This is a genomic window from Tenacibaculum sp. M341, from assembly GCF_004337695.1.
Lineage (GTDB): Bacteria > Bacteroidota > Bacteroidia > Flavobacteriales > Flavobacteriaceae > Polaribacter.
In genome coordinates this window covers 1-57671 of the sequence record NZ_SJXJ01000014.1, presented here as the reverse complement: position 1 = coordinate 57671, position 57671 = coordinate 1, and the positions used below count along the sequence as shown (strand labels likewise).

Genomic DNA, 57671 nt, shown 5'->3' with positions numbered 1-57671 from the left:
TCTCCTACTAGTAAAAAATTCGTATTAAAATGTACATATATGTTTTCTTGAGGTAATCGTTTATACTCTTCATATTGTTTTGGTGCTACTTCAACCTGACTTACTAGATTGGATATAGTTAACAATCCACAAAAAAGAAAAAGAATTTTAGTTTTCATACGCTAATTTTTAATCTATCCAAAAATCTGGTTTCACTTCTGAACCTAATACTCTACAATCTCCACAAGCTTTGGAAACTAAAACATAAGGACCACATCCTTCTCCAGCTCCATTATCACAACCTAAATCCAATCCTAAATTCTCTGCATAGTCTTTATAATAAACTAAAGTACCAGCTCTTAAAATTCCCGCTAATACCACATTATCTGCCATATCTTTTACAGGTGGTGCTCCAAATGAACAACTTGCAGGATAATCAGCATATATATCGGTAAAAAAATCGATACCATTTAAAAAGAATCTTTTTGTTGATACTGAATTCACTTCAAAAAAACCTATTACTTTTTCTTTAGGATCATTTACTGATCTTATATTTCCTGAAAGAAATCCTGGTTGATTTTGATTGAAAACATTTTCTATTGAAGATAATTCATTTAACGTTTGAAAATATCTGTAGGCTTCAAAAGATTGAACATTTTGTTTTAATAAAATACTATACCTATGCCTAATTATGTAATTATCTCTAGCAATAAATCTGACTCCAAAATCTACTTCATTAGATGATAAATTAGCGACATCAGTTTGCACTAATTTATTCGACTTTTGTGTTGCGTAACAGATTTCGGCACTTTCTAAATCTGGTACTATTAAAATAACTTCATCAGTAAAAGGATGTGGTATTGCCTTGTTTGGACTATAATATGGAGCTCTTATTTTATATGTTTCTTCATACTCATACCTAAAATATTTAGCATTTTCATCTTCACTTTTAGATTGAACATATATTTGAACTCCTTCTTCATCTAACGAATTAAATTCTCTTGCTGCTGTAATTTCATCTATTGCTGCTATTCCTGTTATTGTTTCTGCAGAAGATGCATAAGCCTTACCATCTTTTGTGGTTATTTTTAAAGTATATGCTTTGCCTACTTCTGCTTTAAACTCATTTTCAGATTCATATTCACCATTAGAAGTTTCTATAAATCTAAATATATTCTGACTATCATCTTCTACACTAACAATGGCTCCTGATTCTTTTATTGTTTCTTTAGCATCTAAAGTAGATGTTCTGGTAATTTTAACTGTATGCTTTTTGACTTCACTAGTAACAGAAGCTTCTACTGCTATAAAATCTTTGTAATTTATACCTTCAATATTTACAGGTTCTATACAAGCATTTAGAAAAATAGCTGCACAAATTATTATAATCGTATTTTTCAGTTTCATAAAATTAAAATTTTAAATTGTACGAAATGGTTGGTATTGGTCTTGAAAAAATAGAACTCTGATAGGATTGAATTACACCATCTTCAGTAGTAAAAAAAACGGAGTAAGGGTTATTTCTTCCTAAAACATTATAAACCGAAATTGTCCAAAAACTATGTCCTGCTTTTTTAAGCTTGTGATTTCCTTCAATATTTACACCTAAATCTAATCGGTAATAATCTGGAATTCTAAATTCATTTCTATCACTAAAAACAATAAATTCACTCCCTTGTGATGAATATTTCCCTATCGGATAAGTTACTGGTCTACCTGTTTGATATGTAAAGTTTGTAGAAATACTGTACCTGTCTGTTAGTTTATAATTGGCTACTAAGTTAAAATCATGCGGTTGGTCAAAATTTGAAGGAAAAGGATTACCGTCATTAACAACTTCTTCTGGAAAGTCTCCATCTAATTCAATAAATGATCTTGAATAATTATAACCAAACCATCCATTTAACTTTCCTGAGTTTTTTCTTAATAAAAATTCTAAACCATAAGACTCTCCTGGACCTTGAAGAATTTCGGTTTCTATAAATTCATTCAATAAAAAACTAGCACCAACTTTATAATCTACCAAGTTTTTATATTTTCTGTAATACCCTTCCATACTTATTTCAATATCGTTTGGTAAATTCTTGTAAACACCTAACGCTCCTTGCATTGATTGCTGTGGCTTTACATTTATATTAGACAATGTCCATGTATCAGTTGGATTTGCAGAGGCATTATTAGATAAGCGATGAATAAACTGATACGAATTATTAAAACTAGCTTTTACTGATAGATTTTTGTTTAATAAATACCGAGTAGATAATCGTAGGCTTAGACCATTGTATGTTTTTTGAATTTCATTATTACCAAATTCTTGAGTAGCAATAACAGATGCATCACTTTTGGGTTTTGTATCGTCATAAATTCTTTGTGTAGACGCTCCTAACGACGTATATAGAGTATACCGGGCTCCTATACTTGCACTTAATTTTTCATTAATTGTAAAATCATCAGCTATAAATAACGAACTCTCCAGTGCTTTTTCTTGTGGTACAGTAAACGGACTGACTATAGACTCATTACCAAAAGGTTCAATTACTCCTGGATTTATTTGATACAACTTACTTGCCACTCCATAATTAAACTTGTGTTTATCGGAGTACACATAATTCATATTAAGATTCATTTGAAATTCATCTATATTGTATCTTAAATCGAAATTGGTATTTGTTTGACCATCAAAATTTATTTTAAAAGCATAATTACTATTTGATAATTGAATACTCCCGTAATTTTTCTCATTGAATTTATGCGCCCATTTTAAAGAAACTAATTTATTTGAGTAGGCGTTAGTAGTATCTGAAGCAATACTGTAAGCATCATTACTGTAAAAAAATGTTCCATTTAGTGAGTTATTATCATTAATTTGATGATCATATTTTGCTATAACATCATAAAAAGAAGCACTACTTTTTCTTAGTTCTTTATTATCTAAAGCTCTTAAAATCCAATTAGAGTAGCTACTTCTTCCTCCAACAATAAGTCCTGATTTCCCTTTAACTACAGGTATTTCTGCACTTAAATTACTTGAAACTAATCCCAGAGACATTTCTCCTTTAATTTTTTCAGTATCACTCTTTTTTGAAACAATATCAAAAACAGAAGACAACCTGCCTCCATACCTAGCTGGAATATTTCCTTTGTATATTTTTAAATCTTTAGTTGTAAATGGGTTGACTGCTGAAAAAATGCCAAAAAAGTGAGTCGGATTATAAATGGTGTTATTATCCAATAAAAATAAATTTTGATCTGATTTTCCTCCTCTAACATGTATTCCTTCAGATGCTTCTCCTGCACTTTTAATACCTGGTAAAGTAGTTGCTATTTTAAGTAGATTTCGTTCTCCTAAAACTTGCGGTACAACTTTAACTTTTTCAGATTTAATTTGAGAAACTCCAGTTACTAAACTTTTTACATTCTCTAATCTATTCGATTTTACAACTACTTCATTTAATAATGTATCATCATCATCACTTAAATTAAAATTATAAGATCCATCACCATATATAATAAACCTTGTTTTAGTGGTTTTTATACCTGATAGAATGGTTTCAATTAGATGAATTCCGTGAGGGAGTTTTATGGTAAAATTTCCACTTTTATCTGTCACTGCATAGGTGTTTGTTTTTCTAACTAACAAAACCAAATCAGATATAGCTGCTTTAGTTGCTTTATTTTTCACAACACCTTTTAGTGTGTACTTCCTTTGTTTTAATCTATTATTTTCTTTACCAATTTTTATAGTTTTTATTGTATTAGCTTTCTTTTTTTCAAAATTACTTTTTGCTATAAATACGGGGATTGAAGTAGAAGTTGTATCTATATTGACATCTACATCAACTTTCTGTTTCCTGTAAACACTTTCGTAAATAACATTGTTATTACTTAATATTATTTTGTTTCCCTCTGTAATAAAATAATTAACATTGGTTTCATCAAAAATGAATCTCAACAAAGTATCAATTGTAGTATTCTTAAATTCTTTATTGACTTTTTTGGGACTTGCAAGCCAAGAATCAATAAAGAAAAATTGATATGATGTATTTTTTTCTATTAATTGTATAGACTCTAAAATAGAGGTATTTGATAAAGTAATAGATATGTTTTTCTGCTGTTGTGAATACACCTGAAGAAAACACAAAAAAACTGATAATAAAGTAATTCTCTTTCTCATATTAAACTTAATTATTGATATATTTAATTAGGTTTACAAAAAACTCTTCTTTAGATGTTTTAAATATTTTCTTGTAACTGGAAAAGAACTTATCTATTTCTTCTTCTTTCTCAGGGAATAATAGTATCCATTTTTTCTTCTTATCAATATCCATTAAAACATCATTGAACAGTACTTTATATTCAATTTTAGGTTTGAATTTATACTCTACAAAATCTCTTTTGTATGTTTTAATTTTCTCCTTTACATGACTTCGTAAAAGTGTTATGTTTTTTGATTTGAAAGCTTCTGCATAAAAACTATTATCTATTTTATAAAAATTATGCTTATTAGCTATTGAAAAAAAAGAGACATTTTTTCTAGGAATCATAATAGATCCTGAATTGGTTTTTACAACTAAATTATCAGAATTTATATCATACTTAGCAAGAACATCGTAATACAATTGACCATTGTACTGAATGTTGGTTAAATAAAACTTATCTTCTAAATAAAAGTTATGATTTCCTTTTCCTGTTCTGTATAATTTATCATAATTGGCTCCTGACTTTAATGGTGAGTTTTTAGCGCCTAAAACGTCATCAAACCAAATTAAAGCTGCTTTATCAGATTGAGCATTGATTAAAAAAGAATAAAGGACAAAACATAGCAAAATATTTTTCTGCAATTTTTTCATCTTTGGGTTTAGTTAGTTTTCTTTGGTTAAAAGATATTATTACAACCTTTCATTTTATTGGTTGATTATTTCACGCAATTATTGGTAACAAACTACCGCAAATTGAATTTATTTTCATTTGTAGATATATACTTTAAAGTTGAATACAATTGGTTTTCTAATACACAAAACAACTTTAAGTTATTAAACGGAGGTTTCTTTTACTTTGATCTAAATTTAGAAATAATATTTTTAAAATCAAAACATTAGATTAACCAACAATAAAAACAACTAGAATTTTCACACGTAAATATGTTTGATTTTTTTAGAAGTAAATACGAAAAACTACTTTAACAATAAAATTAAAACGGTAAGTCTGCTGGCTCTGTAAAAGAAACTTCTGGATTATAAATTTCTTTAAGTAAAAGTGACACTTGTTCTATAAAATTAGCAATTCTTTCTGAAGTAACTTCGTGATCTTTTCCTCTATATTTTTCAGAAAAATTCAACTTCATAAATCCAGATTTTAGTTTTTTAAAGGAAATGATACCTGCTTCTAAAGGAATATCTTTATCTGTTTTCAAATTTTCAGTGTACATAAAAGCATACAATAATACCTGAATGGCTTTACTGTATTTAAAATCTAATATTTCTGAAACATCCGATACTTTTAAATCAGGCTCTTTTACGGCTCCTGTTTTATAATCAATAATTCTGGTAACACCATTTAATTCATCAACCCTATCAACTTGTCCATGAATTTTAATTGGAAAGTCAAAACCTTCAATATTAATAAAAGCTTCATAATCTTTTTCTACTTCTAAAATTTTAAGTTGATTATTCGTGTCTTTTAATAAGTCTTTTTCCTGCTGTAAAAAATTGGAAACAAATCGAACTGCAACTTCAAAAATCAATCTATTTTTTCCTGTAGAAATATCTCCATTTCTAAAGTATTCAGAAAAGTATTTGATAATGTAAGCATGCGTTTTGCTTTCCATATCTTTTACATTTTCCAATAATAGAAACTTCCCCACATAAGGTTCGTACAATTCTCTTAAGGTTTCATGTACTACTGTTCCTAAAGTATTAAAAGCTACTTCCTCTTCTATATCATCAAACTCTTTAATTTTTAGTACTTTTTTCTGATAAAATGCTAACGGATTGTACAAATAGTTGGTTAGAGCCGATGGTGAAAATCCTTTTTTAGCTAACTCTTTTAGCTTATCAATAATTTCATCGTTTTTTACAACCTCTTTGGTAATGGTTATCTGTGGATGAATTTTAGGGCTCACAGTTCTACTTTGAATATCTTCTTTTAACAACTCCAACTGTGTAATAAATCTGCTTTTTTCACCACCTCCAAACGAATCAACTTCAGTATTATAAATTAAAAAAACGTTTTTAGCTCTCTGAATTAATCTAAAAAAGTGATATGAAAAAATTGCGTCTTTTTCTGTATAAGTTGGTAAACCATAAGCAACTTTAGCATCAAACGGAATAAACGAGGTTTGTTTTGAGTTCCCCGGTAAAATTCCTTCATTTACAGAAGTAATAATTAAATTATCAAAATCTAACAAACGGGTTTCTAACATTCCCATTAACTGAAGTCCTTCTAAAGGCTCTCCTTGAAAGGATAAATTTTCTGATCCTATTAATTGATTAAAAAACTGATACAAGGTTTTTAAATCGGTAAAATATCCTAATGCTTTCTGATGATTTTGTAACTGAACAAAAACTGTATAATAGCGAAATAGAAACTCTTTTTCTAAACCTATTACTTCGTTTTTTAACCCATCAATTAACTTTAAAATTCTCTGTAAAAATTCATCAATATTAGTAAACTTAGAAAAAATATTTAATATTAACTTTTTAGTTTCAGGTCCTATTTTTGTTAAAAAAGTTGCTATAAAATCTTCTGAAATAAACGTGTGATTCTCTTTAAATATAATCGTTGTAATTACATCTGAAAGCGAATCATTGTCTACTGATAAAACTCGATGAATTAATGGATGTTTTAAAAATTTTACAACACTTTTATAATAAAATAAATTTACCTCTTGCTTTTTAAACTTATCCTGTAATAAAAAAAGCTGAAAAATAGATAAAATTAAGCTCGTAGTAGGCATATCTTTTAACGGATAACCCATTGTTATGTTTATAGAAGAAACATTCTCTGGAAGCGAATTTAAGGTAATAGGTAGTAAAGATTCATCTGATAAAACCAAGGCTGTACTATTATGACTTGGAAACTTAGACAACAACTCTCCTGCATATTTCATTTGAGAAATATTCTTGGCTGCTCCTATCAATTGAATGTTTTTTTCTTTCGAAAACCAATCTCCAACAATTTTAAGTTCGTTCGTTTGATAGTATTTCCATCTTGTTTTATATTTTCTGATAAAGTTACCCGCTTGATGATTTGAATGTAAAAAAGCCTGATCAATATCCCAATATATTTCGGTATTTCCTTCTAACAACATTCGACTAACAATAAGCTCTTCTGATTTATTCAATGCGTTAAAGCCAATAAAAAAGAATTGTTTTTCTGGATGCTCTTTTAAATACTCATCTATTTTTTTAGTTGACTCTCTATACATGCAACCTTGATACCCTATTTTATTTTCTAATAAAAAAGCATAAAAAGCGTCATAATATTCATTTAATTTTTCGGTAAAAGAAAAATGATCTTTTATTAGAGGGGTTTCTTTAAAAGTACCTTTTACAGACCATTTTTTTAATCGTTCTAAATCTCTGATATATATAAAAACATCTCTTGTATCTACTAAATGTTGATCTATTTCATTAAAATCTTGCAACACAGTAAATGCCCAAGATGAAAATGTATCAAACGAATCAGGGTTTTCTTCTTGCTCTTTATAAATAGTATAAAAATGAAATAGCAATTGAATAGAATCTATTTTTTTTATTTCAGAAACCTGTTCAATAAATTCTTCAATATTTAAAATTTCAGGTAAAAATCCGGTTACAGATGCATCTTTTAATGCTTGCTTTACAAATACTCCAGCTCTTTTTGATGGCAATACAAAAACAACCTCCTCAAAGTTTGTGGTGGTTTTTAATATATCCTGAATTGTTTCTTGAATAAATGTTTGCATTGCGTTAAATAACCGTATTATCAAAATCGTAACTCCACGTAAAAAAATATCATCTCAAAAATTGATGTTATTACGAATGAAACGCTGTGGAATGGATTAGTTTTCTTAAGTAAGAAGAAAAGTAGCAATCACATTCTGGGCAAAGAAACAAAAAGTAATTTACTTTCTATACCTGTTTTTAACTGATATGATATATTCCAGTGTAAAAAGTAGCAACTTAAACATACATGCTTCTAACTAAAATAGTTTACATTTGAAATAAAGAATATTGGTAATGAACACACTAAAAACAGCTTTTATCCAATCAAATTTGGTTTGGGAAAACCCAATAGAAAACAGAAATTATTTTACTGATAAAATCAATTCTATTTCTAATGATGTTGACCTTATTATTCTTCCTGAAATGTTTTCTACAGGATTTTCTATGAATGCTAATGAATTAGCTGAAAGCATGGATGGTGAAACTGTAGTTTGGATGCAAAAAATGGCACAACAAAAACAAACTGCAATTATTGGAAGTATTATTATAAAAGATTCATCTACCAACAACCCTATTTTTTATAATAGATTGTTATTTGTGTTACCATCTGGAGAAATTGAGTTTTATGATAAACGTCATACATTCACTTTAGCAAAAGAGCATGAAACTTTTGCTTCTGGAACTCAAAAGTTGATCATCGAATATAAAGGCTGGAAAATTTGTCCTCTTATTTGTTACGACTTGCGTTTTCCTGTTTGGGCTAGAAATGTAGAAAACTACGATCTATTAATTTACATTGCTAGTTGGCCTCAAAAAAGAGTAAATGCTTGGGATGCTTTATTAAAAGCAAGAGCTATTGAAAATATGAGCTACACTATTGGTGTAAATAGAATTGGTAAAGACGGTAACGATTTTGAATACGTGGGACATTCTATTGCTTTAGATTGTTTGGGTACTAATTTATCTAAAGAAAACAATGAAGAAGAATGTATTGTGTATACTGAATTACATAAAACCTATCAAGAAGAAGTAAGAAATAAACTAGGCTTTTTAAATGATAAAGATGTTTTTAGTATAAGTTAAAAGCTGAAAGTCTGAAGTTGGAAAATAACCTTTCTAACTTCAGACTTTTAACTTCAAGCTACCTCTAAGCAGGTATCATCCACTTAAAATTAAACTGTGTATCTGGTACTTTAATTCTTTCTGTAATTCGATACATTCTTTCTGGTAATTTCATTAAGTAATCTCTAGCTTTTTCTGCTTCTGCTGTTAAACCAGTTACTTTATCTATTTCCCAAGTATCATTTAACTTCTTTAAAATATCTACATAATCAAAACCAGTATAAACTCCTAATCGTTGTGCTACTGTAGAAAAATCATCAAATAAGCTTCCTTTTTCATTAAATGACTCACGTAAATGCATTGCTGGCATTATAATTTTGTGTTTCATCATTTGTTCAAAAGCCAACATCATTTCACTAGGATCTATTTGAAAAATCTCTTTTACAAAAGCCGTATATGCTTTATGATGACGCATTTCATCTCCTGCAATAATTCTAGACATTTTTGCTAATAACTTATGTCCTTTTTTACGTGCTATTTTAGCTACGTTATTGTGCGATACATAAGTTGCTAATTCTTGAAAACTTGTGTATACAAAGTTTTTATATGGATCAGTAGACGTACCAATATCAAATCCATCTGCAATTAAATGCTGTGTAGAAATTTCTACTTCCCTCATATTTACTCTTCCTGATAAATACAAGTATTTGTTTAATACATCTCCATGCCTATTTTCTTCAGCTGTCCATGCTCTAACCCATTTTGCCCAACCATTGTCAGGGTCTTGAGTTACACCATCTAAATCTAGTAACCAAGATTCATAGGTAGGTAATGCTTCTTCAGTAATTGTATCTCCTACTAATACTACCCAAAAATCGTCATCTAATTCTTTAGATATCTCTCTTATCTCTCTTACTTCTTCAATAAAATTATCACTTTGAGAGTTCGGTAAAAAATCGGTAGGTTGCCAAATTTTCTCTATAGGTATTAAATAATCTTCAACAAAACCATGGATTTTTTCTTCCAAGGTTTTCATCACTTCTTTTCTTACGTTATATATTGACATATATGGTTGTTGTTTGTTTCGTTGTTTTATAAGATAGCTCCTTTTACAGCATCTTCTACTTTAACTAATAATTCTTCAAACGGAAGACTATCTATTTTTATTGGCTCATGAGTAATGATAGTCATAGGACTTCCTACACCCAATGGAAACTTGCCATACTTAAAAATTTTCCACGAATTATTAATTGTTAATGGCACTACATATGCCTCTGGATTATACTTTGCTAATACTTTTAAACCATTAGACGCAAACTTTTTTGGAGCTCCATTTCTACTTCTAGTTCCTTCAGGAAAAATAGTAGCCGACCATTTGTTTGTATGAATCCTTTTTGCAAATTTAGCCATTTCAGTTAAGGCTTGCTTTCTATCTTTTCTATCTATCAATGCTGCACCTCCATATTTTAAATTGAATGAAATACTAGGAATTCCTTTACCCAATTCTTTCTTAGAAACAAATTTTGGAATGTGCTTTCTAAAAAACCAAATAATTGGAGGAATATCAAACATGCTTTGATGATTAGACACAAAAATGATTGTTTCGTTTTCTGGTATTGAATGTTCATTCTTTAAACGTACTGGTATTCCTAAAATCAAGAGCGATTTTACTAAAAACCAGTTCATAACATTCACTACATTTTGGTGTCCATTAGAACCAAAAATTTTTAATCCCAACCATTGTATGGGATGAAATACTATTAACAGTAAGAAAAAAACAATTGCAAAAATTGAAGATAGTAAGTAACTAATAATTTTCATATTTTGTTAAAATAAGATTCCCGCTGAAGCGGGAATTATATAAATACTTTTTTAAATCCAGTTATTCCAAGGTATCCTTGCTAGAATAAATAATAAAGCTAAGCCATAAAAAATAGCAAACATTTTAAATTTATCCTCGCTTTTAACTTTCTTCTTGTGTTTAGACCAACCAATGGTAATTAAAACAATTGCTAATATCATCATTGTAGGATGCTCAACTGCTAACAATCTATTTGTAGCATCTACACCATTTGCTTTCATTGATTTATACCAAGGCGACATAAAATACCATCCTAAACCTATTAAAAGTTGTATGTGTGTAGTTATTAAGGTAAATAACCCTAAACGGAATTCTTTATGTGTAAATTCTTTCTTTTGCACTAATCCGATAATTGCATTTACCACTGTAAAAATTAGCACAATTAGCACTATGTAAGCCCAATAAGAGTGAAGTGTCTTCATTGTTATTTATTAGTTTTTTAATAATGTAAAAGTACTGAATTTTATGCATAAAAAAACCACCTCTATTGAGGTGGTTTTTAATCTTTATAAATTCGATTTTACTCGTTTAATACATACTCTGTACCATCATGAATAAGACTCATCTCTAAAACACCGTCACCTGGCATCCATACGTTATAAGATACTACAAATTTTTGACCTTCTCCTAAAGTTTCAAAGTTGTTTAATAAAATAGTACTAATTTTAGCTCTTCTAGCTTCAACAGTTTCTTCATCACTTCCTTCTCTAATATCAAAGTTATTAAAACGTCCATTTCCTACTAAAACATAGTCTGCACCTGTTAATGTATATAAAATTGTATTATCAGGCTCCCATACACTACCGTCAAATCCATATTGTACCGTTAATTCTCTTGAACTACTCCATGAAGTACCATCAAAAACAAATGATATATTTTGAGTAGTTATTGTACCAGAACTAAAAGTATCATACTGTAAAGTTTTACAATCACCTACTGCCGCATAAGTATTCTCATCTTGATTCGCTAAAAATACCTCTAACAATCTCTGTGCCTCATGTCTATCTTCAATAGTAGATCCTGAAAAATTATCAAATCTTTGTCCTAATTCTCTATAATCATCTGATGTTAAAACATAAGGTCTTTCCCATACATTACCTAACGTATATCTTGTCGTTTGATCTACAGTTGAATCAGCATAAATATTATAAACTTCTGTATCGAATATACTATACCCTCCAGTAGCATCTAAAATAACATACATATTATCTTCCCCAGCTGATCCATTAAATGTTTTGTAAGAAACATTAAATATATCTCCTTGAACTGCAGTAGGAAAGTTTGCTAATAAAATAGTTTCTATCTTAGCTCTTCTTGCTTCTAAAGTTTCTTCTGCTCGACCAGGTCTAATATCAAAATTATTAAAACGTCCATTCCCTACTGAATCATAATCGTCATTAGTAAGCTCATAATCTTGTGGCGTTGTAGGAAAATCAATAATACTTAAAATCAGATTCATTGATAAATCTTCAACTCCACTACCATTAAATGCCTTGTAATCAACTTTAAAAGCTGTACCATTTTCTGCATCAGGAAAATTAGCTAATAAAATAGTTTGTATTTTAACTCTTCTAGACTCTAAAGTTTCTTCATTAGCACCAGGTCTAATATCAAAGTTATTAAAACGTCCATTCCCTACTGAATCATAATCATCATTAGTAAGCTCATAAGATTCTAAAGCCCCTTTAAAAGTTAAATCTACTACAGTACCTTTTTTTTCTGTAGCGAAATTTACACCTATAAAATTCAATACTTCTTCTTCAGAAGCAAAAGAATTATCAGTTGCTCCAAAATTCAAATAATCTTCTGCAGTTACTGTATAATCTATTTTTTTATAAAGTTGAGATGCTTTAAAAGTTAATCTAACTATAGATCCCTTTCCAAACATTGGATACTTCTTTTCTAATAAAACAGGTAAAAGCTGTTCTGATTGTTCTAAAGTCTCAAAAAACTCATTACTAAGATTAAAACCTCCTTCGTCCTCTTCATTTGTGTAATCTTCTGAAATTAATGTGTAATCAGTATCTCCTTTAATTACTTCTGAGCTTGTAGCATCTAGCTCTTCATAAACATCCTCTAATGGTTCACATGATGTAGTAAACACTAAAAAAAGAGCTAATAATGAATATATTATTTTTTTCATTTTATCTTAATTTTTAATTAAAACTTAATTTTTGCACCTAAACTAAACGTTCTTCCTGCTCCATACCATACTAAAGCACTAGCTGCTGTTCCACTTACATCCTGTGCATCAGAAATGTATTCTGTATCAAATATATTATTAACACGTAATGTTAATGTTGTATCAAAATCTCCAAAGTTAAATCCATGACGAATACTAGCATCAAAAGTATGATAGTTTGGCATTTTCCATGGTTGCCCCACTCTTTTAGGTTCATCTCTAGTTAAAGTTGGATCATTAGCTATCTCTTCAATTCTATCTTTTGATGTAAAGTTTTGACTAAAGCTAAAATCTGAATATAATTCTCCAAAATAATTATAATCTACAGTCAAACTTGACTTCTCCCAGAATTTATATAATAAACCTAAAGCAGCTGTAGTTTGAGCGGCATCACCTACTCTAACTCCATCTAATAATAAATCTACCTCTCCAACAAATTGTTGCTCTGGATCAAATACAGGCACTCTATATATATCGCTAGCCCATTTCCAGTCTCCTAAAGACCCCATACCAGTAACTGTTAAATAATCTGTTGGTTTCCAGGTAAAGTCAACTTCTACACCTTGATGTAATGCATCAACACCAGGTATATTTGTAGAAAATTGCTCTCCATTCTCTGCATTTAATCTTGTAGATAAATTACGATCTCTCCACTCTGTTCTATATACATTAAGATTAGCTGCAAATTTTTCTGCTCTAACTCCGTACCCTAATTCGAAAGATAATATTTTTTCAGTATCAGCATCTGCGTTTATACTTGAAGCTTCGTTATCGAAACGTGTAAATACTCCATTAAAGAAAGGAGCCCTTTCGAAATATCCCACATTAGCAAATACATTTTGTACTCCATCAATTTTGTAGTTTGCACCACCCTTAACACTATATCCTAAAAAACTATATGTGTCTGTTTCTCTATTTGGATCTGTAGCTAAATAGTTGAAATAATCAATTCTCTTATAAGAAGTATTAGAAATTGCTGTTGATAAAAACGCATTAAAATCACCTTTACTGTACTCAAACTGAGTAAATACTCCTTGCCAATCAACTATACCATCATTATTATAGCTAACTACATCACCCACATATTTTTCTCTTGGGTTAATAACATTATTTACATCGTTTTGATTACCATCACTATCAACATCCCAGTAGTAACTTCCTCCTAACAAATCAGTAAGTTCTCTGTAATGTAACCCTTTATAATGTCTAATATCTACTCCTCCAACAAAATCAAGATTTTCTACTAATTCTGTTTTAAAAGTAGTTAAACCTCCATACCATTCATGTTCGTTTTTAGATGCTAATAACACTGCTTCAGAACCTAATCCTGCAGTTCCATTAGCTCTATTTATAGATACAATATTATCAATATCAATTGGCTGATCAGCTCCTCCTATTCTGTTTTGAAATAAGTTTATATTAGAACCACCTCTGGCTCCACCACCACCTCTACCAATAGAGAAATAAAGAGCAGTAGATAAAGATGTTTTATCATTTATATCCCAGTAATGGTTTAAAGATGTTTGATTTTTATGGTAAAAGTTATCCTCTACGTGAACAACGTTTCCGTCTCTTAATCCCCAGTCTGGATTAAATCTGATACCTGATTCAGCTCTTCTATAAGTATCTATTGTACTTCTATTTTGTCTTTGACCATGTCTCTGTGGAGCTCCAAAAGTTGTTAACGATATAGTATGCCTATCATTAATTTCTTTTGAAATATTTGCAAAGTAATTCCATCCTTCAAATTCAGTTCCATCAACAAATCCCTGACCAGAAACTTTTGATACAGAAACTGTAGAAGCGAATCCGTTTTCCATTTTACCTGTTGATAATGTAAAACCATATTTTTGGTACCCATCATTACCAGTAGAAGCAATTATATTACCTCCTCTTTCAATATCCGTAGATTTTGTTACAATATTAATTGTTCCTCCAACTGAAGGTACAGCTACTTTAGAAGCTCCCAATCCTCTTTGTACCTGCATTACAGAAGTAACATCACCTAAACCTGCCCAGTTTGACCAGAATACTCTACCGTTTTCCATGTCATTGACTGGTACACCGTTGATCATTACACCAATGTTAACAGAATTAAACCCTCTTAAATTAATTCTACCATCTCCAAAACCACCTCCTGATCTTGTAGCATAAACACCAGGTGTAGATTTTAAAATTTCTGGAAATTCTTGAGTTCCTAACTTTCTTTCAATATCAGCAGCTTTTACTGTAGAAACAGCTACTGGAGTTTTTCTATCAATAGCTAATGACGTTGCAGTTACAACAATCTCATCTAATTCATTAGATGGTGCTAATTGAATTTCACCAAAATTTACAGCTCCTGTAAATTTTAATTCTTTAACTGCATAACCAACAAAAGATACAACTACAGTACCTTGACTTGATTTTGCATTTAATGTAAAGTTACCATCGAAATCTGTCTCAACACCATTCATGGTACCTTTTTCGATAACAGATGCACTTGGAAGTGGTTGTCCCATTTCATCAACAACTGTACCTGTTAACTTACTTTGACTTAATACCGTAGCCGAAATAAAAAGTAAAGCTAGTAGTAATAAATTTTTAAAATTTCTCATTATCCTTATATATGTTACTTTATTTTGAACTTGGCAAAATTCTATCTTTTAAAGCTTTTTTATATTAACTTAATGTTAACTTTTTTATGAGTTCCTTAAGAAAATAGGGGTTATTACCATATGTTAAGCTAATTTTTTAGTATTTTTTTAGCTAACTCTTTTCCTAACTCCACTCCAAACTGATCATAAGAGTATATATTCCAGATAATTCCTTGAACAAAAATCTTGTGTTCATAGATAGCAATTAGCTTTCCTAATGATTTTGGGGTTAGTTTGTCAAATAAAATTGCATTACTTGGTCTGTTACCTTCAAAAACTTTAAATGGTAATAATTGATTTACTTTATCTAAATCTCCATTTGTTTTTAACTCTAAATGAACTTCCTCTTTTGTTTTTCCAAAAGCTAAAGCTTGCATTTGAGCTTCATAGTTTGCCATTAGCTTCCTATGATGATCTTCATATCCATGTAAACTTTCTTTATAACCAATAAAGTCTGCAGGTATTAATTTAGTTCCTTGGTGTACTAATTGCATAAATGCATGTTGCATATTTGTTCCAGTACTTCCCCAAATAATAGTTCCTGTTTGATATGTGATTTTATCTCCATTTCTATCTACAGATTTACCATTACTTTCCATAATAGCTTGTTGTAGGTAAGCTGGTAGCTTAGATAAATATTGTGTGTATGGTAAAATAGCCTCAGTTTCTGCTCCGTAAAAATTATTATACCAAACGCTTAACAATGCTAAAACCACAGGAATATTTTGATCAAACTCTGCTTCTTTAAAATGACTATCAACCTCTTCAGCTCCTTGCAATAACTCTTTGAAATTATCAAAACCAACAGCTAAACTTATAGATAAACCTACTGCAGACCATAAAGAGAAACGTCCTCCTACCCAATTCCACATTGGGAAAACATTATTTTTATCGATACCAAAATCATAAACCGCTTCTAAATTTGTAGATACAGCAACAAAGTGTTTGGCTACATCAAAAATTGAAGCTGATTTTAAGAACCAATTTTTAATGGTGTTGGCATTACTAATTGTTTCTTGTGTAGTAAATGTTTTAGATACAATTACAAAAAGTGTAGTTTCTGGATTAATTTTACGTAATACTTCTGCAACATGATCTCCTTCTACATTAGATACAAAGTGTACATTTAATTTATTCTTATAAAACTTTAATGCTTCAACTACCATATCTGGACCAAGATCAGATCCTCCAATACCAATATTAACTACATCTGTAATGTTCTTACCTGTATATCCTTTCCACTTTCCAGAAATGACCTTATTACTGAAAGCTCTTATTTTTCGTAAAGTAGTTTGTACTTTAGGTTTGATGTCTTTACCATCTACTAGTATAGCTTCTTCAGAAGTACTTCTTAAAGCAGTATGTAGTACTGCCCGTCCTTCAGTTGCATTTATAGTATCTCCTGAAAAATATTTTTCAATTGCATCTTTTAATTGTACATCATTAGCTAAACCAACTAATAAATCTAATGTTTCTTTTGAAATTTTATTTTTCGAATAATCTAACTCAACATCATCTAATGCTATCTTAAACTTTGAAGCCCTATCACTGTCTTCTTGAAAAAGCTCAGTAAGAGTAGTTGTGTTTAATTGATTAAAATGTTCTGTTAGTTTTTTCCAAGATTCTGTTTGCGTTGGGTTGGTGTTGATTAAAGCCATAATTTAATTAGTTCTTGAGTGCAATTGTTTTGTCTTCTATTTCTTGTGCTGGTTCTTGATCTGTTAACGACGGCAATGGAATGCTATCTAATTGTTGTTTTAACGGATTTATAAACTCGAAATATTTAGGTTTTAAACTATCTGCCATTGGCTTGGCAGTTGGTAATTTTTGTCTGAAGGGATCTACTTGTCTTCCATTTTTCCAAAAACGATAACATACGTGAGGTCCACTGGTATTTCCAGTCATTCCTACCCATCCAATAATATCACCTTGTTTTACATAATCTCCTACTCTCACCTTTCTTCTTTTCATATGTAAATACTGAGTAGTGTAAGTACTATTATGCTTTACCTTTACAAAATTACCATTTCCTCCTCTTCTTGCTGATTCTATTACGGTTCCACTTGCAGTAGTCATAATTGGTGTTCCGTAAGGCGCAGCAAAATCAGTTCCTAAGTGTGGTCTGATTTTATTACCATATAATTTTATTCTTCTACGTAAATTATATCTTGATGATATTCTATACTGAAATTTTATAGGTGCTTTTAAAAATTGACGTCTAAGTAAACCTGCTTCATCATCATAATAATCAGCATTTCCTTTTATTGAATCACTTACATAGTGATATGCATACAAATCATTCCCTTTATGATTAAAGACTGCTGCTTTTACTTTTCCATAACCAACAGGTACCGTATCATTGATAAATTTTTGTTCGAAAATAATTTTAAAAGTATCATCTTTTTGAAGTCTGTAAAAATCGACAGTCCAAGAATATATATCAGCTACCTCATTTGCTAAAGTTGGACCGTAACCTAAAGTATCTAATGCTTGTGAAAAATTATCTACTATTTTTCCTGACACTTCTCTTTCCAAAACTCTGATAGGTTTTTTATATGTATAGGCCTCGATTACTGAATCTTTAAACTTTACTATCGTAGATTCTACTCTATTTACCTTGTAAATAAACACTTGTGCTGCTTCTAATGAATCTTTTGAAGCCAAAATTGTGTAGGGTTTTCCTGCTCTCACTTTTCTAACATCAAAAGTATCTTTTATAATCGTAGCAATTTTATTGATTTTTGGATACAATACATGATGTCTATCTAAAATAACCCCAAAGCTTTCTCCATTTTTTATGGTATCATTTACAACTTTAAATTTATTAAAATCAAAACCATATCTAATATCTTGTTCCGGTTCTTTTACTTCAACAATTGGCTCTGGTGCCTCCTCTGCTTTTTCTCCTTTACAAGCAAGAAAAAAAACAATTACAAATAGGAATGAATAGATGTAGTGTTTAGTTCTCAAAAATTTGCTTTTTTTATTTTTATGACAAAAGCAAATGTACAAATAAAAGTATTTGGGCGTGTTACTTTAACAACTAACTAACACTAATTTAGTCGAAAACGATTTCGAATGGGTTAGCCAATCCTTTATAAGCCTCTAATTCAGCCCTCAAAGAACCTACAGCCAAAGAAGCTTTCATTTTAATTGGTATTTTATTATCATCAGCAGTAATCCAAAGTGTAACACTTTCATTGGCTTTAAAAACTCTTCCTGCTTGTACCAAAGGTCTAAATTTTTGTGTTTTAATTTTACCAAACTTGGTTTTAAGAGTTTCGTAACCTAAAAAATGAAGTTTAAAAGGGAAATTTTTATTGTCTAAAAACATATCAACATCTATTTCATCTCCTTTTTTCATGTTTTTAGTATCATGATTTCTTAAAAAGTAAAATGTTGAAATCATATCTTGTGGACCATTAATAGATATGATGGTGTCTTTTTTGCTGATAAAATCTTCTACAAAAGCAGTGTTTTTATCATAATCAAAAGTTACATGCTTATGTTTTTTATATCCTCCTTCATCAATTTTTCTTTTAAACAAGTAAGGTTTTACTTCTTCTACATCAAAATAACTTTCATAAGTATCGTCTACTTTAAAAAACCATCCAACAACACTAGAAGTTTCTCCATGACCCAACGCATGCAATACCTTTTTACCTTCTAAATTTTCTTCTTTAAGTTCTAAAGTTGCAGTTCCTGCTTTTAAAAATCCGCTGTAACTCATTCTATACCTAAGCCATTCTCCGTCTTGAAAAGCTGTAACTTTTTCTTGACTAAAGCTTAATATTGTACTTAATAGAATTGTAAAAATTAGAATTTTGTTTTTCATAATCTCAAACTTATAAAAAAAGTACGACAATTACTGTTCCAAAAAAATTAATTAGCAATTTTATAACTAAAACTGAATTCTAAATACTACGTTAGGAGTAAAACCTAATGAAAACGTATCTACAGTATTTATTAATTTAGAAGACGTAACAGGGTCTTTAGTTTTCTCATAGGTCCTTCTTAAAATATTTCTTCGATCATAAATATTAATGAATGAAACTCCTACTTTGGATTTTATATTTCGTTTCTTATTCCAATAAAATTCATACGTTGCGGAGGCATCTAAACGATGAAAATGAGGCAACGAACTCTGATTAAAACCTTTTAATTCTTGTATTTCAAACTGAGCTTCTGACAGTTCGCTATTTACAACTTCACTAAATGGTAAACCATTCCTAAATGTCCATCCCAAAGAAAAATCAAAATTTCCAAAACCAATTTGTTGAGCTACGTATAATGAATTAGAAATATTAAAATTCCCTTTAAAAGACTTTCCTTGATTAAAACCAAAAGAATCTAAGGTACTCTCTCCAAAACTATAACTTATCCAAGTACTTATATCTTTATTCCAATTTTTTTTCGCCAATACATCAACACCTAAAATTGTTGCATTTCCATTATAAATACTCTCTCCACTCGTATTGTCAAATCCTGTTGATAATGAAGTTAAACCATCTACTTTTTTATAATAGGCCTCTGTATCTAACAACCACCCCTTTTTTTCAAATAATACTCCAAAAGTTACTTGTTGACTTTTTAAAACAGGAATATCTTTACCATTTGAAATTGCCCACAATTCATTTTCTAAACCAAAATCAGAAGTAAAAAACTCAATAATTTTACTTGTATATTGCTGTTTTATCTCTCCTGAAGCATTTAACCAAAAAGATGGAAGTACCTGAACTCTTCCATATACCCTAGGTTCTAAAAAAGTCTTCTTTAATAAAGGCATATAGCTAACACGACCTCCAATATTAAAATTATATTTTTTGGATTTACTTAACACATATTCTGCCAATAATGTTTGTTGATTATTTATCTTTTTATCTTTATTAGTAGTACTTGAAGGAAAATCTGTGTTTTCTTGTTCTAAACTAAATGAAATATCACTGTGTGTAAATTGATAACCAAAATTAAGTTCACTTATATCATTTAACTTTTGATTAAAAATAGTACTAAAAGTAAATTCTTTAATCTCATTGTTCTTGATTGTTGAATCATAAATTATATTATCTCTTTTTTTGTTACCATCATAAAACAACTTATAATTTGTATAATGCGCCCCTGTTTCTTGAGATAAATTTTCGTTCCAATCTCTATTCCAAGTTATACCATAACCTTCATTTTGAATGTCAATAAAATCGAATCGAGATTGATTATCAGCCTCGTTGTTCAATTCATACTCCAAATCATTTTTAATTCTAATTTGTTGTAGTGATATTTTATTCTTATCGTTAAGTTGATAAATTACTTTGGTATTAAAATCAATGAAACTAAAATTATTTTCATCTTCTATAAAAGGCTGTTCTTCTGCCTGTGTTTCTCCATCAGCAATTGCTGTATTTTGAAATACTTTTTGAGAAAGTTTATCAAACGTTGGAGTATCTAACAAATCAGAAATTGAACGTCTGAAAGAAAACTGCACTCCTAATTTTTTACCTATCGGAATAGTTGCATTTACATCTGCATTGGTAAAATTAAAACCTGCTCCAATGCTCATTTTTTCAGGAACATCTGTCATGGTTTCAATATCTATAACCCCAGCAATATGATTTCCATATTTCGCATTTGATGCATTTTTATACACTGTAACATTATCAACAACATAAGGGTTAAACGCTGAAATTGATCCAAAAAAGTGAGAGGTATTGTATAATTTTATTCCATCAAATAAAATTAAATTCTGATCTGGAGTTCCACCTCTAATATGAATTCCTGATGCATTTTCTATTGGGCTTTGTATTCCTGGTAATTGCTGAGTACTTAACAATACATCTGCCTCAGTTAAACCAGGCAAAACCCCTTGTTTTCTAGGAATTAACGTAATTGCACCATCGTTTTTCTTTACAACTCCATTTGTTAAATAGCTAGAAATAATTACTTCATTTAGCGTATTAACATCTTCTTGTAAAAATAACTTAACGCAGTCTCCTTGTGGTAAATCTCTAACTGATTTTTTAATATCAGTATATCCTATAAATGATATGGTTATTGAATCTTTAGCTTGAAGATTTTTTAATTCAAAATATCCTTTTGAATTTGTTCCGACACCTTTATTTGTATTCGTAATTGCGGTAGCATCTGTAAGTACTTGTTTAGTTTCAGCATCATATATATAACCACAAATAGTTATTTTATCAAGCTTTTCAGATACGGTGTAATAACGGTCGCTAATTTTTTTTATTTCTAATCCTGTTTTTAACTCTATTTCAGACAACAGTTTACTTAATAACTCTTTGTCATTTTTCTTAAGAAACATCGATTTAGAATTCACCACTTCTTCAGAAAATGAAAACTTGATATTAAATGTGTTTTCAAGAGTATTTAATATCTCTTTTAAAGACACCTTCTCTTTTTCTTGTGCAAAAATTGTAGTTGCTAACAAGAAAGAGATGATTAACAGCTTAAATTTAAACATTCTATTTATTTCGAAGTATCACTTTATTTTTTTCTATGGAGTAATTAAGATTCATAGAATTAGAAATTGTTTCTAAAGCTATTTTTATATCTGTATTAGATATGCTCCCTGAAAAACGTTTCTCAAGATTTATATTTTCTGAAACGACTTCTACCCCATACATTTTTTTCATATTTTCTATAATAAATACAAGTGGAGTATTATTGAATGTGCTTTCAAAGTTTTTCCAAGAAGGATTACTTTCAACAAAATTCCACTCTTCAAATTCATCTTCATTAATCTGTCGTACTGCCTTTCCTCTTGTTAAAATGTGTTTTTTATTGTTTCTCTCAACCAACACCTTACCCTCAAAACACTGTACTTCTAAGAAGTTCTTATATTCGTTTACATTAAACTGTGTTCCTAAAACACTCACATTACCTTCATTGGTAACTACTGTAAATTTGCTTCCTTTTTTTACTTTAAAAAATGCTTCTCCTTCAAGATTTATCGTTCTTGTTTCATTCCATTTTTTCTCACTAAATGATACAGATGAACTCGCATTTAAAACTACCTCTGAACTATCTGGTAACATAACTGCTAATTGCTCTCCAAAACCTGTTTCATAAGTTTTATTAAAGTTTAAAAACTGAAACAAACCAAAAAATAATAAAAGAGCTGCTGCAATACCAGAAACTATATAACTTCTTTTTAGCGTAAATACAGGCACCTCATTTTTCTCTTCCTTTTCAGTTTTCGCTAAAAAGTTTTTAAATGAAGCATCTACATCAATTGTTGGCGCTTTAAACTCTGTAGAATAATCTAATATTTTTTGGTAACTATTAAATTCTTCTAATGATTTTAATATGTCCAATTCAGTAGAAGAAATAGATCCCTCAATATACTTGTTTAATAACATGTCGAATTCTTGATTTTCCATCAACTTATATCCCTTCTATTTTTGTTCGTAACTTCTTAAGAGCACTGCTCATCCTCTTCTCTACTGCTTTTACTGATATGTTTAGTAATTCAGCTATCTCTCTGTATTTTTTCTTATCTATTCTATTTAATAAAAAAACTTCTCTCTCTTTGTCAGATAAATCTGCAATTGCGTTTTGTAGTTTTTTCAAAAACTCTTTTTCTTCTAATAAAAACTCAGGATTTTCATTTGTTGAGTTTTTATTGTTTACTGATAATTTTTGATGCTCTAAAACTACTTTTTTATGAGAAACCATGTTTAAAAAAGAATTAGATGCCATTTTATACAACAACGATTTTACTGTTGAAAAAATAATTTTAGCACAATTCTTCCATATTTTCATAAAACACTCTTGAACAATATCTTCAGCCACATCTATATCTCCTGATTTGTAGTAGACATAGTTGCGCAAAGCTGTTACATGAGTTTTATAAACTTCTTCGAATACCTTCGATTCACATAATGATTTCTCACTTTCTTTCATTAAGGCAAAATTACATTTTTTTTATAAAGTTTACCTTATCAACGTTCTGATTTTTAAGTTAAAGCAGTAGTTTAAACGTTAATAACAAACATGATGTTTAACTACTGCTTATCACTTTGTGGAAAATCAACTAACTTTAACTTTATTCCTCTTCTTCTACCAATCTTATATCATCAACAGCAGCAGATGATCCTACAATTTCAACTACTAAGTTATAAGCTCCTTGTGGTAAATCATTTGAAAGGTTTTTAGCATAAGCTACCCAACCTTTTTCATCTACTGATACTTTAAACTTTTCTACATATTTAAACTCAGAATCTTCCCCTGAATATTGCACATCGCTTTTTTCTATGTAAATATTTACTTCATAAGTATTATTACCCCAATCAGTAAAATCACCTGGCATGTAATATTTAAACTTAATTTTTGTTTTTTCTTTAGCTAAATCTTTATTAATAATAAACTGTGTTTTTACAGCTGCATCAAAATATCCTCCACATCTTCCCATGTCTAATCCTAAAAAATGAGTATCATTTCCTTTGAAGTCATATCCTTTCCATTCTCCAAAATCTGAGCTCTCACCTCTGTAAAGGGTTCCGCAAGTTATATCAACCCCATCTAAATCGGTAACTACTTCATCTTCTATTGCATCTCCTAAATAATGCCCTACAAAACCTTCATTACCTTCTTCAAAATCGAATTTTACAATTATACCTTCTTCCTCTTGTGAAGCCCCTGGATTCACTACTACATTTTCTTCACTAATACAACTTATAAATAAACATAAACATGCTATAAAAGGTAATTTTATAAACCTCATTTTTAATTATTTTACTGTTATACGCATATAGTACAGCCATACTTTTTTTTACCCTACCTTTTTTTCAAAAAAAAAATCGAAAGATTTCTCTTTCGATTTTTATACATGCAAAATAACCTCAATTATTTACTCTACAATTAGCGTGTATTGTGGGGTTTTATTTAAAGGACAGAAATACACATACTCTCCTTTTTTTAATGTTACTTTCTTAGAAGTTGACTTTGAATTGTTTTTTACTAATGAAGTAACATACGCATTTTGAATATGATTTGCTTGATCAGTTTTTCCTTTTGGAGCTAATACAAATCCTACGTCAATACCTACATTTGAATTTGCAATTTCAAAAATGTAAGTTCCTTCTGATAATGTTAATGCTTTTTGAGTAAACTCTCCTTTTGTTTGTTCTAATGCTACAGTTTTAGCTTCTTGTGCGTTTACATTAAATGCTACTCCAACAGCAAAGAATAATATTGCGATAAATTTTTTCATGATTTTAGTGTTTAAATATTTAAATAATTTTTATTGTTTTTTGTTTTATGAATTCACTGAGAATTTTCCTGCTTCTACTTTTGGAAAATCAATTTCTGTTTCTGCAATATGGTTTACATAATTTGTTAATGTATTAGAAACCACATTTAAAACAATTTCTAAAATATCTCCATCAGTATACCCTGCAGCTTTAGCTTCATTAAGCTCTTCTGTAGAAATATTTCCTCTGTGTTTTGTAATACTTTGAGCTAATTTTAATCCTACTTCTGTTTTAGCATCCGCAGAACGACCTTGTCTATTTAATTCTGTTTGCTCATCTGTTAAACCGTTCATTTTCCCTATTGCTGTATGAGCAGATAAACAGTAGTTACAGTTGTTTTCTTCTGCAATAGCTAAAGCTAATTGCTCTCTAAACTTATTTGAAAAGTTACCACTTGCTGTTAACTCTCCTAATGACAAATAACTTTGTAAAGTTGCTGGAGAATTACCAAATACTTTAATAAGGTTTGGAATAAATCCTAATTTGTTTTGAACTGCGTCAAATAATTCTTTAGATTTTCCTGTTGTTGTTTCTGGGTTTAATGTTTCAATTCTTGTACTCATAATTTCTTTATTTTTAATTTAATTCTTTATTACTTAATTCTGTTTGTTCGTCGTATTCTTGGTATCCCCAACAATTCGGACAATGATGATATTCTGCTCTCATAATTCTTGGTTTTTAATTCTGATACAAAGATGCAACCGAATCACTCCTCAAAAATTGGACAAAAGTTCCTTTGTCTTGGACTTATTCTTTTTTAAATAAAAAATCACTCTAAAAAGTGATTTTTAGAGTGATTTTGACAATGTTTTACAAAAATGAAAACTAAACGTTATTTATTATTATATAAATTAATACCGTTTTAAATAGCTTCACTTTTCAACTAAATCTCATTACATTTAAAATAGATGTCATTATAATTCAACAGGAACTGGAGCATCACATTGAGGATCCCCAACTAAACATCTACTGTCATGTGGAAAATAATGACCATTATAATATTGACATACTGTTTCTGTTACATTAAAAAGATAATACTGACAAAAGCGTATTCCTCCATTAACTTTTTTTAATTCATTTACCTTTAATACCGTTCCTAATTTCGAAATGTTTTTAAACATGATTGTTGTGATTTAAGATTAATTCTAGCATTAAACTAATCCATATAACAATACTAAAATGAACAAGTAGACAAACAATTAAAATCCGTCTTCAAATATATTTTAACAGTAGACTAATTATGTTTTGTTTGTTTTTTAAATTGTGCTGGAGAGCTTCCTTCAGATTTTGTAAAGAAGCGTGAAAAATAAGCTGGATCATTAAAACCCAACTCAAAAGCGATATGCTTTACTGGTTCTGTAGAATATATTAACAATCGTTTAGCTTCTGTTATAATTCTACTTTTAATAAAATCACTTGGTGTTTGTGTGCCTATTTTTTGAAAGTGTTTTGTAAGTGATTTTGGCGACACTCCTAATCTGTTAGCATAATCTGTTACGCTATGCAGTTTTTTAAAGTTTTGCTCTACTAATAAGCTAAAATCTTTGAATAATTTAGTTTCAGCGTCTTCTTTAATAGTGTCAAACTCTTTTTTTATTCTTACTGAATAAATTATAAATTGTTTTAAAAACGACTGCAACATATCATATTGAGCCGTTTCATCTAACTCGAATTCTTCGATTAAACTTTCTAAAATAAAATTAAGCTTATTAGTATCTTTTTGTGATGGAACCACAAAAGGTGTTTCATATACATTATTAAACAGCACTCCGTTACACGCTATTTCAGTATCGTGCGTTTGAATGCAATAAAAATCTTTCGTAAAATTTAATTGATATGCTTCCTTAATCTTTTCAGACTCTACTGTAAAAACCTGACCTGGAGAAAGGAAAAACAATACATTCCCATCAAAAGAATAACTCTTAAAATCAATATTATAAACTCCCTTACCTTCTTTTATCCAAAAAATTTTATAATCATCAACCTGTTTAGGTTCATTAACAACACACGCTTTTTCAAAATCTACTAACTGTAGTGAAAAAACGTTTTGAAAATCATATGTTTTTATTTCTTGAATAGCCAAAAAGCAAGTTATTTTTTAAAAAGTTCCCCAATTTTCTAATTCCTCTTTACTCCATAAGTAAGGGAAAAATACTCTTCTTTGGTATTTTGGATGTAAATATTTACGCCAACTACTTCCTCCTGTTGCTTCAATATCTTTATCGCTTCCTCCTAAATATTTACCCGCAGCATTATAATGTGCCATTACCCATTTTACATTTACTGTATAATCGTAATGTCTCATTGCTTTTACTAAAGCTTCATCTTCTTGAATTTCTTGTGGTAATTGCTGAAACTTCTTTGATAAATTTATATCGTTATAATCTTCCATAAACTCTATAAATTCACCCATATATTTTTTCTCAAATAAAGTAAGAAGTGTCGTTTTTTGTCCGGTAGTATAATTTTTACCAGCAGCTTGCCAGTATAAATGGTCGTAAGCATTTTTAAAAGACGAATTACGATCAATAGAACCTCTAAATCTTACATCAATTAAATTAATTAATTCTGTTGATGCGAATTCTACTTTTCTATATTGAGCACTCTGGAATCCACTAGCAGGAGTTAAAGTATTTCTAAACTTTAAATACTGATCTACATCCATACCCTCAGCCATTACATTGAATGAATTGCATAGCACATCAAAATAACGACTAATTCTCATTAAATGCTTTGAAAACTTTTCTGCAGATATTTCATTACTCTTCGCTACCTGATCTATTTCCCATAATACCATTTTAAATAACAATTCATTTACCTGATGATACATGATAAACACCATTTCATCTGGCTCTGTTGTTCTTGGTATTTGTAAGCCTAATAATGCATCTGTTTGAATATAATCCCAATATGTAATTGGCTTACTCCATAACAATCCTTCTAGCATTGCCTCTACAGGTACACCTAGCTTTTCGTATTTTTCTTCAATGGCTTTTAAAAGCTCCTCTTTGTTCATTTGTTTCTTTTAAAGTATAAGATTAGAGAAATAAGAACCAAGATACAAGACAAAATAATGTCTTGACTCTTGGTTCTTTGCTCTGGTATCTAATTTTTTATAAAGTTCCTCTTCGTTGTTGTTCTCTTTCTATTGATTCAAACAACGCTTTAAAATTACCAGCTCCAAATCCTCTTGCTCCCATTCTTTGAATTATTTCAAAAAACAATGTTGGTCTATCTTCAACTGGTTTTGTAAAAATCTGTAATAAATACCCCTCTTCATCCGCATCGACCAAGATAGATAATTCTTGTAATTTAGAAATATCTTCTTTCATTATTTCCATATGCTCACCTAAACGTTCTGGAATCATATCGTAATATGACTGTGGTGGAGGCGGTAAAAACTCTACTCCACTTGCTTTTAACTGACTTACTGTTTTTACTATATCGTCAGTAGCAACTGCAATATGCTGCACTCCTTCACCTTCATAAAAATCTAAATACTCTTCAATTTGCGAACGTTTTGCTGCTTTAGCTGGCTCATTTATAGGAAACTTAATACGTCCATTACCGTTACTCATTACTTTACTCATTAAAGCTGAATACTCGGTATGTATTTGTTTGTCGTCAAAAGATAAAAAGTTTACAAATCCCATTACATCTTCATACCATTTCACCCATTTATTCATTTGGTTCCAACCTACGTTTCCAACCATGTGGTCAATATATTTTAAACCTGCTGATGGTGGATTGTAATCTGATTTCCATTCCATGAAGCCTGGTAAAAAAGCTCCATTATAATTTTTACGCTCTACAAACATATGAACTGTTTCTCCGTAAGTAAAAATACCTGCTCTTACTACCTCTCCATGCTCATCTTTCTCTACAGTAGGTACCATATAAGACTTTGCACCACGTTTTGTAGTTTCTTCCCAAGCTTTACGAGCATCTTCTACCCAAAGTGCTACAACTTTTACGCCATCACCATGTTTAACTATATGATCATTAATTGGTGATTTACTATTTAATGGTGTTGTTAAAACTAAACGAATCTTATCTTGTTTTAACACATAACTTACTGAATCAGTAGATCCTGTTTCTAATCCTTTGTAAGCATATGATTGAAATCCGAATGCTGTTTTATAATAGTGAGCAGACTGTTTTGCATTACCTACATAAAACTCAACATAATCTGTTCCTAAAAGTGGAAGGAAATCTTGTGCTCCTTCAAATATTTTTTCTAAACCGTAGTTTACTGATTTTATTTCTTTATTACTCATTGTTAGTCTTAATTTGAATAGAGAAATTAGAATAGAGATAAGAGACTTTATAGTTTATTTTGAAAACTCATTGTCATTTTTTGAAACTCTGCTATTTTATACTCTAACTTTTCTATTTGTTCATTTGTTATATAATTTCTTTTAAAAGCAATTATTAATTGTGTTTCCAGTTCAAATGATGAACCTAGGGAAATATCTAAAAAATGAGAAAAAGACTTATCAGTTCTCGATGATCCTTCAGCTATATTACTAGGAATAGAAACTGAACATCTATTAATTTGAGATACTAAACCAAATTTTTCTTCTTTTGGGAATAAATCAGTAGTCTTATATACGTCATCTACAATCTCAACTCCTAAATTCCAAATTTTAAGGTTCTTATAATTATGTCTTTTTCTATTGTTCATTTTAATTTGTCTTTTTTCTTATTTCTCTTTTCTAGCTTCTAAATTGATACATTAAAGTGTTACTCCAACCATGACTTATAATAGTCTTCATCTGCAATCTTCATTGCCTCTTCTGTTACCTTTAATGGTTTAAACGTATCAACCATTACTGCTAACTCCTCTGTTTCTGTTTTTCCAATACTTCTTTCAGTAGCTCCAGGGTGTGGACCATGAGGTATTCCTGCTGGATGTAATGAAATATGACCTGCATCTATATCATTTCTACTCATAAAATCTCCATCAACATAATACAATACTTCATCAGAATCTATATTACTATGGTTATATGGTGCTGGAATTGAATTTGGATGGTAATCGTATAAACGAGGTACAAAACTACAAATCACAAACGCATCTGTTTCAAATGTTTGATGCACTGGTGGCGGTTGATGAATTCTACCTGTTATAGGTTCAAAATCATGAATAGAAAAAGCATATGGATAATTAAATCCGTCATAACCAACTACATCAAAAGGATGTGTAGCATATACCATTTCTATAATTTCGTCTTGCTTCTTTATTTTTATTAAAAAATCCCCTTCTTCATCGTGTGTTTCTAATTCTTGTGGTTGACGAATATCACGTTCGCAAAAAGGAGCATGCTCTAATAATTGTCCAAACCAGTTTCTATATCGCTTCGGAGTATAAACAGGTCTGTAAGATTCTACAATAAACAAGCGATTATCTTCTGTATCAAAATCTAGCTTATAAATCATTCCACGAGGAATTACTAGATAATCTCCATATTTAAAATCAAGATTTCCCATATGAGTTCTTAATTTTCCTGTTCCCTTATGTACAAAAATTACTTCATCAGCATCTGTATTTTTGTAAAAGTAGTCGGTTGTAGATTGTTTTGGAGCCGATAAAATAATATTACAATCAGAGTTTGTTAATACTATTTTTCTACTTTCTAAATAATCATTCTCTTGAGGCACTTGAAATCCTCTAAATCGGTACGATTGAATGTTATTATGTTTAGCTATTTTGGGAGCTACAGAATATTGTTTTTTAATCTCTTTTACTTGAGTTGGGCGATGTTCATGGTATAAATTCGAAGACATTCCATCAAACCCTATAGTACCAAATAATTGCTCATAGTATAAATTTCCGTTTGGTTTGCGAAATTGTGTATGACGCTTTGGTGGTATTTTTCCTAATTTATGATAAAAAGGCATTTTATAATTCGTTAATGTATTAATATTACCTGTATTGATGTTTATTAAATATAAACACCAACAAGTTTTTAAACTGATTACTTGTTACATTAAACAAAAACTACTCTGGGTTTCGTTTTATCATAAACTTTAAATGCGATAGTAAGCCTAACCAATACATTATAAGATCTTTAGTTGTTCATGCACAAATATACAGAAAACTAGTCTTTTTTACTTAAGTACTACGTTAATCTCTTATAAATTCTGCTTTAAAATAAACAGTTTATGAAAGTATTAACCTATAGTTTTATTTTAATTAAATCTAAATAAGTTAATTTTGTGATAAATTATATATTTAAAATGAAAGAGACTACTACTCATGATCTTCTCAAAATAGAACAACAACTTTCTAATCCAAAAGGGATTGAAGGTATTCAAATGGGAGAAAAAATGCATGAAAGAAACTTTAGCATGACGAAAGCTTCTTTTGACACATTGAATTTAGTGAATGATGATCATGTACTAGAAATTGGTCATGGCAATTGCTCACATTTGGAATACGTTTTTTCATTGGCTGAAAATATAACTTATCACGGAATCGAAATATCTGAAACAATGTATTTAGAAGCCAAAAAGCAACAAAAGAATACTAATAGTAGTTATTTTAAGCTATATGATGGTATTATAATACCTTATGCGAGCAACAGCTTTGATAAAATAGCAACCATAAATACTATTTATTTTTGGAGAAAGCCAAAACTATTTTTAAATGAAATTAGTAGAGTTTTGAGATTAAATGGAACCTGTTCTATTTGTTTTGCTGACAAAAGTTTTATGGAAAAACTTCCCTTTGTTAAAGAAAAATTCACTCTTTACAACAAAGATAGTTTTGAACAACTTATTCTAAATACAGATTTGCACATAGCATCTATTCATGAAAAGAAAGAAGAAGCTATCAGTAAAACAGGTGATAAATTAGAAAGAAAGTATAATATTGTAATATTAAAAAAATGAAAAAAGTAGGTTTAATTTATGGTTCTGACACTGGAATGACTGAAGAAGTTACTCATACTATTGTTGATTTAATTGATGTTGATATTGAAGTAATTGAAGCTTCTGTTGTGAGTATAAATGACTTTAGTAGATTTGATCAACTTATTTTAGGTTTGTCAACTTGGTACGATGGTGATTTACAAAGTGATTGGGAGAACTTTTATGACGACTTTAAAACAATAGACTTTACCAACAAAACGGTAGCTCTTTTTGGCTTAGGTGATCAATATGGTTATGGTGAATATTTTATTGATGGTGTAGGAATGTTAGCTGAAGTTATTATTAAAAATGGTGGAAAGATTATTGGAAAATGGTCTACTGATACTTATGATTTTACAGAATCAAAAGCCAAAATTGAAAATGAAGATTTATTTTATGGTTTAGCTATTGATGAAGATAATCAACCTGAATTGACTCAGGAACGATTGGAAAAATGGATTGGAGAAATAGAACCGTTATTTAATTAAATAAAAAAATCTCGAGCAATACTACTCGAGATTTTGAAACTTTACACATCGTTATCGTAATGCGGAGTGAAAATTATTCTTTTGGTAATCTTTCATCGATCATTTTTAATGGCATTCCTTCCATTAAATCAAACACATCAATAAGACTCCTAAACTTGTCTTCTTCTTCAGCTTGCTCTGTAATAAACCATTGTAAAAATATTTCAGTTACAAAATCGTCTACTTTTCTAGCTGTTTTGAAGATATTAAAAATAGATTGTGTTACATTAATTTCTTGATCTAAAGAAGCTTCATAAATACCTCTTAAGCTATCAAAATCGTTGTTTATGTTATTTACACTTGGTGAAATTGCTGAACCTCCATTATCATTAACAAACTCAAAGATTTTCATTGCATGCTCTCTTTCTTCTTCTGCTTGTTTGTAGAAAAAGGCTTTACTGTTTAACAATTCACGTTGATCGCACCAAGAAGCCATAGCTAAATAAGAAGCAGAAGCTTTCATTTCTAATGCGATTTGATTATTTAATAAATCCATCACGTCTGGATGAATTATCATTTGCTTTCTTACTATTGTTTCCATCGAAAATTATTTTATATAAAGGTACGATAAATAGGAACCTTAAAAAACTGGAAATCAAAATTTAAAAAAAGTCTAAATAAGTATATTATTTAGATTAAAACCAATTTAGGACAAGAGAAAAAGCATAAAATTTCCTCCTTTAAATCAAGAAGTTGAGGAATATCTAAATACAATAAATGTTGCTTGTCTGCTACAAAAAGTAGTACAAAATTCTCACTTTCTATGATGTCATACAACTTCTCCGGAGTTGTTAACTCGTTTACTTTTTGTCGTAATTGGAGCAATTGTGGAAAATTCAGATCAATTTCTTTATTTTTTGTTACCAATCTATACCTACAAAGTGTAATCTTTTCCAGCATCATATTATATGTTTCAACATCTAAACTATTCACGCCACAAATATATAATTTATTTAGAATAATTAAAAATTAACTTTCAGGAGCTAATTCCACCTCTAAACCTTCCAAATCTGGTGTCATCTGAATTTGGCAACCTAAACGACTATTATCCTCTACATAAAAAGCTTCAGCTAACATCGCATCTTCTTCATCAGACATTTCTGGAAGTTCATGATTTGATTTTACATAACACTGACATGAAGCACACATTGCCATTCCGCCACAAATACCGACAGTACCTTCTGGAGCTAGCTCGAACGAACGTACAACCTCCATTAAATTCATGTTCATATCTGTAGGCGCCTGAATTTCATGAGTTACACCTTCTCTATCTGTTATTTTTATTGTTATGTCTTGATTTTCCATCTGTAGTATCTACACATTTAGACCTCAAAAATTTCAAAACCCGTGAAGTCTTTATTTTATATAAAATGTTGTATTCCGAAAAGCTGGTATAAAGGCGTTGTTATTGCCAAAACTATTAATAAATAAACTGTAAACTTAGCCCAAACAGACAGCTTTTGTGTGTTAGCTAAATATACTCCTTCTACTTTTACGTCCTGTAACAATACATCTTTGTTTGATTTGTATATTGGTGTATCCATCATATGAAACTTTTTAAAAACTTTTTTGACTTTAAAAAATTCTTTATTGTGAAAATAATTCAAATAGAATATTGACAAGCCTAAAGAAATTAACATCAAAACACTGTTATAATTTATTAGTCTCTCAAAAGACGACATCATTACGAATAACAAAAACACTACAGAGATTACATTTACTGTTGTGAACCAACTTATTTTGTTATTTGTAATTTGATCTTTATCATCTTTAAAACGCTTCTTATTTAAAGTACTATAATACGTTAGCAACATTGTAATTATTATAAACGAAAAAGTCGCAAATACAAAAAGATCAAAAAATGAAATTGTTGTTCCGTATCCATGACCTAAACAATTAATTACTCCTAAAAGTTCTCTTCCTTTACTCATAAATTTCAATTTTAAAATTATTAGACCTCACAGGTTTTAAAAATCTGTGAGGTCTTTATATGTTATTCAATTTTTTTAACTACTGCTTTTGGTGCTTCTTTCTTAGTACCATCAAAACCTTCTACACCACCAACTGTTGTATATTTCATTACATACTTTTTATCTGGATGGATACGTTTGTAAGCGCTCTGACACATTAATGTTGCCTCATGGAATCCACAAAGTATTAGTTTTAACTTACCAGGATACGTATTTACATCGCCAATAGCATAAATTCCTTCAATATTGGTTTGATAATCTAATGCATTGTTTACTTTAATTGCATTTTTCTCAATCTCTAATCCCCAATTTGCAATAGGACCTAACTTTGGTGACAAACCAAATAATGGTATAAAATGATCAGTATTAATTACAAAAGGCTCTTCGTCTTTTTTATGTACCTCTACACCCTCTACTTTTCCTTCACCTATAATTGCTTTAATTTCGGCTGGAGTAATTAAATTAATCTTTCCTTCATTTTTAAGTTCTTGTACTTTATCAACAGAATCTAAAGCGCCTCTAAACTCATTTCTCCTATGAATTAAAGTTACTGATTTTGCCACATCGGTTAAGAAAATAGACCAATCTAAAGCAGAATCTCCTCCACCTGCAATTACTACATCTTTATCACGATATACTTCTGGCTCTTTAATCATGTATTCAACACCATTACCTTCATATGCTGCAATATTAGCTATAGGTGGCTTTCTAGGCTCAAAACTACCTAAACCACCTGCAATTGCAACTACAGGGGCTTGATGTTTTGTTCCTTTGTTAGTTGTTACAATAAATGTTCCGTCTTCTTGTTTTTCAATAGTATCTGCACGCTCAGCTAAAGTAAAACCTGGTTCAAATTGTTTGATTTGCTCCATTAATTTATCTGTAAGATCACCTGCTAAAATTTCTGGATATGCAGGTATATCATAAATTGGCTTTTTAGGGTAAATTTCTGAACACTGCCCTCCTGGTTGTGGTAATGCATCAATTAAATGGCAACGTAACTTTAGTAGTCCTGCTTCAAAAACAGTGAATAACCCTGTAGGACCTGCACCTATAATTAATATATCTGTCTTTATCATTGCGATAAAAATGTTGTTTGTTTATACTCGTATTCCGCAACAATGTGCGGAATACTTAATGTTTATTTTATGTTTTGCGTTAGGGATTGAGTGGCATGTTTGAGCTCTTTTATAAATTTTAAAAATTTATAAAAAGCAAGTAACGAAAGCCCGCCCGAACGCCCAGATGTTAAGCTATATTAACAACCTCTTCTATTTCTGGAGCATGTCTTTTAATAGTTGCTTCTACTCCATTTTTTAAAGTCATTTGATTTACAGAACAACCGCTACAAGCACCTTCTAATTGTACTTTTACAACGTTATCTTCTATAGATATTAACTTAATATTTCCTCCATCACTTATTAAAAAAGGACGGATTTCTTCTAAGGCTTCTTCTACTTTATTTTGAATTTCTGTACTCATTTCTCTTTTTATTTAGTGCTACATCCACTCATAGTCGTAATACGAACTACTTCTGTAGGCGGTAAGTTAGCATTTCTTTTTATTAATTGCGATACAACTTCTTTAGTAATTTCGTTAAAAGAATTTTCTAAAGGTGTATCCGTTTGTAATGCAACTGGGTGCCCTACATCTCCTCCTTCTCTAATACTTTGTACGATTGGAATTTCTCCTAAGAAAGTTGTGTTTATGTCTTCAGCTAAATTTTTAGCTCCATCTTGACCAAAAATATAATACTTATTGTCTGGTAATTCTGCTGGAGTAAAATAAGCCATATTTTCTATGATTCCTAAAACTGGTACATTAATAGCTTCTTGTTGAAACATTGCCACACCTTTTTTAGCATCTGCTAAAGCTATATTTTGTGGTGTACTTACTACTACTGCTCCGTTAATTGGTAAAGCTTGTACGATTGATAAATGCACATCTCCTGTACCTGGTGGTAAGTCAATTAAAAGGAAATCTAACTCTCCCCAATCAGCATCAAAAATTAATTGATTTAATGCTTTAGAAGCCATTGGTCCTCTCCAAATTACGGCTTGACTCGGATTGGTAAAAAAACCTAATGAAAGTAATTTTACTCCGTAATTTTCTACTGGCTTCATTTTAGAGCGTCCTTCTACCTTAACAGAAAGTGGACGTTCTCTTTCTACATCAAACATTATGTGTTGTGATGGTCCATAAACATCTGCATCTAAAACACCAACACTGAATCCCATTTTTGCTAATGTAATTGCAACGTTTGCTGTAACGGTTGATTTACCTACTCCTCCTTTACCTGAAGCAATAGCTATAATATTTTTGATATTTGGTATTTCTTTACCTCTGATTTGATTAACTTCTTCTTTAGGTTTTGCTTCTGTTTTCACATTCACTTTTACCTGAATTGTTTCACTTACTTGTGAGTTAATCGCTTTTTTTATTTCAGTTTCAATTTTCTTTTTTGCCTGTAATGTAGGATTACTTATGGTTACATCTACAATTACCTCATCACCAAACGTTACTATGTTTTTAACGTTTTCATTCTCTACCAAACTTTTCCCTTCTCCAGGAGCAGTTATTGTTTCGAGTGCCTTGTATATGTCTTCTTTTTTAAACTTCATTCTGAATAATTGCTTTACGCTTAATTTACTAATGTTTAGTTGCGATACAAAGATAATGCTTACAGTTCAGATAAGAAAGCTTGATAAATTAGGTTTACTTATAGATGTATAGGGTGAAATAATGGAAAATTACTAAAATCTAGTTGTTAGGAAAGTTCTTTCATTGGATCCCAAAAAAGCGTATTGAAATTCTGAATTTGATTTTCAACTACCTCTATTCCTTCACTTTCCAATAATTGTTGCATTAAATTGGTTCCTTCAAAATGATGCTTTCCTGTTAGTATTCCTTTTCTATTTACTACTCGATGTGCAGGTACTTCCTTTCCGCTTGAGTTATTCATAGCCCAACCTACCATTCTAGCTGAACGTGCTGCTCCTAAATATTTAGCAATTGCTCCGTAACTTGTTACTCTTCCATGTGGAATTAAACGAGCTACTTCGTATACTCTTTCGAAAAAATTATCTGACTCTTTCATGTTTTAATATTTGACCATCGTAAGATACACTAATAATGTAATCTTTAAATAGCGCTACATCTTGAACAAAGTTTTTATGCTTGAATTCTTTTATTAAGTTTAAACTATCCTTTTCTGAAATTTTTAGTGTATTGTCTTCACTTGCTGAATACAAAAACTTGTCTTCTACTTTTAACCTTCTAACAATTCCTTTGTGAGATTTTTTCTCTTTTAATTTCTGAATATCTCCTGATTCAAAATCTATGTAAAACCTACTAATTAACCCATCAAATTTACCTAAATAAATACAAGAATTATCTCCTACTGCAACAGATGTTATGGGAACATTTTCTTTCCAAACAAAGACTTTTTCAAAAGTTTTAAAAGACCAAATTATCATATTCCCATCTTCCCCTACTGTCAGAAAGTAGTCTTCATTAACAATCGAAATACCCCAAATCCATTCATTATGAGCTTTTATACTTTTTATTAATTTCCCTTTAGACGAAATTAAATTCACGATTCCATCTGAACCAACAGAGAGAAATTCTGAATCATTTTTTCTATATAAATCTAATACCGTCCCAGTATGGAAATTTAATTTATTGCTTAAAACAATATCTTTAACTTCATTTACATACCATATTTTTATACTACTATCTCTAGAAGCACTTATCAATGTATTCGAATTCAATTTTAATAAACTAATTATAGAGTTTTCATGCGCCAAAGTTTCAGAAACTTTTTCTCCTACACTATTCCATATTTTTATTTTCTTATCCCTTCCACTAGTTATTAAGTTTTCATTAAAATTTAACGCTTTCCAGATATATCCTAAATGACCTTCTTCATATAGCTTGCTTTGAGAAGTATTCGAATTATTAATCTTTTTGTAAATAATATCACTTCTTAATACATATTTCTCTCCCTTATGGAGTATTTCACCTGAATGCCATAAGTTATGATCAAAAACAATCAAATCTCCTCTCACTGGCTTATAACTTGCTATAATCCTTTCACTCTCTTTAGAATCATAAAACAACGTTTTTCCTCCATCAAATTCATCATGACTATTTAAATAAATCATGAATGTTAACTTAGATTGTTCTATTTCTGATTTATAAAAAACACCATCTAAATGCTTATTAAAATATTGATTTGGCAAATATCTGCAAATACGAATTCTAGAATTCAAGCTTTCCAAACTCCAACATCCTTTTTCTTTATCACTAACTCCCTCTATCTCTATTTGATTAGGAATGTAGTTATAGATAGTTGAAAAGAGCTTTTCTGAAAAATGTTCATCATCTACTATCTGCCTTTCGTTATTTCTATAAGACGTAGGATAATGTGTATTTGCTTTTTTAAATAAATACTTTCTCTCTTGAATTATTTTATCACAAAAATCATCGGAAAAAGCCGATTTTATAAGTAAGCAAAACTCTTTTCTCTCAGGAAGAAAGTCTATAATCTTTTTCATCATTAAGTCTAATGTAAAACATTAAACCTAATAATTCAACTTAAACTTAATATAAGTAATTGCTTTTCCTATTTCTAGGTATTGTTTTTCGTAGAATGTTTGCGTACCTGTTACTTCTTCTGGAGAATAGTGGTTTTTGTATACATCGTGATTTGAATGTAATATTTCATGACCTTCTCCGTGTAACAATCCTAAAGTATAGCCATGCATAAATTCACTGTCTGTTTTTAAATTAATACAACCATCTACCTTTAAAATAGTATGGTATCTTTTTAAAAACTCAGAATTAGTCATTCTATGTTTTGTACGCTTGTATTTTATTTGAGGATCTGGGAATGTGATCCAAATTTCATCAACTTCATTTTTAGCAAAAATAAAATCTACTAATTCTATTTGTGTACGAATAAAAGCAACGTTGTTTAGATTGTTTTCTAAAGCAGTTTTTGCACCACGCCAAAAACGCGCTCCTTTAATATCAATACCAATAAAATTTTTATTTGGATTCTTTTCTGCTAAAGCAACAGTATATTCACCCTTACCACAACCTAACTCTAATACAATTGGATTGTCATTTTTAAAAAAAGTATTCCATTTTCCTTTGAAACGGAAATCTGTAGTTACCTCTTCTCTTGTAGGCTGAATTACATTTGCAAACGTTTCGTTTTCTTTGAAACGTTTGAGTTTATTTTTACTTCCCAATAGTAGTGTAATTAAGCTCTATCTTCTGTTCCTTCTCTCTTAAACTTTAAAGCTTGAGACATCCAATAGGTAAGTAATAAGATAAGAATTAATACGAAAACCCAGTTAATAGCATTCGAAGTCCACCAACCAGCATTACCTTTAGCAAGTGTTAAACGAATGTATTGAAATGGAGCTAATATAACTTCGAATAAATCACCAATTAATCTAAAAATATTTAATCCTAACATAACTTGATTATCTTTATGTTTGCAAAAGTATAAAAAGAAAAAATGTTAACCAACTTTTTTAGTAATACAAAACCTGTTAATTCCTTGTTTATAATCGCACTTTTTGTGTGTTATTTGGTTATTGGTTTTTTTACAGAGATATCTTTTAGCTTAAATATTAGCACATTTTGCTGGTACCTAGCCTTGTTTGGATTTGTTAATTTTGTAAACTCTAGAAACAATTTAACATTTGATAATTCTTATTTCTTTCTATTTTTTGTTTTCTTATTAGGATGTTTCCCTTCTACTGTAAACGTTAATTCTTTTTTTTACTCTAATCTTGTATTGGTTATTTTTGTGAGAAGAGTATACAGTTTACAATCTTCTAAAAACATTACTAAAAAACTTTTTGACAGTGGTTTATGGTTAGGAATTTCTTTTTTAATTGAACCTTTTAGTCTTGTTTTTTCTTTTTTTATTTACTTGGCTATGATACTACATCAGCATGTAGATTTTAAAAAGTTATTTATTCCTATTTTAGGTTTTGTTTCGCCTGTTATATTGTTTTTTACCTACTCCTTTTGGTATGAAAGTTTAGAATCTTTTTATAAATTGTTTTATTGGTATACTTATTATGATTTTACTTTTTACAATCAATTTCCTTTAAAATTAATATTAACAGGAATTCTTTCAGTTACTTTTATTGCTTTACTTTTAAAAACACCTAAAGCTCTTGCTGTAAAAAATAAGTTTAGAAAAAGCTGGATTCTTGTTTGCTTTCACTTTTTACTTGCTTTGGTACTTTTAATTATTGTAAAAGACAGAAATGGTACTGAAATTTTATACATTCTATTTCCTTCAGCTATTATTTTAGCTAATGGATTCGAACTTTTTCAGAAAAAGTGGTTTGCTGATATTATTTTAATCCTTTTTTTAATAGTTAGCTTTGGGAGCTATTTCCTGTAAGATCTAAGAGTTAATTACATTTTTTGACCATACGCCAAATCACCAGCATCTCCTAAACCTGGAATAATATATCCAGATTCATTTAAGTCAGGATCAATATCTGCAATCCAAAGAGAAGTGTCTTCTGGAAAATGACTTTTGATATGATCTATACCATCTAATGAACCAATTACAGAAACAATATGAATTTCTTTTGGTTTTCCGTAGTTTTTTAATGCTTCGTAAACATGTACCAATGATTTACCAGTTGCCAACATCGGATCTATCAATAACAATGTTTTGTTATCAATAGGTGGAGAAGCAAAATATTCTACTATTATTTCAAATTCTTCATCATTATTTGGGTGATGTCTGTAAGCAGAAATAAATGCATTTTCAGAATCATCAAAATAATTCAGCATACCTACATGAAGCGGAAGACCTGCTCTTAAAATAGAACATAATACAAGATCATTTTCAAAAAGGTTGGTTTTCTTTACCCCAAGTGATGTAGTAATATTTTTAGAAGTATAATTCAGTTTTTTACTTAATTCGTATGCTAATACTTCTCCTATTCTTTCTATGTTTCTTCGAAATCGCATACGATCTTTCTGTATGTCTTGATCTCTTATTTCTGATAGGAATTTATTTAATACTGAATTTGCTTTCGCAATATGATATACTTTCATAATTCTTGAGATATTGAACCCAATATACAAAAAAGAAAAACTTTGTTACTCTCACAAAGTTTTTCTTTTGAGGTTCTTTAAAATCTAAATCCAATTCTAAATCCTATATCTAAAAATGCTCCTCCTTTATTAATTTCAAAATCATGAACATACCCTATTCCTGTAGAAAATTCATATTCAAAATGCTTTGCAAAACTTCTTCTTAACCCCCATTTTGGAACTACAGTTATGTGGTTATTTACAACTATATCATAATTTGAAACAGCAAACAAATCAGATCCGTAAGTTGTTTTTAAACTAAAATAGTTTCCCGAATTGTGAGCTATTTCTTTTCCTAATTTCACTCTTCTTTTTAAGTTATAGTAATATCTAGGTTCTACTGATACTGTTGGGTATAATATGTAACCAGTTCTCGGATAAAAACTACCTCCCCAAATCCCTAAGTTCATCCCAATTTCAGACCTCAGAGAAACTTCATCTGCTAATCTTGTTTCGTTGTAAGCCCAAGCCCCAAATAACCCTGTTTGTAAACCAAAAATTGTTTTTTCAACAGTAGCATTTTTTATTTCCTTTTGAGAAAAAACAGAAAAAATAGTTAAGAAAAGTGATAGAGATAGTAATAGTTTGTTTTTCATAATTAAAGTTTTTAAATAATTTTTTAGAATCCTACCTCTTCCAAAAAGCATACCAAAAATACCATAAAATAATCATGGCACGCATTTTGTTAAAATACCGAAAAACTATATCTAAATTATGAAACTAAAACTACTATTCATATTAATTGTTTCGAGTTCAGCTATTTGCTTCTCTCAAGAAAAAATTAAAAATGCTAAAGAAAGCCTGAAAAAAAACGAAAGTTCATCTTCTGGTTCATCTAAAGTAACTACTCGTACAACTACCTCTTCTTCATCTTCTTATGACGATAATAACAATTTGTATTTTGATAGCTTTTGGGAAGAACTTGCTTTTAATGTATTTTTAGGTGTTGGTATTGGTAGAGCTGAGTATACTGAAATAAATCCTTATCCTTATTATGCTGATGGATATGGAGAGTATACTAGAGACTTTGATGGAAATACTAAAAGAACCAACTTTAAAATTGGAGCTAATTTTTTAATTGATAGAATTAAAGGAATTGAATTGAATGCTGTTTTTAAACCCATTCCTATTGCTGGTTTGGAAGTTTCTCATTTAAATTTTTCTGAAAAAGGATTATTAGGATCTGAATCATTAAACATTACTTCTATCAATGCAAATTACTATCGTTTTAGAGAAAAATACTTTTCTCTTTGGTGGGGTGCTGGTGCAACTTATGTAGGAAATGAAGTTGATACTTGGGGCTTTTCATATAACATAGGTACAGAAATTTATCCTGTAAAACCTTTAAGCTTCCTTTTCTCTTGGAAACAAAGTTTTATTAACGATAGTGAAGTAGATGTTTTTAAAGCGCAAACAAAATATCACCTTAAAAGAACAGCTTTATATACCGGTTATCACGATTTTAATTTAGGAAGTGAAAATGTTTCTGGAATTGTTTTTGGCATCGAATACACCTTTTAATCAAAGAATATTTAAATAGCCTCTCGACTGCTCTTGAGAAAATAACAATGAATTAAAAATTGTTTTTAAACTTGAAAAAGATTCCTGCTTTATGCAGGAATCTTAAACAAAAACACCTTTAATTTTAAATAGCAATTTGCGTTAATTAGTTACTTCTTCTTCTTTCTTCATCATTACCAAAAGTTCTGTCTTTTATTTTTAATTTTTTATTTCCAAAGTTATATGATAAAGACACTGCTAAGTTTCTAGTACTGTAATTTTGAGCATACACTTGCTTCACGCCATTTACAACAGAAGTTAAATTGTTTACTCCACTTGTTTTAAAAATATCATTGGCAAAAACTGATAACTTCAAATTACTCCTCTTGAAAGTATGTTGAAACCCTAAAGACATATCAAACATTTCTCCAAGACTAAACAAACCACCGCTGTAAGCTGAACTATACCATGAATTCATCACGAGCTTTGAGTTTTCTGATAACGAAAATGTGTTATTTGATGATACTCTAAACTCTGCTCCGTTTCTTGGGTCTGCTGCTATATTTTTTTCGAATTTTGAATAATATCCAATTACACTTACGCTACTTTGATTTTGCCACCATGATAAAGGACTAAAACTGTAATTTTCTGATATTCCATAACGGTAATGAGTAATATAATTATCTCTTGTTACTATTTGATTTTCTACTCCTGGATCCGAAGTAAATATTACTCCAAAACCATTATTTGTTACACTAAAAAACAAACTTGAATTTAAATTTCTTTTATACGAATGTGAAAATTCAAAACTATCGGTAAAAGCAGGTTTTAAAAACGGATTTCCTTCACTAAAACTATTGTCATTTATAAATATTTTAAACGGATTTAAATCTGAAAACCTCGGTCTGTTAATTCTTCTACCGTATGATAGGTTGAAGCTATTGTTTTCATTTTTGTTGTAAGAAATATAAGCCGTAGGAAATAATTTTGTAAAACTGTTGCTATTACTTTCATTCGTTTGTAAACTTACACCTAAAGTATTGGTGCTTTCTACTCGTAACCCTAATTTTATTTGTAATTTATCAGATACATTAGTATTTCCAGAAACGTATGCTGCAATATTATTTTCTTCATACATAAAGTCATTAGACCTATTAGTATCTAATACTGGTGATCCAGAGATTGTATTAAAAAACTGAATATTACTTTCAATTGTTGTCATACTTGCTTTAGCACCAAATGCAAATTGAACTTTTTGTATCGGATATGTCACATCAATTCTAGAACTAAAGTTTTCTATATTTTGATCCGTCATACTTAAACCTCCAGAAGTTATTCCTAACGACTCTCCTTTGTTATTAAACAATTCTGTAATAAAATCTCTATCATCATCTGAATTATATTGAAAATAATCTGCATCAATAGAAATAGCTCTACCTAATGTATCTAGTTTTACTTCTGAATGAAAATTAAGGGCATGATTATATCTAGTAACCTTATTTTCTCCTTCATTTTTTATAACACTTTCTAACTCATTATCTGGATTGAATATATGAGATGTTACCGAACCAAATCCTCCTGGTTGACTTAAACTTCCTAAGTATTGAAATCCTAAGTTTACTTTTTCAGACGCCTCATAATCTAATTGAAATCTACCTGAATAATTATCTTTTTTATCTTCATAATCAATATCAATATCCCAAAAATTCACTGGATAAAACACTTGTAAATTCTCATCATTATGCAGCTTTCCTTTTGTTGCACTTACACTTGTAATTAATGACAGTTTATTTTTATTATAGTTGAAACTATTTTGAAATGTTGTAAAATTGAATTTATTCTGGTTATACACTAATCTCGATGTATTACTCCAAGAATTTAATTTTGATTTTTTAAGTATAATATTAATCAATCCGCCTTGCCCAGCAGCTTCATATTTTGCTGGCGGATTTGTTATTACTTCTATCTCTTTAATCTCACTTGCATTTAAGGTTTCTAAAAAAGCTGTTAGTTCTTCTCCTGTTAATGGAGACAAACGACCGTTTATTAATAAGCGAGAAGCTCCTTTTCCTAAGATTTCTAAAACTCCATTTTGCATTCTAACTCTAGGAGCTACTTTTAAAATATCTGTTCCGTTTCCTCCTTCGGCAACAATGCTTTTTTCAACATTAAAAACCAGTCGATCTACTTTTTGTTGAATTACTCTTTTTTTCGATTTAATGATTACTTCTTCTAATTTCTCAGCATCCTCAACAAGCATAATTGTTCCTAAATCTAAGTTTTCAACAATGGTTATGTCCTTTTCCCAATTTTTATACCCCATAAAAGAAACCAATACCTTGTAATTCCCTTTTGATACTTCTACTGAAAAAATCCCATTATCATCCGATGTGGTTCCTGTTACAATTTTTCCGGAGTTATCTTTTACAATAATATCTGCAAAAGCAATGTTTCCTAATGCATCTTTTACGTTTCCTTTTATGGTTTGAGAACATAAAATTAATGTGCTAAATAATGTAATAACTAAAGCTAAACGTTTCATAATTTTTGTGTTTTTGTTTTGATGACACAAAAGTGCTTTAGTATTCTATTTTATGCGACCGACAACACAAAGTCGAACGTTTTTCTTTGTTAGAAATTGGTTCGACTATTTTTTTAAAACGTTCGACTTTACGTTAAACAACTGATTTTCTGAATTGTGTAGGCGTTTTTCCTGTGTGTTTTTTAAAAGCTGTATTGAAAGAAGATTTTGAATTAAAACCTACTTCGTACAAAATTTCTAACACCGTTACTTTAGATTTTGACGGATCGGAAAGTATTTTTTTTGCTTTTTCAATGCGATATTCATTTATAAAATCAAAAAAATGTTGTTGCAATTCTTGATTAATTAACACTGATAAATCTCGCATTGGAATTTTTAATTGTTCCGCTAAATTTCTAATGGTTAAAGAAGGATTTAAATAAGGTTCTTCTTTTATCATGTAGTTTTTCAGATTCATAATTTGCTCCTCATCTGCATCTTCAGCAACTTCTGTTTCCATTTCTTTTGATGTTTTTAAACTCACATCAAAGCCTCTGAATAATTTTGGTGTATTTAACGCTTTAAAAATCAACCAAAAAATAAAAAACATACCAAAAAGTAGCATAAATATTCTCCATCTTTCTACAGTTGTTTCAGAAAACGCTCCACTATCTCTTACAATTCCTTTGGAAATTGTAATTACAGATCCTACCAATGTTAAAATTAAGTATTGTTTTAACCATTTATAGTTTTTAAAATTACTTTCATCGGCATGGTTTTCTAACAATAACTTTCTGTATCTTAACACATAATACACACTAGCAATAAAATAAGCAACCGAAAGAATACGTCCTAAATTTGTTGAGAATATTATTTCAGGATTTTCTTTAAAATTATTGTAAAACGCTACTTTACCATCATAATCTTGTAAAAAGAAGCTCGGAATTAAAATAGCTGTTCCTATAAACACTGGTAATAAATGAACCAAGTGGATTTTTTTAAGCTTAAAATTTGAGTAAATTACAGAAAGTACATATAAAAACAGTAGTGGGTTTTTGAATCCTGATAGTTTTATCCTCAACATATCCAGCGTTAAATTAACATCAAACAAAAAATGATTAAAAAATGCTGAACAATCTATAGCAGTAATTATTAATTCTGATGCTAATAATATATTCCCTATTTTATTATTTGTTTTTACTGTGAGTAAAAAAGCAGAAAACACTAACATTAATAAAGAAAAAATGAATCCTAAAACACCAATTATAACTGTATTTTCCATAACCTAAACTATAATTGTAATTCCCTTTTTCTAAATTGAGTAGGAGTTAAACTTGTATATTTTTTAAACGCGGTATTAAAAGATGATTTTGAGTTAAAACCTACTTCATACAAAATTTCTAAAACGGTTACTTTAGATTTTGATGGATCTGAAAGTATTTTTTTAGCTTTTTCAATACGATATCCATTTACAAAATCGAAAAAATGTTGATTCAAATCATGATTAATAGCTATGGAAAGTTCTCTAACCGGAATTTTCATTTGCTGCGCTAAATTTCGAATAGATAAAGAAGGATTTAAATATGGCTTTTCTTCATCCATAAATAACTTTAAACTCCCTATTATTTCTTCATTATCACTTTTATTTTTTACCTCTTCAATTAAATCTTTAGTCAATTTTGTTTGAGAGTCTACACCTTTAAATAACTCTGGATTATTTAATGCTTTTAAAACATACCAACAGGTAACTAATAAAACCGAAAATATTAAAATGACTTTAGAGTTTAAAAATGCATCAGAGCCTAAATCTAAATATTTAAACGTGTTTTTAAGTATCGCTAAACTGAAAATTACAATCCAAAATATTACAATTTGATACAACCATTTATATGTTTGTATTGCATTATTTGAATGATTTTCGAAAAAAATATTTTTTGCTTTTTTTAATACAACAAGACACATTATATAATAATACATCGATTGTAAATGCATTGAAATATGCATAAAAATTACCTCCCAAGTGTGAATCGTATCTTTAGAAACCTCCTCTAAAACCTGATCGTTACCAAAATAAAACCTTGGCATCATTACCAAATTACCTATAATAAAAGGTAGCAAATGCCATAAATGTTTCTTCTCAAGTTTAAAATTAGAATAACAAACTGAACAAACGTATAAATAGAAAACAGGTGTTAATAAGTAATAGTTGTTGTTTTTGAGCATAATAGCACTCAAAGAAGTAGGTACGAAATCATGTACAAAAAAACCACTCATTTCTATGGAACTGAGTATTAAAAAAATACCAAATAACCTGTTACTTAATTTATTTTCTGATTTTACTGAAAAAACAAATATTGCAAATAACAGTGTTATAAAAGTGGCAAGAATCCCAATATATACCCTTAAGTCTAAATTCATTCTTTTTGATATTCAAGTCAAATATAATGTAATATTTCAGCTTTAAGTAGTACCATAATTAAGGAGCTGATTAACTTATACTTTTAAGCTCATTCATTTCTACAAACTCTTTTAAGTTTTTTAATAACTCTTCAGAATCTTCAATATGACTCATATGTCCATTAGGCAAAGTTATTAATGATGATGCTGTTTGATTTGCTTCCTTTACAATAGCATCGTAACTAATAACTGGATCATTTTTTCCTGATATTATTAATTTTTTTCCTGAAAAAGAAGCTAGAATTTGTGTTCGATCTTTTCGTAACTTCATTCCTTCTGCACAGGCAATATATCCTTGCACAGAAGTTTTCAATGCTTCTTCTCTACAAACTTCTATTTCTTTTTTTAAGTCGCTTCGCTTATCCGAAGAAAATAAATTACTAATAGACATTGATACTAATGGCTTATAGTTTGTTTTTGCCATTTGAATAGATCGATCTCTAATCTGTTTGCGTTCTTCCGAATCTGCTCTTGAAGTTGAATTTAACAAGCATAATTGGTTTACATAATTCGCATATTTTTCTATAAAAGCCAAGGCTACGTATCCTCCCATTGAGTGTCCTATTAAGGTAGTTTTCATTATTTCTTCAGCTTTTAACACTTCAAAAACAGTAGCTGCTATTTCTTCCATAGTATGGATATATCCTAAACATTCGGTATTGCCATGCCCTAATAAATCGACAGAAACTATCTTGTACTTTTTTGAAAAACAATCAACTACAGTATTCCACATTGTTGAATTCTCTAAAAACCCATGCAGTAACACAATACTTTTTGCATGATTTTCCCCATATACATAATAACTGATTTTTGCTTTTTTAAAAACAATCGATTTCTCCATGAAGCAAAAATATGTATCTTTCTACATTAGTTAACCAAATAATTATGAATAAAACTAAAGAGATATTTATTACAGGCTTTGCCTTATTTTCGATGTTTTTTGGTGCCGGAAACTTAATGTTTCCGCCTTTATTAGGAAAAAATGCAGCTGATAACTGGCATTTAGTTACCGTTGGTTTTTTTGTAACTGCTGTTTTTATTCCGATTTTAGGTATTCTAGCTTATGCTCGATTACAAGGTACTATGTATGATTTTGCTAAAAAGGTATCTCCTACTTTTAGTTTAGTGTATTGTTTTATTGTATACGCTATTTCTATTACGTTACCATCTCCTAGAACAGCTTCTGTTACCCATGAAATGGCTATTGAGCCCTACTTTAGTACTAGCTCATTACTAACCAGTAGTATTTATTTTTTATTGGTTTTTTTCTTTGCAATTAACAGAAGTAAAATATTAAATCTTATAGGAAAATTACTAACTCCTTTAATCGTAATTATTTTACTTTCTATCATTTTTATTGGTGTTTTTTCTCCTATAGATATAACAAGTACTAGCATTTTTGAAGCTCCTTTTACAAAAGGAATATTAGAAGGTTATCAAACTTTTGATGCTATTGGAGCTGTTGTTGTTGGTGGGGTTTTAGTTATTTCAATGAATTTTAAAAAAGGAAGTAATTTTGATGAGAAAAAAGAGGTCATTAGTAAATCTGGATTAATTGCTGGCGCTGGTTTATTAATCATTTATACAGGATTGATTTACAGTGGTGCTTTGTTTGGAAATCTGTTTGCTGAAGATGTAAAAAGAAGTGAAATTTTAATAGGAATTAGCAATCAAACCTTAGGTAATTTAGGTACTACTTTTTTAAGTGTTTTGGTAGCTTTAGCTTGTTTTACAACTGCTGTAGGAATTGTTACTGGTACTGCCGATTATTTTAAAGGTTTATTTAATAACTCTCAAAAAGCGTACACAATTACTGCTATTATTGGTTGTATACTTGGTGTTTTGGTTGGTCAGTTTGATTTACATTACATTGTTAATATTGCACTACCTGCATTAATGTTTATTTACCCTATTACGATTGCCTTAATTATTTTAAATGTAATTCCTGAAAAATGGAATTCTGATCTTGTTTTTAAGTGGGTAGTAGCTGTTACTTTTGTATTTAGTATTCCTGATTTTTTAGGTTTTATAATTGACCCAAGTTTACTTACTGGAATAAAATCTATAATTCCGTTAGCAACTAATCATTTAGGATGGGTATTACCTGCCCTTATTACTTTTGTTATCGTAAATATGATTGATAAAACGAAAAAAACTCAAGATTAAAAGGTGTACTTTGTAAAACACCTTTTTAATCTTGAGTTTTGAAAATTTTTATAAAGTTAAAAGTACCTAATACCCTACCTTATCACGTACGCGTTTTAAAACATCCTTAGCTACTTTCCTTGCTTTTTCAGCACCTACAGACAAGGCCTCATCAATCTCATGACGATTTTCCATGTAGTGATTATATTTTGCACGTACATCAGCAAACTTTTCTAAAATCAATTCATATAATGCTTGCTTTGCATGACCATAACCATAATTTCCTCCTTCATAATTAGCTCTCATTTCTGCAATTTGTTCATCAGAAGCTAACAATTTATATAAAGCAAATACATTATCAGTATCTGGGTTTTTAGGATCTTCTAAAGGAGTACTATCTGTTTTAATTCCCATAATTTGCTTACGTAATTTTTTATCTGGTAAAAAGATATTAATTACGTTATCACGAGATTTACTCATTTTTTCACCATCTACACCAGGAACCAATTGTGTATGCTCTTGAATTTTTGCTTGAGGTGGTACTAATGTTTCACCTACAATATTATTTAATCTATTAGCAACATCTCTAGTCATTTCTAAATGTTGCAATTGATCTTTTCCTACAGGAACAATCTCAGCATCATACAATAATATATCTGCCGCCATTAACATTGGATATGTAAATAAACCTGCGTTTACATCTTCTAATCGATCTGCTTTATCTTTAAAACTATGAGCTAACTTTAAGCGTTGGTATGGAAAAAAACAAGTTAAATACCAAGTTAACTCTGCTACTTCAGGAATATCACTTTGACGATAAAAAACAGTTTTATTAATATCAATACCACAAGCTAACCAAGTAGCAGCAGTACTGTAAGTGTTTTCACGTAATTGCTTTCCGTCTTTTATTTGAGTTAGTGAGTGCATATCTGCAATAAATAAAAACGATTCGTTTTCTGGCTGATTTGCCATTTCTATTGCTGGTAAAATTGCACCTAATAAATTTCCTAAATGTGGTGTTCCAGTACTTTGTACACCAGTTAAAATTCTTGACATTTTATTGGTTTGTTTTTAAAGTCATAACTTTATAAAGCTGCTCTTTTCATTTTTAAGTTCAACTTAAAAAGTTTTAAGGAAAACAAAAATAGGATTAAAATCTTTCAAACAAAAGAAATTAGTATTTTAGCAACAATGAAGTACATTAAAGTCCCTTTTCTTCTTTTATGGAGAGCATGGTTTTATATATTGGTTTTTGTATCCATTATTATAATGTCTCCCATATTACTTATCCTAACATCATCTGAAAAGTTGTATCCTCATTTTTGGAAAATAGTGAGAGGTTTTTCATACATGTTAGTTTATGCCATGGGGTTTCGATTAAAAATTGAAAGAGAACAAGAAATTGAGAGAGATAAAAGTTATGTTTTTTGTGCAAATCACACTTCTTTTTTTGATATATGGTTGATGGCTGTTTTAAGCAAAAATCCAATTGTTTTTGTCGGAAAAAAAGAATTAGTTAAAATACCAATCTTTGGTTTCTTTTACAAAAGAGCTGTTATTATGGTAGATAGAGGTAGCGCTGACAGTAGAAGAAAAGTATATTCTTTAGCTAAAAAAAGATTGGTAAACGGAACTAGTGTTGCAATTTATCCTGAAGGATTAGTACCAGATGAACATGTTATTTTGGCTCCTTTTAAAAACGGAGCTTTCAGCTTAGCCATTGAACATCAAATTTCTATTGTTCCACAAATATACTTTGACTGTAAACGTTTTTTCTCATGGAATGTATTTAAAGGAGGTCCTGGTGTATTAAGAGTAAAACAATGCAAATTTATTCCTACTGATGGTTTAGAATTAAAAGATCGTCATTCATTAAGAAAACAAACATTTGATTTAATGTATCATGAATTAAGTAATGATAGTTTATACATGGAAGACACCAATAAAGTTAAAAATGAGCAGCAAAAAATCTCCTGAATTATACGATCCAACTGAAGAAAAATTAAACATTCTTACTCATGGTTTTGGATGGCTATTAAGTGTTATTGCATTCCCATTTTTAATTATAAAATCATTCTGTTACACTCTTTTAAAAGAACAAGCTAGTTTTATCATTTTTGGTGTTAGTATGATTGTTTTATATGCTGCATCAACATTATATCATAGAGCTACCAACATAGAAAAAAGAGCAAAATTGAAAGTTTTTGATCATTCTGCCATTTATGTTTTAATTGCTGGTACTTATACTCCTTTTTGCTTAGTATCGCTTCCTACAAAACTAGGATGGTATATATTTGGTACAGTGTGGGCTTTTGCTTTTGTCGGAATTATTTTTAAGCTGTTTTTTACAGGAAAATTAAAACATGTATCTACTGCAATGTATGTATTCATGGGGTGGTTAGTAATGTTTTTTATTAATACATTATTAGAAAGCTTACCAGAAACAAGTTCTTTCTATTTAATTGCTGGTGGTGTTTTTTATACTGTAGGAGCCATCTTTTACTCTATTAAAAAAATAAAATATAACCATGCAATTTTCCATGTTTTTGTCCTTTTAGGTAGCGCTTGTCATTTTTATGCCATCTATAATTTAGCGTAAAACATATACTTTAACATTTCACGCATTAAATTCCATTTTTTATACTGTAACCATCTGTTATTTTACAGTTTAACGATCATTTTAAACCGTTTATCTATAGATTAAAGACTTACTGTCGATAAACTTAATTTTATAAAAGACATCTATACTATCTTTGAAGTGTAAATAAGAAGTTCATATACATAAAGTATAACAAAATATAGAAATGTTGTTCAAAGCATTTCAGAAAAGTTTTTCATTTTTTGAAATTTCCACTTTTCCCAATTGATGGAAATTTTTTTAGATTTATTTGGTTGATTAAAAAAACCTTTTGCATCCCCAATATGCAAAAGGTTTTTCTTTTACATATAGGTAGAACTTTTAATTCTTACCAACTTCAGAACAAACATAAACACATCATAAACAACAACATACATTCTAACGAGTTATTTATACCATTTATCGATAGATAAAGATACAACAACGATTAACCTTAAAATCAACAAGATATCTATACTATCTTTGAAGTGTAAATAAGAAGTTCACAAACATAAAATATATAAAAACAAGGAAAAGTTTAAATAGCTTTTTAGAAGAATTTTTCATTTTTTGAAATTTCCCACTTTGGAAATTTTTTTAGATTTATTTGGTTGATTAATGAAACCTTTTGCATCCCCAATATGCAAAAGGTTTTTCTTTTATATATAGGTAAAACTTTTGATCTTAACCAACTTCTAAACAAACATAAACACATCACAAACAACAACATACACTCTAACGAGTTATTTATACCGTTTATCGATAGATAAAGATACAACAGCGATTAACCTTAAAATCAACAAGATATCTATACTATCTTTGAAGTGTAAATAAGAAGTTCACAAACATAAAATATATAAAAACAAGGAAAAGTTTAAATAGCTTTTTAGAAGAATTTTTCATTTTTTGAAATTTCCCACTTTGGAAATTTTTTTAGATTTATTTGGTTGATTAATGAAACCTTTTGCATCCCCAATATGCAAAAGGTTTTTCTTTTATATATAGGTAAAACTTTTGATCTTAACCAACTTCTAAACAAACATAAACACATCACAAACAACAACATACACTCTAACGAGTTATTTATACCGTTTATCGATAGATAAAGATACAACAACGATTAACCTTAAAATCAACAAGATATCTATACTATCTTTGAAGTGTAAATAAGAAGTTCACAAACATAAAATATATAAAAACAAGGAAAAGTTTAAATAGCTTTTTAGAAGAATTTTTCATTTTTTGAAATTTCCCACTTTGGAAATTTTTTTAGATTTATTTGGTTGATTAATGAAACCTTTTGCATCCCCAATATGCAAAAGGTTTTCTTTTTTTGTATTTTAAACAACTCATTTTTAATATTCGTCGACTCAAACCTATTTTACAGCTTCTTTTGATGCATTTCTGTATTCCTTTTTAAATTTCAAATCTCTTTTTTCTCATATTTGACACATAAAATAAGTTTACAATGAAAAAAACGGGCATTTTAATAACATTACTATTTTTAGTACAAGCATGTAAGCAAAAAGAAATAAAAAATACAGATGAAAATGTTTACAAAAATCCTGCTAAACAATTAATTGCTGATGTTTCTAAAAAAGTTGGAACTTACGAGGATTTAAAAAAACTGAAAAACGTAGAGTACACCTACTCTTTTCGTAATTCTAAAACGGGTTTAGAAGATATTTCAACCGAACGTTATATTTTTAATGGCGAAGCTTCTTGGGCAGAATATAAAACACATCATGTTTATGTATCTCCGAAAAGTGACTCTGTCATAACTCAATTCTTTAATGGTAAAGACAGTACTACTGTATTTGAAGGAAACACCATTGTTAATGATTCGAAAACTATTGTTGCTGCTAAGTTTTTAAGAAAAGCTAACTTTTATTGGTTTACCATGATGCAAAAATTGTTGGATGATGGTTTGCATTATGAGCTTCTTACTGATAGAAGTTTAAACGGAGTGAATTATAAAATTGTAAAAATTGGATTTGATAAAAACATAGGTGATGTTCAAGATGATTATGTCTTGTACATAAATCCTAAAACCTTATTAGTCGATCAGTTTATTTTTACAGTAAAAGGATCTAGTATAAAAAAACCAATGCTTATGAAAATAGAATATGAGAAAATTCATAATGTGTATTTGATGACAAAACGTTATGTCTATTTATCTGATTGGGAAGGGAAAATTGCTGACACACCTTTATTTGAACAACGATCTAGCAACATTAAGTTTAACAACAGCTTTAACATGAGCGATCTTGGATTAAACAATTCTTAATAAAAAACTATATGTAAAATCCCCTTTTATGTAAGTTGCAAAAATGACTCTTGAAAATTCTACGTTTTCAAGAGTTCATTCAACTCATGCAAATTTTGAATATCAAAATCTTCATTACTTTTTTTTCTATTGATCATTAATGTATTCCATCCCATACTTTGTGCACCTATAATATCAGCTTTATAAGAATCTCCAATCATTAATATTTCTTTTGAATGTTTGCCTGATATTTTTTCTACTTCTTTAAAAATAGTTCTACTAGGTTTTAAAGCTCCAAAATCACAAGAAAAAATCATATGATCAAAAAACAAATGTAAATCAGTAGCTAAAACTGGCTTTTTATAAGGTTCCGCTAGGTTTGATAACAAATAAAGCTCAAAATCTTTAGACAATATTGACAACACTTCTAAAACTTCTTTGTAAACCTCAACAGATGCTATTTCTGTAGTTAAAGCACTGAAATTTTCTACATACAATTCCTCAAATTCTAAAGGTAAAATACGTATTAACTCTTTAACACTTTTAGTCATAACTAAATTTAAATACGATGAAATATCCATATTAAATCCATTACGAGATTCTTTAAATAACTTTAAAAAGAATTTTGTTGGTTTTTGAATTTCAACTAAAGTATTATATAAATCAAAAACAATAACCTTTGTGTGTTTCATATACCTACTTAATATCATCTTCAGTATCAAACTTTCCGTCCTTTCCTGAAGAAACTAATAAATAACTTTTTTCCTTATCATTAAATTGATATTTAAACTCATTTCCCCAGCTATCTTCTGTTAAATCAGAATTTATCGGATTACCTCTTATGATTTGTTTTAATTCAACGGGATAATCTCCTAAAAACTCTTTCTCTCTTTCTAATAGAACTTTTATTCTACCAATTTTATCAACTGTATTTCTATTATGATTATTAAACACACCTTTAGTTATTGGAATGAGTATTAAAAAAACTAAAACAGAAATCCCTAAAATAATTAATAACCTTTCTTTTGGAGAAGTCATCTTCTTTTTTGGTAAACCATGCTTCTCTTCATACTTACGTCTTTTTCTTTTTTTTCTTTGAAAAAAGAATTCTAGAATATCTAATATAATTGAACCTAAATAACATAATAAATCTAACATAATAACAATTTTATCAAAAATATAAAATCATATATAATTACTTTTGTATACTTAAAAAAAGTAATGCCACACGATATAAGTTTTAAACATATAAATAAACTAGCTATACCAGCTTTAATTACAGGTGTTGCTGAGCCTTTACTTTCTACTACAGACTTAGCCATTGTTGGTAATATTCCAGAAAACGCTACAGAAAGTATTGCTGCTATAGGAATTGTAGGTGCCTTTTTATCGATGCTTATTTGGGTATTCGGACAAACACGTAGCGGAATTTCTTCTATTGTATCACAATATGTAGGAGCAAATAAGCTAGAAGATATTAAAAAACTTCCTGCACAGGCTACAGTTATTATTGTAGCTGCTAGTATTTTCATTTTACTACTTACTTATCCATTTGCTAAACAAATTTTTCAATTTTACAATGCCTCTGACATGGTATTATCATATGCTATTTCATATTACAAAATACGTGTTTTCGGATTTCCTTTTACACTACTTACTATTGCTGTATTCGGAACTTTTAGAGGTTTACAAAACACTTTTTATCCAATGGTAATTGCAATTGTAGGTACTATTGTAAATATTGTGTTAGATTTTATCTTGGTTTATGGAATAGAAGGTTACATACCTCCTATGCATATACAAGGAGCTGCATATGCAAGTGTAGCTGCTCAAATAATAATGGCATTAACCTCTGTCATTATTTTATACAACAAAACTCCTATTTCTTTAAAATTTGAAATGCCACTTCATAATGAAATACCAAGGTTTATTACTATGGTTTTAAATTTGTTTTTAAGAACCATTGCTTTAAACGTAGCTTTATTTTTTGGAACTTCGTATGCTACTGGTTATGGAAATGAATTTATTGCCGCTTATACAATCGGATTAAATTTATGGTTAATGGGAGCTTTTATTATTGATGGATATTCTTCTGCTGGAAATATTATATCAGGAAAATTATTAGGAGCCGAAGATTATAAAACATTAATAAAACTAGGAAATAGATTAATTCTTTATGGCTTTTTACAAGGAATAGTGTTAGCTATTATTGGTTTTATTTTTTATGAACCTATCGGGTTACTTTTCACAAAAGAAACACTTGTACTAAACGAATTTTACAGTGTCTTTTGGGTGATTTTACTAATGCAACCTTTTTGTTCATTGGCTTTTATTTTTGATGGAATGTTTAAAGGACTTGGTGAAATGGAGTTTTTACGAAACTTATTACTAATAACTACAGCTACTGTCTTCATTCCTGTTTTATTAATCTTTGATTACTTAAATTACAAATTATACGCTATTTGGATTGCCTTCTTTATTTGGATTATTGCTAGAGGTATTCCTTTAATTTTTAAGTTTAGAAACAAGTTTTTACCGCTTTCTCAAAAAGTATAATCAGTCAATATATTTCATTATTATAACCTTTTACATATAGAAGTCATCTTGACTTTTCAATTTTATGAAATTTCTTTAATCCGATTACAATAAATGCTAGGAAATTAAAGCCTTTCCAACTAGTAATTGTGGTGTCAAATCTATTCAATAAAGAA

55 protein-coding genes (1 of these 55 running past the window's edge) are annotated in these 57671 nt (G+C 29.5%); 10 read left to right on the top strand and 45 right to left on the bottom strand.

The annotated features are described in order from the left end of the window. The 5 genes from EYW44_RS15640 to EYW44_RS15620 form a co-directional block, all read right to left on the bottom strand. A protein-coding gene (locus EYW44_RS15640; RefSeq protein WP_132724749.1) for a hypothetical protein crosses the window boundary here: on the bottom strand, window positions 1–158 show its beginning. 1561 nt of this gene lie to the left of the window's left edge; only the first 158 of its 1719 coding nucleotides appear in the window; the start codon lies at window positions 156–158; its stop codon lies beyond the left edge, outside the window. Window positions 159–168: 10 nt separating this feature from the next. Next, window positions 169–1386 carry a DUF4249 domain-containing protein gene (locus tag EYW44_RS15635; protein WP_132724747.1) on the bottom strand — a complete coding sequence of 406 codons (1218 nt, stop codon included), beginning with the start codon at window positions 1384–1386 and terminating at the stop codon, window positions 169–171. A 4-nt stretch (window positions 1387–1390) separates the two neighbouring features. Beyond that, window positions 1391–4153: a TonB-dependent receptor gene (locus tag EYW44_RS15630; protein WP_132724745.1), complete on the bottom strand. Its 2763-nt coding sequence runs from the start codon at window positions 4151–4153 to the stop codon at window positions 1391–1393. Between the two features lie 7 nt (window positions 4154–4160). Beyond that, window positions 4161–4829, bottom strand: coding sequence for a hypothetical protein (locus EYW44_RS15625; RefSeq protein ID WP_132724743.1), 669 nt, complete (start codon window positions 4827–4829; stop codon window positions 4161–4163). 341 nt (window positions 4830–5170) lie between these two features. Continuing rightward, window positions 5171–7924, bottom strand: coding sequence for a PD-(D/E)XK nuclease family protein (locus tag EYW44_RS15620; protein ID WP_132724741.1), 2754 nt, complete (start codon window positions 7922–7924; stop codon window positions 5171–5173). A 274-nt stretch (window positions 7925–8198) separates the two neighbouring features. On the opposite strand from EYW44_RS15620, the gene EYW44_RS15615 reads away from it, so the two are divergent. Continuing rightward, complete coding sequence (locus EYW44_RS15615) at window positions 8199–8987, top strand: amidohydrolase (protein WP_132724739.1); 789 nt, start codon at window positions 8199–8201, stop codon at window positions 8985–8987. A 64-nt stretch (window positions 8988–9051) separates the two neighbouring features. On the opposite strand, the gene EYW44_RS15610 is transcribed toward EYW44_RS15615, so the two are convergent. From EYW44_RS15610 to EYW44_RS15515, 20 genes are all read right to left on the bottom strand, one after another. Further along, on the bottom strand, window positions 9052–10032 hold the full coding sequence (locus EYW44_RS15610; protein WP_132724737.1) for an acyl-ACP desaturase: 981 nt from the start codon (window positions 10030–10032) through the stop codon (window positions 9052–9054). Between the two features lie 26 nt (window positions 10033–10058). Further along, window positions 10059–10787 carry a lysophospholipid acyltransferase family protein gene (locus EYW44_RS15605; RefSeq protein ID WP_132724735.1) on the bottom strand — a complete coding sequence of 243 codons (729 nt, stop codon included), beginning with the start codon at window positions 10785–10787 and terminating at the stop codon, window positions 10059–10061. 51 nt (window positions 10788–10838) lie between these two features. Beyond that, entirely contained in the window at window positions 10839–11249 is a 411-nt protein-coding gene (locus EYW44_RS15600; RefSeq protein ID WP_132724733.1) for a hypothetical protein, read from the bottom strand. Between the two features lie 98 nt (window positions 11250–11347). Then, a complete protein-coding gene (locus EYW44_RS15595) occupies window positions 11348–12970 on the bottom strand; it encodes a hypothetical protein (protein WP_132724731.1) in 1623 nt (540 codons plus the stop codon). Between the two features lie 17 nt (window positions 12971–12987). Continuing rightward, complete coding sequence (locus EYW44_RS15590; protein WP_132724729.1) at window positions 12988–15606, bottom strand: TonB-dependent receptor; 2619 nt, start codon at window positions 15604–15606, stop codon at window positions 12988–12990. Window positions 15607–15734: 128 nt separating this feature from the next. Next, window positions 15735–17303: a glucose-6-phosphate isomerase gene (gene pgi / locus EYW44_RS15585; RefSeq protein WP_132724727.1), complete on the bottom strand. Its 1569-nt coding sequence runs from the start codon at window positions 17301–17303 to the stop codon at window positions 15735–15737. A 7-nt stretch (window positions 17304–17310) separates the two neighbouring features. After that, window positions 17311–18615 (bottom strand): M23 family metallopeptidase, encoded by a 1305-nt coding sequence (locus EYW44_RS15580; protein WP_207893803.1) that lies wholly within the window; start codon window positions 18613–18615, stop codon window positions 17311–17313. A gap of 88 nt (window positions 18616–18703) precedes the next feature. Further along, entirely contained in the window at window positions 18704–19480 is a 777-nt protein-coding gene (locus tag EYW44_RS15575) for a DUF3108 domain-containing protein (RefSeq protein WP_132724725.1), read from the bottom strand. 66 nt (window positions 19481–19546) lie between these two features. Next, window positions 19547–22117, bottom strand: coding sequence for a carboxypeptidase-like regulatory domain-containing protein (locus EYW44_RS15570; protein WP_132724723.1), 2571 nt, complete (start codon window positions 22115–22117; stop codon window positions 19547–19549). Window position 22118: 1 nt separating this feature from the next. Continuing rightward, entirely contained in the window at window positions 22119–23036 is a 918-nt protein-coding gene (locus EYW44_RS15565) for a FecR family protein (RefSeq protein ID WP_132724721.1), read from the bottom strand. 4 nt (window positions 23037–23040) lie between these two features. Continuing rightward, window positions 23041–23559 (bottom strand): RNA polymerase sigma factor, encoded by a 519-nt coding sequence (locus tag EYW44_RS15560; protein ID WP_132724719.1) that lies wholly within the window; start codon window positions 23557–23559, stop codon window positions 23041–23043. A gap of 142 nt (window positions 23560–23701) precedes the next feature. Further along, entirely contained in the window at window positions 23702–24379 is a 678-nt protein-coding gene (locus EYW44_RS15555) for a hypothetical protein (RefSeq protein ID WP_132724717.1), read from the bottom strand. A gap of 126 nt (window positions 24380–24505) precedes the next feature. Next, window positions 24506–24868 carry a hypothetical protein gene (locus EYW44_RS15550; RefSeq protein ID WP_132724715.1) on the bottom strand — a complete coding sequence of 121 codons (363 nt, stop codon included), beginning with the start codon at window positions 24866–24868 and terminating at the stop codon, window positions 24506–24508. A 45-nt stretch (window positions 24869–24913) separates the two neighbouring features. Continuing rightward, the gene (locus tag EYW44_RS15545) at window positions 24914–25471 is read right to left on the bottom strand and encodes a carboxymuconolactone decarboxylase family protein (RefSeq protein ID WP_132724713.1); all 558 of its coding nucleotides are present in this window, start codon (window positions 25469–25471) and stop codon (window positions 24914–24916) included. Between the two features lie 351 nt (window positions 25472–25822). Continuing rightward, window positions 25823–26029, bottom strand: a complete 207-nt coding sequence (locus tag EYW44_RS15540) for a hypothetical protein (RefSeq protein ID WP_132724711.1) — start codon at window positions 26027–26029, stop codon at window positions 25823–25825. Window positions 26030–26142: 113 nt separating this feature from the next. Further along, window positions 26143–26991, bottom strand: a complete 849-nt coding sequence (locus EYW44_RS15535; protein ID WP_132724709.1) for a helix-turn-helix domain-containing protein — start codon at window positions 26989–26991, stop codon at window positions 26143–26145. A 15-nt stretch (window positions 26992–27006) separates the two neighbouring features. Next, window positions 27007–27924, bottom strand: a complete 918-nt coding sequence (locus tag EYW44_RS15530) for a tryptophan 2,3-dioxygenase family protein (protein ID WP_132724707.1) — start codon at window positions 27922–27924, stop codon at window positions 27007–27009. A gap of 97 nt (window positions 27925–28021) precedes the next feature. Further along, window positions 28022–29185 (bottom strand): 4-hydroxyphenylpyruvate dioxygenase, encoded by a 1164-nt coding sequence (hppD, locus tag EYW44_RS15525; protein ID WP_132724705.1) that lies wholly within the window; start codon window positions 29183–29185, stop codon window positions 28022–28024. Between the two features lie 47 nt (window positions 29186–29232). Beyond that, complete coding sequence (locus tag EYW44_RS15520) at window positions 29233–29592, bottom strand: four helix bundle protein (protein WP_132724703.1); 360 nt, start codon at window positions 29590–29592, stop codon at window positions 29233–29235. Window positions 29593–29651: 59 nt separating this feature from the next. After that, window positions 29652–30809 (bottom strand): homogentisate 1,2-dioxygenase, encoded by a 1158-nt coding sequence (locus EYW44_RS15515; RefSeq protein WP_132724701.1) that lies wholly within the window; start codon window positions 30807–30809, stop codon window positions 29652–29654. 339 nt (window positions 30810–31148) lie between these two features. Here EYW44_RS15515 and EYW44_RS15510 point away from each other — a divergent pair, with 339 nt between their 5' ends. Together EYW44_RS15510 and EYW44_RS15505 are read left to right on the top strand one after the other, a co-directional pair. Then, on the top strand, window positions 31149–31802 hold the full coding sequence (locus EYW44_RS15510; protein WP_132724699.1) for a class I SAM-dependent methyltransferase: 654 nt from the start codon (window positions 31149–31151) through the stop codon (window positions 31800–31802). Then, window positions 31799–32308: a flavodoxin gene (locus tag EYW44_RS15505; RefSeq protein ID WP_132724697.1), complete on the top strand. Its 510-nt coding sequence runs from the start codon at window positions 31799–31801 to the stop codon at window positions 32306–32308. Before EYW44_RS15510 ends, EYW44_RS15505 begins: the two co-directional genes overlap by 4 nt. A gap of 73 nt (window positions 32309–32381) precedes the next feature. Here the strand turns inward: EYW44_RS15505 and EYW44_RS15500 are convergent, their stop codons facing one another. From EYW44_RS15500 to EYW44_RS15450, 11 genes are all read right to left on the bottom strand, one after another. After that, a complete protein-coding gene (locus EYW44_RS15500; protein ID WP_132724695.1) occupies window positions 32382–32888 on the bottom strand; it encodes a ferritin in 507 nt (168 codons plus the stop codon). Window positions 32889–32977: 89 nt separating this feature from the next. Continuing rightward, window positions 32978–33280: a hypothetical protein gene (locus EYW44_RS15495; protein WP_243643677.1), complete on the bottom strand. Its 303-nt coding sequence runs from the start codon at window positions 33278–33280 to the stop codon at window positions 32978–32980. A 36-nt stretch (window positions 33281–33316) separates the two neighbouring features. Continuing rightward, window positions 33317–33652, bottom strand: coding sequence for a 2Fe-2S iron-sulfur cluster-binding protein (locus EYW44_RS15490; protein WP_132724693.1), 336 nt, complete (start codon window positions 33650–33652; stop codon window positions 33317–33319). A 56-nt stretch (window positions 33653–33708) separates the two neighbouring features. Continuing rightward, window positions 33709–34278, bottom strand: coding sequence for a hypothetical protein (locus EYW44_RS15485; RefSeq protein WP_132724691.1), 570 nt, complete (start codon window positions 34276–34278; stop codon window positions 33709–33711). A gap of 62 nt (window positions 34279–34340) precedes the next feature. After that, entirely contained in the window at window positions 34341–35396 is a 1056-nt protein-coding gene (locus tag EYW44_RS15480; RefSeq protein ID WP_132724689.1) for an NAD(P)/FAD-dependent oxidoreductase, read from the bottom strand. A gap of 169 nt (window positions 35397–35565) precedes the next feature. Next, window positions 35566–35799 (bottom strand): NifU family protein, encoded by a 234-nt coding sequence (locus tag EYW44_RS15475; RefSeq protein WP_132724687.1) that lies wholly within the window; start codon window positions 35797–35799, stop codon window positions 35566–35568. A gap of 8 nt (window positions 35800–35807) precedes the next feature. After that, entirely contained in the window at window positions 35808–36938 is a 1131-nt protein-coding gene (locus tag EYW44_RS15470; RefSeq protein ID WP_132724685.1) for an Mrp/NBP35 family ATP-binding protein, read from the bottom strand. Between the two features lie 146 nt (window positions 36939–37084). Further along, window positions 37085–37414 carry an MGMT family protein gene (locus tag EYW44_RS15465; protein WP_132724683.1) on the bottom strand — a complete coding sequence of 110 codons (330 nt, stop codon included), beginning with the start codon at window positions 37412–37414 and terminating at the stop codon, window positions 37085–37087. Next, the gene (locus tag EYW44_RS15460) at window positions 37398–38876 is read right to left on the bottom strand and encodes a 2OG-Fe(II) oxygenase (RefSeq protein ID WP_132724681.1); all 1479 of its coding nucleotides are present in this window, start codon (window positions 38874–38876) and stop codon (window positions 37398–37400) included. The genes EYW44_RS15465 and EYW44_RS15460 overlap by 17 nt, the downstream gene beginning before the upstream one ends. Before the next feature lie 24 nt (window positions 38877–38900). Further along, on the bottom strand, window positions 38901–39572 hold the full coding sequence (gene trmB / locus EYW44_RS15455; protein WP_132724679.1) for a tRNA (guanosine(46)-N7)-methyltransferase TrmB: 672 nt from the start codon (window positions 39570–39572) through the stop codon (window positions 38901–38903). An 11-nt stretch (window positions 39573–39583) separates the two neighbouring features. Further along, a complete protein-coding gene (locus EYW44_RS15450; RefSeq protein ID WP_132724677.1) occupies window positions 39584–39802 on the bottom strand; it encodes a DUF6341 family protein in 219 nt (72 codons plus the stop codon). A 42-nt stretch (window positions 39803–39844) separates the two neighbouring features. Here EYW44_RS15450 and EYW44_RS15445 point away from each other — a divergent pair, with 42 nt between their 5' ends. Further along, window positions 39845–40747 carry a DUF6427 family protein gene (locus EYW44_RS15445; RefSeq protein ID WP_243643676.1) on the top strand — a complete coding sequence of 301 codons (903 nt, stop codon included), beginning with the start codon at window positions 39845–39847 and terminating at the stop codon, window positions 40745–40747. 14 nt (window positions 40748–40761) lie between these two features. Here EYW44_RS15445 and upp read toward each other — a convergent pair whose 3' ends face one another. After that, window positions 40762–41415 carry a uracil phosphoribosyltransferase gene (gene upp, locus EYW44_RS15440; protein WP_132724673.1) on the bottom strand — a complete coding sequence of 218 codons (654 nt, stop codon included), beginning with the start codon at window positions 41413–41415 and terminating at the stop codon, window positions 40762–40764. 77 nt (window positions 41416–41492) lie between these two features. Next, window positions 41493–42050 (bottom strand): hypothetical protein, encoded by a 558-nt coding sequence (locus EYW44_RS15435; RefSeq protein WP_132724671.1) that lies wholly within the window; start codon window positions 42048–42050, stop codon window positions 41493–41495. 118 nt (window positions 42051–42168) lie between these two features. On the opposite strand from EYW44_RS15435, the gene EYW44_RS15430 reads away from it, so the two are divergent. After that, window positions 42169–42975, top strand: coding sequence for a hypothetical protein (locus EYW44_RS15430; RefSeq protein WP_132724669.1), 807 nt, complete (start codon window positions 42169–42171; stop codon window positions 42973–42975). Between the two features lie 145 nt (window positions 42976–43120). On the opposite strand, the gene EYW44_RS15425 is transcribed toward EYW44_RS15430, so the two are convergent. The 4 genes from EYW44_RS15425 to EYW44_RS15410 form a co-directional block, all read right to left on the bottom strand. Next, on the bottom strand, window positions 43121–45496 hold the full coding sequence (locus tag EYW44_RS15425) for an outer membrane beta-barrel family protein (RefSeq protein ID WP_132724667.1): 2376 nt from the start codon (window positions 45494–45496) through the stop codon (window positions 43121–43123). A 133-nt stretch (window positions 45497–45629) separates the two neighbouring features. Beyond that, the gene (locus EYW44_RS15420) at window positions 45630–46757 is read right to left on the bottom strand and encodes a helix-turn-helix domain-containing protein (RefSeq protein ID WP_132724665.1); all 1128 of its coding nucleotides are present in this window, start codon (window positions 46755–46757) and stop codon (window positions 45630–45632) included. Between the two features lie 8 nt (window positions 46758–46765). Then, window positions 46766–47893, bottom strand: coding sequence for a helix-turn-helix domain-containing protein (locus EYW44_RS15415; RefSeq protein WP_132724663.1), 1128 nt, complete (start codon window positions 47891–47893; stop codon window positions 46766–46768). A gap of 70 nt (window positions 47894–47963) precedes the next feature. Beyond that, on the bottom strand, window positions 47964–48773 hold the full coding sequence (locus EYW44_RS15410) for an alpha/beta fold hydrolase (RefSeq protein ID WP_132724661.1): 810 nt from the start codon (window positions 48771–48773) through the stop codon (window positions 47964–47966). Between the two features lie 44 nt (window positions 48774–48817). Here EYW44_RS15410 and brnQ point away from each other — a divergent pair, with 44 nt between their 5' ends. Then, a complete protein-coding gene (brnQ, locus tag EYW44_RS15405) occupies window positions 48818–50098 on the top strand; it encodes a branched-chain amino acid transport system II carrier protein (RefSeq protein WP_132724659.1) in 1281 nt (426 codons plus the stop codon). A 66-nt stretch (window positions 50099–50164) separates the two neighbouring features. On the opposite strand, the gene trpS is transcribed toward brnQ, so the two are convergent. Further along, a complete protein-coding gene (trpS, locus tag EYW44_RS15400) occupies window positions 50165–51133 on the bottom strand; it encodes a tryptophan--tRNA ligase (RefSeq protein ID WP_132724657.1) in 969 nt (322 codons plus the stop codon). A gap of 135 nt (window positions 51134–51268) precedes the next feature. Here trpS and EYW44_RS15395 point away from each other — a divergent pair, with 135 nt between their 5' ends. From EYW44_RS15395 to EYW44_RS15385, 3 genes are all read left to right on the top strand, one after another. Next, on the top strand, window positions 51269–52054 hold the full coding sequence (locus EYW44_RS15395; RefSeq protein WP_165872248.1) for a lysophospholipid acyltransferase family protein: 786 nt from the start codon (window positions 51269–51271) through the stop codon (window positions 52052–52054). Continuing rightward, window positions 52032–52676 (top strand): PAQR family membrane homeostasis protein TrhA, encoded by a 645-nt coding sequence (gene trhA, locus EYW44_RS15390; RefSeq protein ID WP_132724653.1) that lies wholly within the window; start codon window positions 52032–52034, stop codon window positions 52674–52676. Before EYW44_RS15395 ends, trhA begins: the two co-directional genes overlap by 23 nt. Before the next feature lie 1486 nt (window positions 52677–54162). After that, window positions 54163–54981 (top strand): DUF6503 family protein, encoded by an 819-nt coding sequence (locus tag EYW44_RS15385; RefSeq protein WP_132724651.1) that lies wholly within the window; start codon window positions 54163–54165, stop codon window positions 54979–54981. A 59-nt stretch (window positions 54982–55040) separates the two neighbouring features. On the opposite strand, the gene EYW44_RS15380 is transcribed toward EYW44_RS15385, so the two are convergent. Both EYW44_RS15380 and EYW44_RS15375 read right to left on the bottom strand, forming a co-directional pair. Further along, window positions 55041–55652, bottom strand: a complete 612-nt coding sequence (locus EYW44_RS15380; protein ID WP_165872247.1) for an HAD family hydrolase — start codon at window positions 55650–55652, stop codon at window positions 55041–55043. A gap of 4 nt (window positions 55653–55656) precedes the next feature. Beyond that, window positions 55657–56118, bottom strand: a complete 462-nt coding sequence (locus tag EYW44_RS15375) for a type II secretion system protein GspG (RefSeq protein ID WP_132724647.1) — start codon at window positions 56116–56118, stop codon at window positions 55657–55659. Between the two features lie 63 nt (window positions 56119–56181). Here EYW44_RS15375 and EYW44_RS15370 point away from each other — a divergent pair, with 63 nt between their 5' ends. After that, window positions 56182–57516 carry an MATE family efflux transporter gene (locus tag EYW44_RS15370; RefSeq protein ID WP_132724645.1) on the top strand — a complete coding sequence of 445 codons (1335 nt, stop codon included), beginning with the start codon at window positions 56182–56184 and terminating at the stop codon, window positions 57514–57516. Window positions 57517–57671 lie beyond the last annotated feature (155 nt).

Bases quoted from the DNA above. Each gene is read 5' to 3' on its own strand.
- EYW44_RS15620 (WP_132724741.1), bottom strand. From the start codon at position 7,924: ATGCAAACATTTATTCAAGAAACAATTCAGGATATATTAAAAACCACC.
- EYW44_RS15510 (WP_132724699.1), top strand. From the start codon at position 31,149: ATGAAAGAGACTACTACTCATGATCTTCTCAAAATAGAACAACAACTT.
- EYW44_RS15385 (WP_132724651.1), top strand. From the start codon at position 54,163: ATGAAAAAAACGGGCATTTTAATAACATTACTATTTTTAGTACAAGCA.
- EYW44_RS15545 (WP_132724713.1), bottom strand. From the start codon at position 25,471: ATGAGTACAAGAATTGAAACATTAAACCCAGAAACAACAACAGGAAAA.
- EYW44_RS15635 (WP_132724747.1), bottom strand. From the start codon at position 1,386: ATGAAACTGAAAAATACGATTATAATAATTTGTGCAGCTATTTTTCTA.
- EYW44_RS15410 (WP_132724661.1), bottom strand. From the start codon at position 48,773: ATGGAGAAATCGATTGTTTTTAAAAAAGCAAAAATCAGTTATTATGTA.
- EYW44_RS15485 (WP_132724691.1), bottom strand. From the start codon at position 34,278: ATGAGTAAAGGAAGAGAACTTTTAGGAGTAATTAATTGTTTAGGTCAT.
- EYW44_RS15590 (WP_132724729.1), bottom strand. From the start codon at position 15,606: ATGAGAAATTTTAAAAATTTATTACTACTAGCTTTACTTTTTATTTCG.
- EYW44_RS15380 (WP_165872247.1), bottom strand. From the start codon at position 55,652: ATGAAACACACAAAGGTTATTGTTTTTGATTTATATAATACTTTAGTT.
- pgi (WP_132724727.1), bottom strand. From the start codon at position 17,303: ATGGCTTTAATCAACACCAACCCAACGCAAACAGAATCTTGGAAAAAA.
- EYW44_RS15540 (WP_132724711.1), bottom strand. From the start codon at position 26,029: ATGTTTAAAAACATTTCGAAATTAGGAACGGTATTAAAGGTAAATGAA.
- EYW44_RS15615 (WP_132724739.1), top strand. From the start codon at position 8,199: ATGAACACACTAAAAACAGCTTTTATCCAATCAAATTTGGTTTGGGAA.
- EYW44_RS15470 (WP_132724685.1), bottom strand. From the start codon at position 36,938: ATGAAGTTTAAAAAAGAAGACATATACAAGGCACTCGAAACAATAACT.
- EYW44_RS15415 (WP_132724663.1), bottom strand. From the start codon at position 47,893: ATGAATTTAGACTTAAGGGTATATATTGGGATTCTTGCCACTTTTATA.
- brnQ (WP_132724659.1), top strand. From the start codon at position 48,818: ATGAATAAAACTAAAGAGATATTTATTACAGGCTTTGCCTTATTTTCG.
- EYW44_RS15515 (WP_132724701.1), bottom strand. From the start codon at position 30,809: ATGCCTTTTTATCATAAATTAGGAAAAATACCACCAAAGCGTCATACA.
- EYW44_RS15475 (WP_132724687.1), bottom strand. From the start codon at position 35,799: ATGAGTACAGAAATTCAAAATAAAGTAGAAGAAGCCTTAGAAGAAATC.
- EYW44_RS15395 (WP_165872248.1), top strand. From the start codon at position 51,269: ATGAAGTACATTAAAGTCCCTTTTCTTCTTTTATGGAGAGCATGGTTT.
- upp (WP_132724673.1), bottom strand. From the start codon at position 41,415: ATGAAAGTATATCATATTGCGAAAGCAAATTCAGTATTAAATAAATTC.
- EYW44_RS15610 (WP_132724737.1), bottom strand. From the start codon at position 10,032: ATGTCAATATATAACGTAAGAAAAGAAGTGATGAAAACCTTGGAAGAA.
- EYW44_RS15600 (WP_132724733.1), bottom strand. From the start codon at position 11,249: ATGAAGACACTTCACTCTTATTGGGCTTACATAGTGCTAATTGTGCTA.
- EYW44_RS15445 (WP_243643676.1), top strand. From the start codon at position 39,845: ATGTTAACCAACTTTTTTAGTAATACAAAACCTGTTAATTCCTTGTTT.
- trhA (WP_132724653.1), top strand. From the start codon at position 52,032: ATGAGCAGCAAAAAATCTCCTGAATTATACGATCCAACTGAAGAAAAA.
- EYW44_RS15460 (WP_132724681.1), bottom strand. From the start codon at position 38,876: ATGATGAAAAAGATTATAGACTTTCTTCCTGAGAGAAAAGAGTTTTGC.
- EYW44_RS15465 (WP_132724683.1), bottom strand. From the start codon at position 37,414: ATGAAAGAGTCAGATAATTTTTTCGAAAGAGTATACGAAGTAGCTCGT.
- EYW44_RS15555 (WP_132724717.1), bottom strand. From the start codon at position 24,379: ATGAGGTTTATAAAATTACCTTTTATAGCATGTTTATGTTTATTTATA.
- hppD (WP_132724705.1), bottom strand. From the start codon at position 29,185: ATGAGTAATAAAGAAATAAAATCAGTAAACTACGGTTTAGAAAAAATA.
- EYW44_RS15530 (WP_132724707.1), bottom strand. From the start codon at position 27,924: ATGAACAAAGAGGAGCTTTTAAAAGCCATTGAAGAAAAATACGAAAAG.
- EYW44_RS15370 (WP_132724645.1), top strand. From the start codon at position 56,182: ATGCCACACGATATAAGTTTTAAACATATAAATAAACTAGCTATACCA.
- EYW44_RS15605 (WP_132724735.1), bottom strand. From the start codon at position 10,787: ATGAAAATTATTAGTTACTTACTATCTTCAATTTTTGCAATTGTTTTT.
- EYW44_RS15505 (WP_132724697.1), top strand. From the start codon at position 31,799: ATGAAAAAAGTAGGTTTAATTTATGGTTCTGACACTGGAATGACTGAA.
- EYW44_RS15560 (WP_132724719.1), bottom strand. From the start codon at position 23,559: ATGAAAGAAAGTGAGAAATCATTATGTGAATCGAAGGTATTCGAAGAA.
- EYW44_RS15595 (WP_132724731.1), bottom strand. From the start codon at position 12,970: ATGAAAAAAATAATATATTCATTATTAGCTCTTTTTTTAGTGTTTACT.
- EYW44_RS15435 (WP_132724671.1), bottom strand. From the start codon at position 42,050: ATGAAAAACAAACTATTACTATCTCTATCACTTTTCTTAACTATTTTT.
- EYW44_RS15425 (WP_132724667.1), bottom strand. From the start codon at position 45,496: ATGAAACGTTTAGCTTTAGTTATTACATTATTTAGCACATTAATTTTA.
- EYW44_RS15625 (WP_132724743.1), bottom strand. From the start codon at position 4,829: ATGAAAAAATTGCAGAAAAATATTTTGCTATGTTTTGTCCTTTATTCT.
- EYW44_RS15480 (WP_132724689.1), bottom strand. From the start codon at position 35,396: ATGATAAAGACAGATATATTAATTATAGGTGCAGGTCCTACAGGGTTA.
- EYW44_RS15500 (WP_132724695.1), bottom strand. From the start codon at position 32,888: ATGGAAACAATAGTAAGAAAGCAAATGATAATTCATCCAGACGTGATG.
- EYW44_RS15520 (WP_132724703.1), bottom strand. From the start codon at position 29,592: ATGAACAATAGAAAAAGACATAATTATAAGAACCTTAAAATTTGGAAT.
- EYW44_RS15565 (WP_132724721.1), bottom strand. From the start codon at position 23,036: ATGGAAAATCAAGAATTCGACATGTTATTAAACAAGTATATTGAGGGA.
- EYW44_RS15550 (WP_132724715.1), bottom strand. From the start codon at position 24,868: ATGAAAAAATTTATCGCAATATTATTCTTTGCTGTTGGAGTAGCATTT.
- EYW44_RS15375 (WP_132724647.1), bottom strand. From the start codon at position 56,118: ATGTTAGATTTATTATGTTATTTAGGTTCAATTATATTAGATATTCTA.
- EYW44_RS15490 (WP_132724693.1), bottom strand. From the start codon at position 33,652: ATGGAAAATCAAGACATAACAATAAAAATAACAGATAGAGAAGGTGTA.
- EYW44_RS15450 (WP_132724677.1), bottom strand. From the start codon at position 39,802: ATGTTAGGATTAAATATTTTTAGATTAATTGGTGATTTATTCGAAGTT.
- EYW44_RS15575 (WP_132724725.1), bottom strand. From the start codon at position 19,480: ATGAAAAACAAAATTCTAATTTTTACAATTCTATTAAGTACAATATTA.
- EYW44_RS15630 (WP_132724745.1), bottom strand. From the start codon at position 4,153: ATGAGAAAGAGAATTACTTTATTATCAGTTTTTTTGTGTTTTCTTCAG.
- EYW44_RS15420 (WP_132724665.1), bottom strand. From the start codon at position 46,757: ATGGAAAATACAGTTATAATTGGTGTTTTAGGATTCATTTTTTCTTTA.
- EYW44_RS15430 (WP_132724669.1), top strand. From the start codon at position 42,169: ATGAAACTAAAACTACTATTCATATTAATTGTTTCGAGTTCAGCTATT.
- trpS (WP_132724657.1), bottom strand. From the start codon at position 51,133: ATGTCAAGAATTTTAACTGGTGTACAAAGTACTGGAACACCACATTTA.
- EYW44_RS15570 (WP_132724723.1), bottom strand. From the start codon at position 22,117: ATGTTTAAATTTAAGCTGTTAATCATCTCTTTCTTGTTAGCAACTACA.